This window comes from Comamonas sp. 17RB (genome assembly GCF_030056555.1).
GTDB classification, from domain to species: Bacteria; Pseudomonadota; Gammaproteobacteria; order Burkholderiales; family Burkholderiaceae_C; genus Comamonas; species Comamonas terrigena.
This window is the reverse complement of sequence record NZ_JASHHY010000008.1, coordinates 277,247-327,031: the sequence shown is the minus strand read 5'-3', so window position 1 is coordinate 327,031 and position 49,785 is coordinate 277,247. Positions and strand designations below refer to the sequence as shown.

The 49,785-nt window shown below is 67.5% G+C and carries 49 protein-coding genes (1 of these 49 running past the window's edge); 26 read left to right on the top strand and 23 right to left on the bottom strand.

Features of this window, described 5'->3' with window-relative positions; translation table 11 throughout:
* Positions 1-453 (top strand): ABC transporter substrate-binding protein (locus tag QM470_RS16265; protein ID WP_283339968.1); only part of this gene is annotated, 453 nt, incomplete at its 5' end.
* 281 nt (positions 454-734) lie between these two features.
* Here QM470_RS16265 and QM470_RS16260 read toward each other — a convergent pair.
* From QM470_RS16260 to badH, 6 genes are all read right to left on the bottom strand, one after another.
* Entirely contained in the window at positions 735-1,508 is a 774-nt protein-coding gene (locus QM470_RS16260) for an SDR family oxidoreductase (RefSeq protein ID WP_066538686.1), read from the bottom strand.
* Positions 1,509-1,650: 142 nt separating this feature from the next.
* Entirely contained in the window at positions 1,651-2,454 is an 804-nt protein-coding gene (locus tag QM470_RS16255) for an IclR family transcriptional regulator (RefSeq protein WP_280012646.1), read from the bottom strand.
* Between the two features lie 141 nt (positions 2,455-2,595).
* Positions 2,596-4,248 (bottom strand): cyclohexanecarboxylate-CoA ligase, encoded by a 1,653-nt coding sequence (gene aliA / locus QM470_RS16250; RefSeq protein ID WP_283339967.1) that lies wholly within the window; start codon positions 4,246-4,248, stop codon positions 2,596-2,598.
* A gap of 84 nt (positions 4,249-4,332) precedes the next feature.
* Positions 4,333-5,484, bottom strand: coding sequence for a cyclohexanecarboxyl-CoA dehydrogenase (gene aliB, locus QM470_RS16245; protein ID WP_280012643.1), 1,152 nt, complete (start codon positions 5,482-5,484; stop codon positions 4,333-4,335).
* A 21-nt stretch (positions 5,485-5,505) separates the two neighbouring features.
* Positions 5,506-6,288: a 2-ketocyclohexanecarboxyl-CoA hydrolase gene (gene badI, locus QM470_RS16240; RefSeq protein WP_066538694.1), complete on the bottom strand. Its 783-nt coding sequence runs from the start codon at positions 6,286-6,288 to the stop codon at positions 5,506-5,508.
* 16 nt (positions 6,289-6,304) lie between these two features.
* Entirely contained in the window at positions 6,305-7,072 is a 768-nt protein-coding gene (gene badH / locus QM470_RS16235; RefSeq protein WP_280012642.1) for a 2-hydroxycyclohexanecarboxyl-CoA dehydrogenase, read from the bottom strand.
* 127 nt (positions 7,073-7,199) lie between these two features.
* Here badH and QM470_RS16230 point away from each other — a divergent pair, with 127 nt between their 5' ends.
* Positions 7,200-7,724 (top strand): MarR family winged helix-turn-helix transcriptional regulator, encoded by a 525-nt coding sequence (locus tag QM470_RS16230; protein WP_283339964.1) that lies wholly within the window; start codon positions 7,200-7,202, stop codon positions 7,722-7,724.
* Between the two features lie 69 nt (positions 7,725-7,793).
* Here the strand turns inward: QM470_RS16230 and QM470_RS16225 are convergent, their stop codons facing one another.
* Positions 7,794-8,567 (bottom strand): ferredoxin--NADP reductase, encoded by a 774-nt coding sequence (locus tag QM470_RS16225; protein WP_066538910.1) that lies wholly within the window; start codon positions 8,565-8,567, stop codon positions 7,794-7,796.
* Between the two features lie 267 nt (positions 8,568-8,834).
* Between QM470_RS16225 and QM470_RS16220 the strand changes: the two genes are divergently transcribed.
* The 4 genes from QM470_RS16220 to QM470_RS16205 all read left to right on the top strand — a co-directional run bounded on the left by QM470_RS16220 (position 8,835) and on the right by QM470_RS16205 (position 13,583).
* Positions 8,835-10,028: an ABC transporter substrate-binding protein gene (locus QM470_RS16220; protein ID WP_280012692.1), complete on the top strand. Its 1,194-nt coding sequence runs from the start codon at positions 8,835-8,837 to the stop codon at positions 10,026-10,028.
* Between the two features lie 107 nt (positions 10,029-10,135).
* Entirely contained in the window at positions 10,136-12,043 is a 1,908-nt protein-coding gene (locus QM470_RS16215; protein ID WP_283339963.1) for an ABC transporter permease, read from the top strand.
* Positions 12,040-12,801 carry an ABC transporter ATP-binding protein gene (locus tag QM470_RS16210; RefSeq protein ID WP_283339962.1) on the top strand — a complete coding sequence of 254 codons (762 nt, stop codon included), beginning with the start codon at positions 12,040-12,042 and terminating at the stop codon, positions 12,799-12,801. The genes QM470_RS16215 and QM470_RS16210 overlap by 4 nt, the downstream gene beginning before the upstream one ends.
* Before the next feature lie 5 nt (positions 12,802-12,806).
* Complete coding sequence (locus tag QM470_RS16205) at positions 12,807-13,583, top strand: ABC transporter ATP-binding protein (RefSeq protein WP_283339977.1); 777 nt, start codon at positions 12,807-12,809, stop codon at positions 13,581-13,583.
* On the opposite strand, the gene QM470_RS16200 is transcribed toward QM470_RS16205, so the two are convergent.
* Complete coding sequence (locus tag QM470_RS16200) at positions 13,580-14,518, bottom strand: LysR family transcriptional regulator (RefSeq protein WP_283339961.1); 939 nt, start codon at positions 14,516-14,518, stop codon at positions 13,580-13,582. The two genes, QM470_RS16205 and QM470_RS16200, sit on opposite strands and share 4 nt — an antisense overlap.
* A gap of 103 nt (positions 14,519-14,621) precedes the next feature.
* Here QM470_RS16200 and QM470_RS16195 point away from each other — a divergent pair, with 103 nt between their 5' ends.
* Positions 14,622-15,407 carry an SDR family NAD(P)-dependent oxidoreductase gene (locus tag QM470_RS16195; RefSeq protein WP_283339959.1) on the top strand — a complete coding sequence of 262 codons (786 nt, stop codon included), beginning with the start codon at positions 14,622-14,624 and terminating at the stop codon, positions 15,405-15,407.
* Positions 15,408-15,453: 46 nt separating this feature from the next.
* Here QM470_RS16195 and QM470_RS16190 read toward each other — a convergent pair whose 3' ends face one another.
* From QM470_RS16190 to QM470_RS16175, 4 genes are all read right to left on the bottom strand, one after another.
* Positions 15,454-16,086, bottom strand: a complete 633-nt coding sequence (locus QM470_RS16190) for a YiiX/YebB-like N1pC/P60 family cysteine hydrolase (protein WP_283339958.1) — start codon at positions 16,084-16,086, stop codon at positions 15,454-15,456.
* On the bottom strand, positions 16,083-16,466 hold the full coding sequence (locus tag QM470_RS16185) for a DUF4878 domain-containing protein (RefSeq protein ID WP_227657845.1): 384 nt from the start codon (positions 16,464-16,466) through the stop codon (positions 16,083-16,085). Before QM470_RS16185 ends, QM470_RS16190 begins: the two co-directional genes overlap by 4 nt.
* A gap of 228 nt (positions 16,467-16,694) precedes the next feature.
* Positions 16,695-17,765, bottom strand: a complete 1,071-nt coding sequence (locus QM470_RS16180) for an NAD(P)H-dependent flavin oxidoreductase (protein WP_283339957.1) — start codon at positions 17,763-17,765, stop codon at positions 16,695-16,697.
* A gap of 35 nt (positions 17,766-17,800) precedes the next feature.
* Positions 17,801-19,075 carry a YbfB/YjiJ family MFS transporter gene (locus tag QM470_RS16175; RefSeq protein WP_283339956.1) on the bottom strand — a complete coding sequence of 425 codons (1,275 nt, stop codon included), beginning with the start codon at positions 19,073-19,075 and terminating at the stop codon, positions 17,801-17,803.
* A gap of 51 nt (positions 19,076-19,126) precedes the next feature.
* Here QM470_RS16175 and QM470_RS16170 point away from each other — a divergent pair, with 51 nt between their 5' ends.
* Positions 19,127-20,062, top strand: a complete 936-nt coding sequence (locus QM470_RS16170) for a LysR substrate-binding domain-containing protein (RefSeq protein WP_283339955.1) — start codon at positions 19,127-19,129, stop codon at positions 20,060-20,062.
* A 153-nt stretch (positions 20,063-20,215) separates the two neighbouring features.
* Here the strand turns inward: QM470_RS16170 and QM470_RS16165 are convergent, their stop codons facing one another.
* Entirely contained in the window at positions 20,216-21,748 is a 1,533-nt protein-coding gene (locus QM470_RS16165) for a YifB family Mg chelatase-like AAA ATPase (protein ID WP_283339954.1), read from the bottom strand.
* Between the two features lie 267 nt (positions 21,749-22,015).
* Here QM470_RS16165 and QM470_RS16160 point away from each other — a divergent pair, with 267 nt between their 5' ends.
* The 5 genes from QM470_RS16160 (at position 22,016) to QM470_RS16140 (ending at position 27,447) form a co-directional block, all read left to right on the top strand.
* Positions 22,016-22,354 carry a P-II family nitrogen regulator gene (locus QM470_RS16160; protein ID WP_066538759.1) on the top strand — a complete coding sequence of 113 codons (339 nt, stop codon included), beginning with the start codon at positions 22,016-22,018 and terminating at the stop codon, positions 22,352-22,354.
* A 26-nt stretch (positions 22,355-22,380) separates the two neighbouring features.
* Complete coding sequence (locus tag QM470_RS16155) at positions 22,381-23,745, top strand: ammonium transporter (protein WP_272970584.1); 1,365 nt, start codon at positions 22,381-22,383, stop codon at positions 23,743-23,745.
* 373 nt (positions 23,746-24,118) lie between these two features.
* A complete protein-coding gene (gene glcE / locus QM470_RS16150; protein WP_283339953.1) occupies positions 24,119-25,246 on the top strand; it encodes a glycolate oxidase subunit GlcE in 1,128 nt (375 codons plus the stop codon).
* 34 nt (positions 25,247-25,280) lie between these two features.
* Positions 25,281-26,528, top strand: a complete 1,248-nt coding sequence (gene glcF / locus QM470_RS16145; protein ID WP_280012198.1) for a glycolate oxidase subunit GlcF — start codon at positions 25,281-25,283, stop codon at positions 26,526-26,528.
* 151 nt (positions 26,529-26,679) lie between these two features.
* Positions 26,680-27,447: a ProQ/FINO family protein gene (locus QM470_RS16140; protein ID WP_283339952.1), complete on the top strand. Its 768-nt coding sequence runs from the start codon at positions 26,680-26,682 to the stop codon at positions 27,445-27,447.
* A gap of 96 nt (positions 27,448-27,543) precedes the next feature.
* Here QM470_RS16140 and QM470_RS16135 read toward each other — a convergent pair whose 3' ends face one another.
* From QM470_RS16135 to lplT, 3 genes are all read right to left on the bottom strand, one after another.
* Positions 27,544-28,044, bottom strand: a complete 501-nt coding sequence (locus QM470_RS16135; protein WP_066538769.1) for a glutathione peroxidase — start codon at positions 28,042-28,044, stop codon at positions 27,544-27,546.
* Between the two features lie 47 nt (positions 28,045-28,091).
* On the bottom strand, positions 28,092-28,979 hold the full coding sequence (locus QM470_RS16130) for a DMT family transporter (protein WP_283339951.1): 888 nt from the start codon (positions 28,977-28,979) through the stop codon (positions 28,092-28,094).
* Between the two features lie 74 nt (positions 28,980-29,053).
* Positions 29,054-30,346, bottom strand: coding sequence for a lysophospholipid transporter LplT (gene lplT, locus QM470_RS16125; protein ID WP_283339950.1), 1,293 nt, complete (start codon positions 30,344-30,346; stop codon positions 29,054-29,056).
* 140 nt (positions 30,347-30,486) lie between these two features.
* On the opposite strand from lplT, the gene alr reads away from it, so the two are divergent.
* The gene (gene alr, locus QM470_RS16120; RefSeq protein ID WP_283339949.1) at positions 30,487-31,590 is read left to right on the top strand and encodes an alanine racemase; all 1,104 of its coding nucleotides are present in this window, start codon (positions 30,487-30,489) and stop codon (positions 31,588-31,590) included.
* A gap of 60 nt (positions 31,591-31,650) precedes the next feature.
* Here alr and QM470_RS16115 read toward each other — a convergent pair whose 3' ends face one another.
* Positions 31,651-32,160: a MarR family winged helix-turn-helix transcriptional regulator gene (locus QM470_RS16115; RefSeq protein WP_280012190.1), complete on the bottom strand. Its 510-nt coding sequence runs from the start codon at positions 32,158-32,160 to the stop codon at positions 31,651-31,653.
* Positions 32,161-32,265: 105 nt separating this feature from the next.
* On the opposite strand from QM470_RS16115, the gene QM470_RS16110 reads away from it, so the two are divergent.
* Positions 32,266-33,078, top strand: a complete 813-nt coding sequence (locus tag QM470_RS16110) for a siderophore-interacting protein (protein ID WP_283339948.1) — start codon at positions 32,266-32,268, stop codon at positions 33,076-33,078.
* A gap of 25 nt (positions 33,079-33,103) precedes the next feature.
* On the opposite strand, the gene QM470_RS16105 is transcribed toward QM470_RS16110, so the two are convergent.
* Positions 33,104-33,727, bottom strand: coding sequence for a glutathione S-transferase family protein (locus QM470_RS16105; protein WP_283339947.1), 624 nt, complete (start codon positions 33,725-33,727; stop codon positions 33,104-33,106).
* A gap of 151 nt (positions 33,728-33,878) precedes the next feature.
* Between QM470_RS16105 and radA the strand changes: the two genes are divergently transcribed.
* The 8 genes from radA to QM470_RS16065 all read left to right on the top strand — a co-directional run bounded on the left by radA (position 33,879) and on the right by QM470_RS16065 (position 40,875).
* Positions 33,879-35,264 carry a DNA repair protein RadA gene (gene radA / locus QM470_RS16100; protein ID WP_283339946.1) on the top strand — a complete coding sequence of 462 codons (1,386 nt, stop codon included), beginning with the start codon at positions 33,879-33,881 and terminating at the stop codon, positions 35,262-35,264.
* A gap of 186 nt (positions 35,265-35,450) precedes the next feature.
* Positions 35,451-35,903, top strand: a complete 453-nt coding sequence (locus QM470_RS16095) for a glycerate kinase (RefSeq protein ID WP_283339945.1) — start codon at positions 35,451-35,453, stop codon at positions 35,901-35,903.
* A 170-nt stretch (positions 35,904-36,073) separates the two neighbouring features.
* On the top strand, positions 36,074-37,012 hold the full coding sequence (locus QM470_RS16090) for a branched-chain amino acid transaminase (protein WP_066538784.1): 939 nt from the start codon (positions 36,074-36,076) through the stop codon (positions 37,010-37,012).
* A gap of 31 nt (positions 37,013-37,043) precedes the next feature.
* The gene (locus QM470_RS16085) at positions 37,044-37,253 is read left to right on the top strand and encodes a zinc-finger domain-containing protein (protein ID WP_066538786.1); all 210 of its coding nucleotides are present in this window, start codon (positions 37,044-37,046) and stop codon (positions 37,251-37,253) included.
* Complete coding sequence (locus tag QM470_RS16080; RefSeq protein WP_283339944.1) at positions 37,243-38,151, top strand: glycosyltransferase family 2 protein; 909 nt, start codon at positions 37,243-37,245, stop codon at positions 38,149-38,151. The genes QM470_RS16085 and QM470_RS16080 overlap by 11 nt, the downstream gene beginning before the upstream one ends.
* A gap of 15 nt (positions 38,152-38,166) precedes the next feature.
* Complete coding sequence (locus tag QM470_RS16075) at positions 38,167-38,940, top strand: glycosyltransferase family 2 protein (RefSeq protein ID WP_283339943.1); 774 nt, start codon at positions 38,167-38,169, stop codon at positions 38,938-38,940.
* Between the two features lie 64 nt (positions 38,941-39,004).
* Complete coding sequence (locus tag QM470_RS16070; protein ID WP_283339942.1) at positions 39,005-40,234, top strand: O-antigen ligase family protein; 1,230 nt, start codon at positions 39,005-39,007, stop codon at positions 40,232-40,234.
* Positions 40,231-40,875, top strand: coding sequence for a YrbL family protein (locus QM470_RS16065; protein WP_283339941.1), 645 nt, complete (start codon positions 40,231-40,233; stop codon positions 40,873-40,875). The genes QM470_RS16070 and QM470_RS16065 overlap by 4 nt, the downstream gene beginning before the upstream one ends.
* A gap of 48 nt (positions 40,876-40,923) precedes the next feature.
* Here QM470_RS16065 and QM470_RS16060 read toward each other — a convergent pair whose 3' ends face one another.
* The 3 genes from QM470_RS16060 to QM470_RS16050 all read right to left on the bottom strand — a co-directional run bounded on the left by QM470_RS16060 (position 40,924) and on the right by QM470_RS16050 (position 44,519).
* Positions 40,924-42,171: a HAMP domain-containing sensor histidine kinase gene (locus QM470_RS16060; RefSeq protein WP_283339940.1), complete on the bottom strand. Its 1,248-nt coding sequence runs from the start codon at positions 42,169-42,171 to the stop codon at positions 40,924-40,926.
* Positions 42,172-42,184: 13 nt separating this feature from the next.
* The gene (locus QM470_RS16055; protein WP_066538796.1) at positions 42,185-42,913 is read right to left on the bottom strand and encodes a response regulator; all 729 of its coding nucleotides are present in this window, start codon (positions 42,911-42,913) and stop codon (positions 42,185-42,187) included.
* Between the two features lie 235 nt (positions 42,914-43,148).
* Positions 43,149-44,519, bottom strand: a complete 1,371-nt coding sequence (locus QM470_RS16050; RefSeq protein ID WP_283339939.1) for an AmpG family muropeptide MFS transporter — start codon at positions 44,517-44,519, stop codon at positions 43,149-43,151.
* Between the two features lie 106 nt (positions 44,520-44,625).
* Here QM470_RS16050 and QM470_RS16045 point away from each other — a divergent pair, with 106 nt between their 5' ends.
* The 3 genes from QM470_RS16045 to QM470_RS16035 all read left to right on the top strand — a co-directional run bounded on the left by QM470_RS16045 (position 44,626) and on the right by QM470_RS16035 (position 47,438).
* Positions 44,626-45,369 (top strand): helix-turn-helix domain-containing protein, encoded by a 744-nt coding sequence (locus QM470_RS16045; protein ID WP_283339938.1) that lies wholly within the window; start codon positions 44,626-44,628, stop codon positions 45,367-45,369.
* Between the two features lie 152 nt (positions 45,370-45,521).
* A complete protein-coding gene (locus tag QM470_RS16040; protein ID WP_283339936.1) occupies positions 45,522-46,466 on the top strand; it encodes a DMT family transporter in 945 nt (314 codons plus the stop codon).
* Between the two features lie 93 nt (positions 46,467-46,559).
* On the top strand, positions 46,560-47,438 hold the full coding sequence (locus QM470_RS16035) for a M48 family metallopeptidase (protein ID WP_283339935.1): 879 nt from the start codon (positions 46,560-46,562) through the stop codon (positions 47,436-47,438).
* A 125-nt stretch (positions 47,439-47,563) separates the two neighbouring features.
* Here the strand turns inward: QM470_RS16035 and QM470_RS16030 are convergent, their stop codons facing one another.
* Entirely contained in the window at positions 47,564-48,517 is a 954-nt protein-coding gene (locus tag QM470_RS16030; protein WP_066538802.1) for a lactate/malate family dehydrogenase, read from the bottom strand.
* Positions 48,518-49,785, bottom strand: the 3' portion of a protein-coding gene (locus QM470_RS16025; protein WP_066538804.1) for an SLC13 family permease. It continues 241 nt past the right edge of the window; 1,268 of the gene's 1,509 nt are visible here — the last part of the coding sequence; the start codon falls outside the window, past its right edge — the gene reads right to left on this strand; the stop codon is at positions 48,518-48,520. It abuts the gene before it with no gap.

The window sequence follows — 49,785 nt, the reverse complement described above, 5'->3', positions numbered from 1 at the left end:
GCCCTGGTGGTCAAGCAGGCGCGCGAGCTGGGTTTCAAGGGCGGCTTCATCATCATGGACCAGGCCAAGCTGGATGAAATGTCCCGCGTGGTCGGCGGCTATGCCACGCTGGAAGGCGCCATCGGCGTGATGCCGGTGTCCGAAGATACCAAGCCGGCCAACCAGGCCTTCGTCAAGCGCTTTGGCCAGATGTTCCCGGGCCGCGTGCCGGGCTCGGAAGCGCAGTGGAACTACACCGCCGTGCACGCCACGGCCAAGGCCATGCAGCTGGCCGGCACCTACAGCGATGCCAAGGCCATCCACGCCAAGCTCAACGATGCCTACAAGGCACTGGCCCCCGATGTGAACCCCGGTGGCGTGATGGGCGTGGACGACAAGGGCGGCACCCTGACCACGGAACGCGGCGCGGCAGTGAAGGACGGCAAGATCGAAGCCGTTTCCACCGTCAAGTAAACCGCACGCCGCAGCGGTACCGCCAGCCGGTCTGCGGACCGGCGGGGACCGTTTTCTGCGGCACCCGTGCCATCGAAAAAACGCACCTTCTGGTGCGTTTTTTCGTCCCTCGTGGACGGGGAAATGCAGCGCCCTGATGGGGTCGCGGCGATGGCGCCCCTGTCGCTAGGATGGCGGAAGCCAGGGTGTCTATGTGCACCCATGAAAACAACAACAGCTCCCGGTAGGAGCTGCTGCAAAGGAGCGGTGCAAACGCCTGCGAGGAACAGGCGCTGCGCGGATCAGAACAGGCTGGCGCCGCCGTCGATCACCAGGGCCTGGCCCGTCATATGGCGCGAGGCGTCGGAGGCCAGATAGGCCACGGCACCCTTCAGGTCCTCTTCGTTGCCGATGCGGCGCAGCGGCGCGCGCGCGATGATGGCGTCGCCGATCTTGTCGATCAGGCCGTTGGCCAGCTTGCTGGGGAAGAAGCCCGGGCAGATCGAATTGACGCGGATGCCATAGGGTCCCCACTCCGATGCCAGCACCTTGGCCAGGTGCACGGCCGCGGCCTTGGAGGTGTTGTAGGCCACGGTGTTCATGCCGGGCGGCGTGCCCTTGAAGGCGGCGACCGAGGCGGTGATGATCACATTGCCGCGGCCCTTGGGAATCATCACGCGCTTGCCCACTTCGCGGGTCAGAAAGAATGGTGCGTTGACGTTCAGGTTCATCACCTTGTGCCAGGCTTCGTCGGGATAGTCTTCGGCCTTGGCACCCCAGGTGGCACCGGCATTGTTGACCAGAATGTCGATGTCCTTGCAGCGTGCCAGCACGTCGTCCACCAGACCGGGAATGCTGTCGAATTTCTGCAGATCGTTGGTGAAGGTTTCCACCTCGTAGCCCAGGCCCTGCAGATGCGCCTTGGCCTCGGCCAGCTCATCGGCCTTGCGGGCGGTGATGGCCAGTCTGGCCCCCATCTCGCCCAGGGCTTCGGCCATCTGCAGGCCCAGGCCGCGCGAGCCGCCGGTGATCAGGGCGGTCTTGCCCGTCAGGTCAAACAATGCTTTCACGCTCATGGACTGTCTCCTTCTAGGAATGGGGAAAAGGCGTTGAAATTCACGGCACATGCTAGGGCGTGCGCCGGTGCGGCGCTGTCCTCTAGGTAACTGTGCGTCCTGCGCGGGACAGGCAGCGACGGACGGGAGAAAGAAGGGCGCCTCAAGCCTTGTAGATGGCCTGCTGCAGACGGCGCACCATGCGCTCCAGTTCGGGCTTGGCGCGCTGCATCAGGAACTCGGGCGAGACCAGCCGCGTGGGCCCGCCGCAGCTGATGACCATCAGCGGCAGCCCGCGCCCGGGCGAGAACGCCAGCGCGATGGCGTTGACATGCTGCAGCCAGTCGCCGAAGGAGCAGGTCAGCCAGGGCTGGGCACGTTCCTTGGCGGCAGGCCACAGCGGTGCCTGGGCCTGCGCCGCTGCCCACTGCTCGGGGGCGTGGGCCTGCAGATAGTCCAGCGCTTCCTGCCGGTCGGCAGCCGAGCACGCGGCCAGCCAGGCCCGTCCCATGGCGGTGGTGGCCAGCGGAATGCGCGAGCCCATGTCCAGATCCGAGACGATGGGCTGCGGGCAGGGGCAGTGCTCGATGTAGAGCATGTTGTGCCGGTCGCGCGTGCCCAGTGCGATTTCGGCCTGGGCAAAGTCGGCCAGGCGCTGCATCAGCGGCCGTGCAATCTGGCGCACGTCCAGCCCGGTCAGCATGGCGCTGCCCAGGGCCAGCGTGGCCGTGCCCAGCCGGTACTTGCCGGCATCGGGCACATGGATCAGGTAGCCCAGCATGGTGAGCGTGCGCGTGAGGCGCGACACCGTGGATTTGGGCAGGCCGCAGCGCTGCGCGATCTCCTGGTTGCCCAGCAGCTTTTCGCCGGAGCGAAAGCAGGACAGCACTTCCAGCCCGCGCGCCAGCGCCGTCACAAAGTGGCGATCGTCTTCCGGCGCGGTGGTGGACAGCTGGGGGGCGGGCATGGCGCCACCTTAGGGCAAGCCGGTCGGCGGCGCTGTCACGTGGGTGCAGAGGGTTCTGGGCCTGCGCGGCCAGGGACAGCGCAGGCGCGCCGCGTCCGCCCCCTTTCCATGCGGGGCCACCGGACGCGGGGGATGCCGTGGCTAGGCGGAAGGGGAGAGCAGGGCGACCAGCTGCTCGCGCAGGCGGAATTTCTGGATCTTTCCGGAGGGCGTGGCCGGCATGGCGGGCAGCACCTCTAGCCGTTCGGGGATGTACTGCGTGGTCAGCTGCTGGGCCTTGAAATACGCCACCATGTCGTCAAAGCCCAGCTGCTGTCCGGGGCGGGTGACCACAAAGGCGCAGGCCCGCTCGCCCAGGCGTTCATCGGGAAAGCCCACCACCGCGGCCTGCAGCACCGCAGGGTGCTTGTAGAGCAGGGTCTCCACTTCCAGCACGGGAATGTTTTCGCCACCGCGGATGATCACATCCTTGCTGCGGCCGGTGATGCGCAGATAGCCCTGGGCATCGATACGGGCCTGGTCGCCGGTGTCGAACCAGTCCTCGGCATCGGTGCCGTTCAGATGCGGGCGCTTCAGGTAGCCGCCAAAGTTGGAGCAGGCGCGCAGCCACAGCTGGCCGGTGGTCCCGGCGGGCAGGCTGCGGCCGTCAATGTCCACCACCTTGATTTCCACGCCCGGCAGCGGCAGGCCGTCGGTGTGCACGGCACGTTCGTCGGCATCCTCCGGGCGGATCAGGGTGACGGCGCCATTCTCGGTCATGCCCCAGGCCGACACGATCTTGGCCCCCAGGGCGTTGCGCGCCTGTTCGACCAGCGGGCCGGGAATGGGTGCGCCGGCGCACAGAAAGGTCTTCAGCGTGGGCACGGGCTGGCCCGACTCTGCCACCACGCGCGCAAGGTCGCTGAGGAAGGGGGTGGACGCCATGGTGAAGCTCACCCCCTCGTCGCGGATGATCTGCGCTGCCTTGGCGGGATCCCACAGGTCCTGCAGCACCACGCGGGCACCCAGCATGACGGGCATCATCAGTCCGTACATGAAGCCGGTCTGGTGGGCCATGGGCGAGGCCATCAGCACCACATCCTCGGCGTCCAGATGCAGGCGTTCGGCATAGGCCCAGATGTTGGCGCTGACGGTGTTGGCGGTGTGCATCACGCCCTTGGGCTCACCGGTGGTGCCGGAGGTGTACATCAGTTGCGTCACATCGTCGGCCGTGGGGCGTGTGGCGTGCAGGATGGCGGCGGCGTCGCTGGCGTCCTCCCAGGCCGGTTCGGTCAGCGCCGCTTCGAACGATTCGGCACCGGTGCCGCCCACCACCAGCAGGTGCTGCAGCTGCGGCAGTTCCGGGCGCAGCTGGCGCAGCATGGCGGCATGGTCAAAGTTGCGAAAGCGCTGCGGCACCACCATGACCTTGGCCTCGCCATGCTGGAGCATGAAGCGCAGCTCCCGTTTCCGGAAGATGGGCATCAGCGGGTTCAGTACCGCCCCGATGCGCGCACAGGCCAGGTACAGCAGCGTGAACTGCCACCAGTTCGGCAGCTGGCAGGCCACCACATCGTTGCGGCGCACACCCAGGCGGTGCAAACCCACGGCCATGCGGTCGGCCATGCGCGCCAGCTCCGCGTAGGTAAAGCGGCGCACCGCGTCGTCTTCTGTGCGCCAGGCGGTCAGGGCCAGCTGCTGGGGGCGCTCGCGCACGGCCTGGTCCAGTGCGTCGTTGATGGTCTGGTCGCGCCAGTGCCCGGCTTGCAGGTTGCGGGCGCGGCGGTGGGGGATCAGGACGGCGTCAAATTCCATGGAAGCTCTCCACAGGCAAAGGGGATGGCGCGAGAACGGGGCGTGGTGCTGCGCGCCAGGGGGGAAGCTGGGTGCGCGCTGCCGTCAGATCGGCACCGCCTGGCGTCCGGCACGCGTGCGCGCAATGATGGTCTTCATGATCTGGGCGGTGCCGTCACCAATCTGGAAGCCCAGCACATCGCGCAGGCGCTGCTCCATCAGCCCGCGGTCGTAGCCGCCATGCCCATGGGTCAGCAGGCACTGGTGGATGGCGTCATAGGCCAGCTTCGGGGCCCACCATTTGCACATCGCGGCCTCGGCGCTGTGCGGCAGATGGCGGTCCTTGAGCCACAGCGCCTGCAGGCACAGCAGCCGCGCGGCGGTGACCTGGGTGTCGAAATCCGCCAGCGGGTGGCTGACACCCTGGAACGCCGTCAGCGGTGCGCCAAAGGCCTCGCGCTGTGCGGCATAGGCCCAGCTTTCGTCCAGCGCCGTGCGGGCCACGGACAGCACCTGCAGACCGATCAGCGCGCGGGAAAAGTCAAAGCCCTGCATCACCTGCACAAAGCCCTTGTTTTCCGCCCCCAGCCGGTGGTCGACGGGGACGCGCACGTTCTCGAAGAACAGCGAACCCCGGCCGATGGCACGCTGGCCATGGCAGTCGAAGCGGTTGCGGGTGATGCCGGGCAGGTCCATGGGGACCAGCAGCGCGGTCACGCCATGGGCGCCGGACTCCACCGTGCCCGTGCGCCCGAACACCACGGCAATGTCGCACTGGTCGGCGGCCGAGATCGATGTCTTCTCGCCATTCAGCAGATAGTGGTCGCCCTGGCGTTCCACCCGCAGGCGCAGGCTGGCGGCGTCCGATCCGCCGCGCGGCTCGGTCAGCGCAATCGCACACAGGGCTTCGCCGGCGATCAGCTTGTCCAGCCAGGGCTGCACCACGCTGCGCTCGCCGTGCTGGGACAGGATCTGTCCATTCAGCGAGGCCAGCAGATTGATGTAGCTGAGGGACAGATCCGCCGCCGCAATCGCTTCGTGGATCACGCCGGCCGCCAGGCAGCCCATGCCCTGGCCGCCCACGGCTTCGGGCAGCTCGGGGGCGATGAAGCCCATCTGCCCCATCTCGCGCATCAGCGCACGGTCCAGCACGCGGGTCTGGTCCCGCTCCTGGAAACCCGGAGCCACACGGCCCTGGGCAAAGCGCTGGGCATGCTCGGCCAGCGTCAGCAGGTCATCGTCCAGATAGGGGTTCATGGCCATTCCTTGGAGTGCGGGCTACTTCGCGTATTTGCGGAAATCGGGCTGGCGCTTGTCCTTCAGGGCGTTCACCCCTTCGCGCGACTCTTCGGTGTCGTAGTACAGCTTCAGCGCATACATGCCCATGCCGGCAATGCCCGCCTGGTGGGCCGTGTCCATGTTGAAGCTGCGCTTGGCAATGGCAATGGCCGTGGGGCTGCGCTGGCAGATGGTCTCGGCCCACTCCTGCACCGTGGCATCCAGCTGGTCGTGCGGCACGCAGATATTGGCCAGCCCCATGTCCACGGCCTCCTGGCCGGAATAGCGCTTGTTCAGGTACCAGATCTCGCGTGCCTTCTTCTCGCCCACCACGCGGGCCAGAAAGGCCGTGCCGTAGCCGGGGTCGACCGAGCCCATCTTGGGCCCCACCTGGCCCAGGATGGCCTTGTCGGACACGATGGTCAGATCGCAGATGGTGGCCAGCACATTGCCGCCTCCGATGGCATAGCCCTGCACGCGGGCAATCACCGGCTTGGGTACATCGCGGATGGCGGTGTGCAGCTCTTCCATCGGCAGGCCGATGGTGCCGCGCCCGTCGTAGTTGCCGTTGTGGGCCGACTGGTCGCCACCGGTGCAGAAGGCCTTGTCGCCCGCACCGGCCAGTACGATGCAGCCCACGTCGCGGTCATAGCCCGCCTTGTTCAGCGCCCGGATGATCTCGTCGCAGGTCTGGCCGCGAAACGCGTTCATCTTGTCGGGGCGGTTGATGGTGATCCAGGCGACACCGTTCCGGATCTCGTAGAGGATGTCTTCGAATTGCATAGCAGTCTCCCTGGCCTCAGCCGTTCATGGTCAATCCGCCGGACACGCTGAGCACCTGGCCGGTAATGAAGCCCGCGTCATCGCTGGCAAAGAAAGCAATCGCCGCAGCCAGGTCCTGGGGCTGGCCCAGGCGTCCCAGCGGAATGGCCTTGGTGAAGGCCTCGCGCAGCTTCTCCGGGTTGGGTGCGGCTTCGGTCACCCCGGCTAGCAAGGCGGTGTCGGTGGGGCCGGGGCAGACCACGTTCACGGTGATGCCGTGGCGGGCATGCTCGCGTGCCAGGGTCTTGGAAAAAGCCACCAGCCCGCCCTTGCAGGCGGCGTAGACGGCTTCGCCCGAAGAGCCGACACGGGCCGCATCGGAGGCCACGTTGACAATGCGGCCGCCGCGCCGCGCCACCATGTCCGGCAGCACGCTGTGGTGCATGTGCAGTGCCCCCACCAGGTTGATGGCAATCAGCCGCTCCCATTCGTCCGGGGCGGTCTGTGCAAAGGGCTTGAAGACATCCCAGCCGGCGTTGTTGACCAGCACATCCACCGGCCCGAACGCGGTGTGCACGGCCTGGACGGCGGCATCCACCTCGCTGCGGCGGGTGATGTCTGCCGCCACGGCCAGTGCCTTGCCCCCTGCGGCGGTAATGCGCTGCGCCGTGGCCTGGGCCGCCGCCAGGTCGCGGTCCAGCACGGCGACCTGGGCGCCTTCCTGCGCCAGGCGCTCGCATGTTGCGTTGCCGATGCCGCCCCCGCCCCCGGTGACAATGATGGTCTTGCCTGCCAAACCTTGCATAAAGCCTCCTGAGCTGCTTGCCGTGGCCGATGCATTTCGGCCACTTGATGGCGATTAGGTAAACATATTGTCTTATTATTGGGCGGCGTATGCGCGCTTGGCAACCCAGGAGTGAAGGAGAATTCCCATGGATAACCCGAACAAAATATCGCAAGAAGCCGAGATGGAACTGGCGAATCGCATCTTCTTCCGCTTGTATCAATGTGCAAATATGTTGCATAAAACCGGCAGCCGTGCGGTGGAGCAGCAGGGCCTGACCACCCAGCAATGGGCGGTGCTGGGCGCGCTGTCGCGGCCGGATGCCAAGGCGGGCATGGGGGTGGGGGAGCTGGCGCGCTATCTGATGGTCAGCCGCCAGAACCTGTCCGGCCTGGTGGGGCGCATGGAGCGCGACGGGCATGTGGAGTTGGCGGCCGATCCACAGGACCGGCGTGCGCGCCTGATCCGCATGACGGACCGGGGCCAGCATGTCTGGCAGCAGGAGGCGCAGGAACACATCCGCCGCTACTACGGCCAGGCGCTGGCGGACTTCTCGGTGGGGGACATGGCCCACCTGCTGCACTATCTGCTCAAGCTGCTGGGCAATATGCAGACCATTGACGCAGCCCATGGCGGCGACGATGCGGCCGCGCCGCAGGACGCAGCCGCATAAAAAAGGCCTGCACACGGCAGGCCTGGGGGGAGCCGAATGCGGCTCCGGGCTCGGCGCAGGGCGCGGAGCTTACTTTTCCACGAAGGCGCGTTCGATCACGAAGTCGCCCGGCGTGGTGGTGTTGCCTTCCTTGAAGCCGCGCTCTTCCAGCATCTCCTTGAGCTCGGCCAGCATGGCGGGGCTGCCGCACAGCATGATGCGGTCGGTTTCCGGGTTCAGTGCGGGCAGGCCCAGGTTCTGCGGGAAGGTGCCGGCATTGATCTGGTCCGAAATACGGCCCTGGTTGCGGAAGGGCTCGCGCGTGACCGTGGGGTAGTAGTGCAGCTTGCCCTGGACGATGTCGCCCAGGAATTCGTGCTCGGGCAGTTCCTTCTCGAACAGCTCCTGGTAGGCCAGCTCTTCCACCTGGCGCACGCCGTGCACCACGACCACGTTGTCGAAACGCTCATAGGTCTCGGGGTCGCGGGCCACGGCCAGCCAGGGTGCCAGGCCGGTGCCGGTGCCAATCAGGTACAGGTTCTTGCCGGGCAGCAGGTAGTCGATCAGCAGCGTGCCCGTGGGCTTCTTGCCGACGATGATGGTGTCGCCCACCTGGATGTTCTGCAGCTTCGAGGTCAGCGGGCCGTCCGGCACCTTGATGGACAGGAACTCCAGGTGTTCCTCGTAGTTCGGGCTGGCGATGGAATAGGCACGCAGCAGGGGCTTGCCGTTCACCTTCAGGCCGATCATCGTGAAATGGCCGTTGGAGAAACGCAGCGCGGTATCCCGCGTCGTGGTGAAGGAGAAAAGGCGGTCGGTCCAGTGGTGAACGGACAACACGCGTTCTTCGAGAAAAGCACTCATGATGGCAAAGATGGGTGGTGTCTGAAAAAGCGATGCCTGGGCGCTGCAGGGCAGCGAACAGACGCCGGGCCAGCGGGCGGTGGCGGAAAGCTTCGGGGGCTGGCGCATCGCAATGCGTGGCGTGGAGGCTTTGTGGCGGCCGGGCAGACCATCGGGTTAACGCGATATTGTCCGGCAAATGCTGGCAAAAGGGTACAGTTCGAGGCCTTGTCTTGATATGGATGCGTAATAAGGAGAATGACGATGTCCACATCCTATGGGTCGTGTATGCGCTGGAGCCTGCCGTTGCTGACCCTGGCCGCCGCACCAGCCTGGGCACAGGCGGTGCTCAAGATCGGTGAAATCAATAGCTACAAAGCCATGCCAGCCTTCCTGGAACCCTATAAAAAGGGGATGGATCTGGCGGTGGAGCAGATCAATGCCTCGGGCGGCCTGCTGGGCAAGAAGGTGCAGCTGGTCATCCGCGACGACAACGGCAATCCCGGTGATGCCGTGCGCGCGGCCGAAGAGCTCTACACCCGCGAGAAGGTCGATGTGCTCACCGGCAGCTTTCTGTCGCATGTGGGCATGGCGCTGACCGACTACGCAGGCCAGAAGAAGCGTTTCTTCCTGGCATCCGAGACGCTGACCGACAAGGTGGTCTGGGAAAACGGCAACCGCTACACCTACCGCCTGCGCGGCTCCACCTACATGCAGACCGCCATGCTGGTGAAGGAAGCCGTCAAGCTGAAGAAAAAGCGCTGGGCCATCGTCTACCCCAACTACGAATACGGCCAGTCGGCAGTCGCCACCTTCAAGAAGCTGATGAAGGAAGCCCAGCCGGACATCGAATTCGTCGCGGAACAGGCCCCCGCCCTGGGCAAGATCGACGCCGGCTCGGTGGTCCAGGCCCTGGCCGACGCCAAGCCCGATGCCATCTTCAACGTGCTGTTCTCGGTGGACCTGGGCAAGTTCGTGCGCGAAGGCAATACCCGCGGCCTGTTCAAGGACCGTTCCGTGGTGGGCCTGCTCTCGGGCGAGCCCGAATACCTGGACGCACTGCGCCAGGAAGCCCCCGAGGGCTGGATCGTCACCGGCTACCCCTGGTACGGCATCCAGACCCCCGAACACCAGGCCTTCCTGAAGGCCTATGAGGCCAAGTTCAAGGACTATCCGCGCCTGGGCACCATCGTGGGCTACAACGCCATCCAGTCGCTGGCCGCCGGCATCAAGAAGGCCAACAGCACCGACACCGAAAAGCTGATCGCCGCCTTCAAGGGGCTGCCGGTGAACACTCCCTGGGGCACCATCACCTACCGGGCCCAGGACAACCAGTCCACCATGGGCGCGTTCGTGGGCAAGACCACCTACAGCCAGAAGATGCAGCGCGGCATCATGACCGACTTCTACTACGCCGACGGCAAGGACTACCAGCCTTCGGATGAAGCGGTCAAGAAGCTCCGCCCCGCCAGCGCGCAATAATTGCGTCTTTGGCTGACAGCCACCTTGGCGACCAGTGCGCATGCTGGCCCGCCCGGGTGGCTTTTTCACACCCGCAGGAAAGATATGTTGCGAACGAGGAGCTCGGCATGAGCGCATCCGGCCTGCTGGCCCAGTTGCTGAACGGGCTGGCCAGCGCATCGTCGCTGTTTCTGGTGTCGGTGGGGCTGTCGCTGATCTTCGGCGTCACCCGCACCATCAATTTCGCCCACGGATCGTTCTTCATGCTGGGGGCCTTCATGGCATTCAGCAGCGTCGAGCACCTGGCGCCGCACATCGGCTTCTGGCCGGCGCTGCTGCTGGCACCGCTGGCCTGCGGCCTGCTGGGCGCGCTCACCGAGATGCTGCTGCTGCGCCGCATCTACCAGGCGCCCGAGCTGTTCCAGCTGCTGGCCACGTTCGCGCTGGTGCTGGTCATCAAGGATGCCGTGCTGTGGCTGTGGGGGCCGGAAGAGCTGTTCGGGCCGCGCGCGGCGGGCTTCGAAGGCTCGGTGGAAATCCTGGGTCGCCAGTTCCCTGCCTATGACCTGCTGCTGATTGCCGTCGGCCCGCTGGTGCTGCTGGGCCTGACCCTGCTGCTGGCCAAAACCCGCTTCGGCATCCTGGTGCGGGCGGCCACGCAGGACCGGGAAATGGTGGGCGCCCTGGGCGTGAACCAGGCCTGGCTGTTCACGGCGGTGTTTGCCCTGGGCACCTTGCTGGCGGGCCTGGGCGGTGCGCTGCAGCTGCCGCGTGAGCCGGCCAGCCTGGAGATGGACATGCTGACCATCGGCGCGGCCTTCGTGGTGGTGGTGGTGGGCGGCATGGGCAGCATTCCCGGCGCCTTCATTGCCGCGCTGTTGGTGGCCGAACTCAAGGCCATCTGCATCTGGCTGGGCGTGCAGGAGATTGGCGGCGTGGAGGTGTCGTTCTCCAAGCTCACGCTGGTGGTCGAATTCCTGGTGATGGCCGTGGTGCTGGTCTGGCGCCCCTGGGGCCTGCTGGGCAAGCCCCAGGCCCTGGCCCGCAGCGGCGGGGAACCCGAACAGCCGCTGCGGGCCCCTGGCCGTGGAGCATCGGCCGCGTGGCTGGGCCTGGTCGCCGCCCTGGTGCTGTTTCCACTGGCCGCCGGGGACGCCGGCAGCTATGCCACGGTGCTGCTGACCGACATCTTCATCGCGGCCCTGCTGGCGGCCAGCCTGCACTTCATCGTGGGCCCGGGCGGCATGCATTCCTTCGGCCATGCGGCCTATTTCGGCCTGGGCGCCTACGGTGCGGCGCTGCTGGTGCGCCAGCTGGATCTGCCCATGACGGCCGCACTGCTGCTGGGCCCGCTGGTGGCAGCCGGCGGGGCGCTGCTCTACGGCTGGTTCTGCGTGCGGTTGTCGGGCGTGTACCTGACCATGCTGACGCTGGCGTTCGCACAGATCAGCTGGGCTATCGTCTTTCAGTGGGACCGCTTCACCGGCGGCAGCAACGGCCTCACGGGCGTGTGGCCGCCGGAATGGGCCTCGCAGGGGGCGGCCTTCTACTGGCTGGCGCTGGCGGTGTGCGCGGCCGGCCTGTATCTGCTGCGGCGCATGCTGTTTGCCCCGCTGGGCTATGCGCTGCGGGCCGCGCGCGATTCCGCGCTGCGCGCGGACGCCATCGGCATCGACGTGCGCCGCGTGCAGTGGACCGCGTTCGTCATTGCCGGGCTGCTGGCCGGCCTGGCCGGTGCGCTGTTTGCGTTCAGCAAGGGCGGCGTGGCGCCGGATGCCATGTCGGTCACCAAATCCGTCGACGCGCTGGTGATGGTGCTGCTGGGCGGCGTGCAGACGCTGGCCGGCCCCGTGGTCGGGGCTGCCGCCTTCACCTGGCTGCACGACACCGTGGCGCGCAACACCGAGTACTGGCGTGCGCTGCTGGGCGGCATCATGCTGCTGCTGGTGCTGCTGTTTCCGCAGGGCCTGTCGGGTTTTGTGCAGATGCTGTGGGCGCGGCTGGTGCCGCGCAAGGCCCAGGGAGCTGCCGCATGAACCTGCTGCAAGTCACGAATCTGAGCAAGGCCTTCGGGGGCGTGCAGGCGGTGCAGAACGTGTCGCTGGCGCTGCAGGCCGGCGAGCTGCTGGCGCTGATCGGCCCCAACGGTGCGGGCAAGAGCACCACCTTCAACATGGTGGGCGGCCAGTTGGCGCCCGACAGCGGCCAGGTGTGGCTCAACGGCCAGGACATCACCGGTCTGCCGCCGCGCGCCGTGTGGCGCCGGGGCGTGGGTCGCACCTTCCAGGTGGCCCAGACCTTTGCCACGCTGACGGTGGCCGAGAACGTGCAGATGGCGCTGCTGTCGGCCGACCGCCGCATCTTCCACTGGTGGCTCCGCGCCACCGCCCACCGCCGCAGCGATGCACTGGCGCTGCTGGCGCAGGTGGGCATGGATGCCCAGGCCGACCGCCCCTGCAGCGAACTGGCCTATGGCGATGTGAAACGGGTGGAGCTGGCCATGGCGCTGGCCCACAACCCCCTGCTGCTGCTGATGGACGAGCCCACCGCCGGCATGGCGCCCGGCGAGCGCGTGGCGCTAATGCAGCTCACGCGCCAGATCGCCCGGCAGCGGCGCATGGGCGTGCTGTTCACCGAGCACAGCATGGACGTGGTGTTCGGCCAGGCCGACCGCGTGGCCGTGCTGGTGCGCGGCCAGCTGCTGGCCGAAGGCACGCCGCAGGCCATCCGGGCGGATGCCCGGGTGCAGCAAGCCTATCTGGGGACCGGACTGGTGCTGGAGAAACAGAAATGAGCGCGATGGACAGCGGTTCGGCCGCAACCCCGGGGGCGGGGAGGACAGACCCCTCTGCCCCGCTGTTGCTGCAGGTGGACGGCCTGCACGCCTGGTATGGCGCAGCCCACATCCTGCACGGCGTGGGCCTGAGCGTGGGGCGCGGGGAAGTGGTGGCCTTGATGGGGCGCAACGGTGCGGGCAAATCCACCACGCTCAAAAGCATTGCCGCCCTGGTGCCGCGCCGCGAAGGAAAAGTTCTTTTCAGGGGCGAGACCATCGCGCACCAGGCATCGCACCAGATCGCCCAGCGCGGCCTGGGCTATGTGCCGGAAGACCGGCGCATCTTCACCGAGCTGACGGTGCGCGAGAACCTGGAAGTCGGTCGCCAGAAGCCGCGTTCCTGGCCCGACGGCACGGCCGTGCCGCACTGGACACCTGAAAAGCTTTTTGCACTGTTCCCGAACCTGGGTGAAATGCCCGATCGCCTGGGCGGCCGCATGAGCGGGGGTGAACAGCAGATGCTGTCGGTCGCGCGCACGCTGATGGGCCAGCCCTGTCTGGTGCTGCTGGACGAGCCATCCGAAGGCGTGGCGCCGCTGATCGTCGAGCAGATGGCGCGCACCATCCTGGAGCTCAAGGCCCAGGGCATCGGCATCTTGCTGAGCGAGCAGAACCTGCCGTTTGCCGAAGTGGTGGCCGACCGGGCCTATGTGCTGGAAAAAGGCCAGATCGTGCACCACAGCTCCATGGCGGCCCTGGCCGGGGATGCGGCGGTGCGCCAGCAGTATCTGGGCGTCTAGTCCGCAGGCCGGTCCGGTGCTTGGCCCGTGTCGGCGGCCAGGTGTGCGGCCACCACGGCGGCCAGCCAGTCCATGACCACCCGGACCCGGCGCGGCAGGTGGCGGCGCGTGGCATACATCAGGGTCAGGGCCATGGGCGGGGCCTGGTGGTAGGGCAGCACCTCCAGCAGTTCGCCCCGTGCCAGCAGGTCTTCCACCCCCAGGCGGGGCACCTGGATGATGCCCAGTCCGGCCCGGCAGGCCGACACATAGGCCTCGGCATTGTTCACGGTGACCGCCCCCGCCATGGGGCGCTGCACCAGACGGCCGTCGACCACGGCTTCGAACCCCGCAGAGGCGGCGCCCAGGGTGTTGACGAAGTGCACCAGCCGGTGGCGGTCCAGTTCGTGCAGGTGCCTGGGCCGGCCGTAGCGCTGCACATAGGCCGGGCTCACGCAGTTGGCCAGGCGGGCCATGCCCAGGGGGCGGGCCACCAGGCTCTGGTCGACCACGGCACCGCTGCGCAGCACGCAGTCGAAGCCTTCGCGCACCACGTCCACACGCCGCTCGGTGCTGCTCAGTTCCACGTTCAGGCCGGGGTGCTGGTCCAGCAGGGCCGGCAACTGCGGCACGACCACGTTGCGCGCCATGCCCGTGGACATGTCGATGCGCACCCGGCCCTGCAGGCCGCCGCGGTCGGCATGCTGGAACATGGACTGCAGCTCGTCCACATCGGCTAGCAGGTCCTTGCAGCGCTCGTAATAGGCCTGGCCGTCCTGGGTGAGCTGCACACGCCGCGTCGTGCGGTGCAGCAGCCGTGTGCCCAGCTCGGCCTCGAGCTGCTGCACCGCCGTGGAGGTGCTGGCCTTGGGCAGGCCCAGGGTGGCAGCGGCCTGGGTGAAGCTCGCCAGCTCGGCCACCCGGGTGAAGATGTGCATGCGTTCCAGAGAATTCATTGTTCGCCAGATTTGAACGATCTGATCAATTTTGCGTGATTTATTAAAGCGGGGCGATTCAATAAAGTCCAGCCATCGACCTTCCCTTTTGCAGGAGCCTGAGATGAGCGCCTTGACAGCATTGACCACCACGACCCCCCCCATTGCACTGATCACCGGCGGCAGCCGTGGACTGGGCCGCAATGCCGCCCTGCAGGTGGCGCGTTCGGGCACCGACGTGATCCTGACCTACCGCAGCCAGACCGCCGAAGCCCAGGCCGTGGTCGCGGACATCGAGGCCCTGGGCCGCCGCGCCGTGGCCCTGCCGCTGGATGTGTCCGACAGCCGCAACTTTGCCGCCTTTGCGCTGCAGGTGCAGGCCGCGCTGGCGGCGCACTGGCAGCGCGAACGTTTCGATTTCCTGGTGAACAACGCCGGCGTCGGCATCCACGCCAGCTTCATGGAGACGACGGAGGAGCAGTTCGACGAGTTGGTCAACATCCACCTCAAGGGCACGTTCTTCCTGTCCCAGAAGCTGCTGCCGCTGATGAACGACGGGGGGCGCATCCTCAATGTGTCCACCGGGCTGGCGCGTTTCGCCCTGCCGGGCTACGCCGCCTATGCGGCCATGAAGGGCGGCATCGAGGTGCTGAGCCGCTACATGGCCAAGGAGCTGGGCGCACGCGGGATTGCCGTCAATGTGGTGGCGCCGGGCGCCATCGAGACCGACTTCGGCGGCGGCGCCGTGCGGGACAACGCCCAGCTCAACGCCATGGTCGCCAGCCAGACTGCCCTGGGCCGTGTGGGCCAGCCCGACGACATCGGCGGCGTCATTGCGGCCCTGCTGCAGCCGGGCTGCGGCTGGATCAATGCCCAGCGCATCGAGGCCTCGGGCGGCATGTTCCTCTGAACTGCGGCGCCCATGGCGGCAGACGCTGTGCGGTGCAGCGTCGCCGCTATGGCGCCGGCACCACCGGCAGCACGGGGGTCAGCGCCTGCAACTGGGGCGCGCGCCGCAGCCCGTCGGGCAGCAGGTAGCGGCCGCTGAGCAAGGGCAGCATGACCTCGGTGAAGGTGGCCTCCAGCGCCACACCGCCATGGTGCCAGGCCTGCCAGACCAGGGTGGTGCAGTACAGGCCGCGCTCGGCATCCAGCAGATCGAAGGCCCGACCCTGCTGGCCCAGTGCCCAGTCCACGGCCTGCTGGCGGGCCGTGGCGCTGGCGGCCACGCGGTACAGCTGGTAGCTGCGGGCGCGCTGCGGGTGCAGGTAGAAGTCCAGTGTGTCCAGCACCACGGCATCGGGCTGGCCCGGTTTTTCGGATGGCGTGGCATGGACCACCCGCCAGGGCCCGGAGGGCGAGGCGGGGGCCACCAGCAGTCCGACATGGCTGAAATCGCCCGCATCCACGCTGCGCACCAGCTGGCTGATGGCTTCGGTGCCGTGGCGGAACAGCAGATCACCGGCCTGCGCCTGCGCCGGAAGCGCAGGCAGGATCGGCTGCAGCGGTGCCGCCCCGCCCAGGCTGCAGGCTGCCAGTCCCATGCCGGCGACCAGCAGCAGGGCGGCGCAGTGCCGCCATGGCCTCACAGCAGGACTTTCCAGACGCCGTCTTCCTGGAACACATTCATGCGCTCGCGGCGGGTGTTGCCATCGCCATAGCGCACCAATACCCGGAGCTTGGTGAACTGCCCGTCTTCGGAGGGCACGCGTTCCACGATTTCCACCTGTTGCAAGCCGCCTTTGGAATCGATCTTGGCCTTGGCACCAGCCAGCATGCGGCGCAGCTTGTCTTCAAAGCCGGCCAGCGCTTCCTTGGAGATGTTGCGGGCCCCGACCAGGGGGATGCAGCGGTCGAAATCACCGTCCGCCACCAGCCGGTAGAAGCGCTGGATCAGCGCATCCTGGCTTTCGGCCTCAGTGGGCGCGGTGGCGCAAGCGGCCAGGTTCAGTGCAGAAAAAACAGCCACGCCGGCCAACAGGCAGCGGCGGCGGGAAACCGGAACAGACACGGACACAGGCAAACACTTCACAAAATGACACAGAACGCCCGAGTGTAGTGGCGCACTGCAGGGGCGCGGGCCAACGGTCTGCCCGCCGCCATGGTGCGCTGCCGTGCAGGGCCGAGCCCGGGCCGCCACGCCGCTGCATTGGTGCAGCGGTGCGGGCCTGTGGGTGGGCCGGACGGTGGGGAGGGCTCAGGCCTGGCGTGCCTGGGCCAGCTCCTGTGCCAGGGTCTGCACCAGCGTGGCCGCAGGCAGGGCCCGGGCCAGCGGGGCGCCCTGGCCGGCCCAGTGGGCCGCATAGTCGCTGTGGCCCTGGGCGCTGGCGGCCTGGTGCAGTGCCTTGCCGGCGTCGTACACCATGGGGTAGCCGGGCAGATCGCCGGCGTAGTCGGCGCCCAGCAGGTGCAGGCGGTTGGCCATGCCGCGCGCCGGGCGGCCGGAGATGGCGGCGGTGATGGCCGTGTGGTGGGCCCGTTCGCTCTGCAGCTCGGTCCGGTAGGCGGGGCTGGCGGCCGATTCGGGGCACAGGATGAAGGCCGTGCCCATCTGCACGGCGCAGGCGCCCAGCTCCAGCGCGGCAGCGATGCCGCTGCCGTCCATGATGCCGCCGGCCGCCACCACGGGCAGCCTGCAGTGGGCGGCCAGCACGCGGGTCAGGGCGAACGTGCCCATCAGCCGGTCCTGCTCCGGCACAAAGGCGCCGCGGTGGCCGCCGGCTTCCATGCCCTGGGCCACCAGCACGTCCACGCCGGCCTGCTCGATCTGGCAGGCCTCGTCCAGCGTGGTGGCGCAGGCCAGGGTGGTGATGCCGGCGGCGCGCAGCGCGGCGATGAAAGCCGGCTCCGGCAGGCCGAAATGAAAGCTCACCACGGCGGGCTTTTGCGCCAACAGCATGGACTGCAGCGGCGCGTTGCCCACGGCGGTGGCGTAGATGCTGCGCAGCTGGCTGGGCGGCTGCGCGCCAAAGCGGGCAAATTCCGGTGCCAGATAGCGGATCCAGGCGGCTTCACGCTCCGCATCGGCCGCCGCCTGCTGGTGGCAGAACAGGTTGACGTTGACCGGCCGCTGCGTCAGCGCCTGGGTCTGGGCAATGTGCTGCTGGGCCTGGTCCACGCTGTAGGCACCAATGCCCACCGAGCCCAGCGCGCCGGCCTCGCTGACGGCGGCGGCCAGCTGCGGGGTGGAGGTGCCGGCCATGGGTGCCTGGATGAGGGGGTGCTGCAGGCCCAGGCGGGCCATCCAGTCGGGGAGGGTGGGGGTCATAGCCAATCCTTGTGATCCAAAAAAACAAAGTGCACTCAGGCCGCCACCGGGACCGGGCGGGCCCACCGGCTGGCCACCACCATCACCGTGCCGGCCAGCAGCACGGCGCTGCCAATGGCAAACAGCGGCTGGTAGACACCGGTGGCTGCATACATCCAGGCCATGAAGTAGCCGGACACGGCCTGCATCAGTGCAAATGCGGCCGTGGCATAGCCCCACATCTTCTTGTGTTGCAGCGGGCCGATGAGTTGCATCAGGTAACCGGAGGTGATGGCCGCCATGCCCGGCGACAGCGCGCCCACCAGGAACGCCGACGTGGCATGGCCGGCAAAGCTGGCCCACACCAGCGGCAGCGCAATCGCCGCTGCTTTGATGGCGTAGGCGCTGGTGGTGGTGCCCCACCAGCCCCAGCGGCTGGCGCAGAACGCGGCCGCCAGCGGCCCGGCGATGGCGCCCAGACCAAAGAATGCCCATTGGGTGGACGCATAGGTCGCACCCAGGTGCAGCTCGCGCGCCAGGTAGTCCACCCAGAACACCGTGTGGGGGACAAAGCCGAAGGCATCACAGGTGTAGGCCAGCATCACCAGCAGCACCGGCACCGTCCACAGCGGTGCGCTGCGCAGGGGGACGCCCGCCTGGGGCGACAGCGCCTGCGGAGCCGGCGCCGGCAGCCGCCGGGCCTGGTGCCAGCCTGCCCAGCCTGCCAGCGCGCTCACCGCCGCCAGCGCCCACCACACCAGGGACAGGCTGGTTGCGGCCAGGGCCGGCACCAGGGTGGCCGACAGCAGTGCGCCGCAGCCGATGCCGCAGAACATCAGCGGCCCCAGTGCCGCACGGCGCTGCACCGGGGTGGCCGCCATGGCCACCGACGGGCCCAGCACCATCAGCACCGCACCGGCAATCCCGGACACCAGCCGCCAGACAAAGAACAGCGCCATCGGCTGGGCCTGGCCGCAGGCGGCAAAGCTGAACGCCACGGCCAGCCAGCAGGCCACCAGCACGCGCAGCGTGCCAAAGCGCTCTGCCAGCGGCGCGGCGGCCAGCGCGCCCACCAGATAGCCCAGCAGATTGGCCGCACCCAGGTAGGCCACCTGTTCGCCGCTGAACCAGCTGGCGTGCACCATCTGCGGCATCAGCGCCGTATAGGCAAAACGGGCCAGGCCCACGCCGCTGAGCGTGGCGGCAAAGCCGGTGAAAAACAAAGGCAGTTCGTGGCGGTGGATCACGCGGGCGCTTTCAGGGAGAGAAGCCGGCACCGCGTGCCGGCCAGGAGCCAGTGGTGCAGAGCGTACGGGGACTGGGGTCATCATGTCCAATGATTCAAAATGATGGCCTGCATCTTTTTTTCAGATGGGATCGCCATGCAACTCAAATCCCTGCGCATGTTCGAAGCCGTGTGCGAATCCGGTAGCTTCGGTGCGGCCGCCCAACTGCTGCACACCGTGCAGTCCAATGTGACGGCGCACATCAAGAAGCTGGAAGACGAGGCCGGCGCCCAGCTGCTGGAACGCAGTGCCCCTGTGCACCCCACGCCCGCCGGGCGGCTGCTGCGCCGCTATGCCCAGCAGATGCTGCAGGCGCACGACGAGGCCCTGGCCCTGCTGCAGGGCCGCCAGGCGGCACCCGGGGCGCTGCGCATCGGCAGCATGGAAACCACGGCCGCGCTGCGCCTGCCGCCGCTGCTGGCGCAGCTGCACCAGCGGCACCCGGGCATGGCCCTGGAACTGCGCACCGGCCCCACGGCCAGCCAGCTGGCCGAGTTGCTGGCCGGGCAGATCGATTGCGCCTTCGTGGCCGGCCTGCCGCCGCAGGCGCGCTTGACCGGCTGGCCGGTGTTCCGCGAGACCCTGGTGCTGGTCAGCGTGGCACCGCTGGCGGCCTTCCCCACGCCGGAGCAGCTGGGCAGCACCCCTTTCCTGGCCTTCCGCCAGGGCTGCAGCTACCGCCAGCGCATCGAGCTGCTGCTGGCCAGCCAGGGCATCACCGCCGTGCAGATCATGGAGCTGGGCACGCTGGATGCCATCCTGGGCTGTGTGGCCGCCGGCATGGGCTACGCCCTGTTGCCCCAGGCCCTGATCGCCGCCCAGCAGCAGCGCTTCGGGGTGCACTGGTGCCCGCTGCCGCCGGCACTGGCCGGGATTGCCCAGGTGGACACCTGCTTTGTCACCGGGCCGCAGGCCAGCTGGTCGCCGGCACTGCGGGCGATGGCGCAGCTGCTGCAGGAGGTGGTGGAGCCGGTGGTGGGGGCGAAGGAGGCGGTGGTGGCCGCGCCCGTGGCCGAACCCCTGTGGGCCTAGTGCGGCGCCAGCGGGAGAGCTGAAGCAGCGGGTTCTGCCGCCAAATGGCGCTCTTTGACCGTTCATCGGCCCGCAGTGGGAGGCAATCCGCCGCACCGGCAGGCCGTGTGGGCGCACTCTGCGGCGTCGTTGCACCAAACTGGTGCGAAAGGCTCAGGGGTGCGGCCGGACGATGGCGCGCCGGTACTGCAGGGCTTCGGCCACATGGGCGGCCTGGATGCCCGGGCTGCCGGCCAGGTCGGCGATGGTGCGTGCCACCTTGAGCGCGCGGTGGGTGGCGCGCGCCGACCAGCCCAGGCGTTCGGCGGCTTTGCGGGCCAGTGCCTGGGCGGCGTCGTCCAGCTGCAGGTGCTGCTGCAGCGTGGCGGCTTCCAGCCACTGGTTGGCGTGGCCCTGGCGCTGCAGCGCCAGGTGGCGGGCCTGGACCACGCGGGCTTGTACCTGGGCGCTGGACTCGGCGGGCGCAGCGGCGCTGCCGGGTTCGCTGCGCTGCAGCAGCTCGGCCGGCGCCAGGGCCGGGACTTCCACCTGCAGGTCGATGCGATCCAGCAGCGGGCCGCTGAGCTTGGCGTGGTAGCGCGCCACCTGATCAGGCGTGCAGCGGCAGCGGGGGCTGCCCTGGAGGCCGCAGGGGCAGGGGTTCATGGCGGCCACCAGCTGGAAGCGGGCGGGAAAGTCCGCCTGCTGTGCGGCGCGGGCGATCTGGATGCGCCCGGTCTCCAGCGGCTCGCGCAGCGCCTCCAGCGCCGGCCGGGCGAACTCCGGAAACTCGTCCAGAAACAGCACCCCATGGTGGGCGCGGGAGATGGCGCCGGGCCGAGGGGGTGACCCGCCCCCCACCAGCGCCACGGCGCTGGCCGTATGGTGGGGGGCGGCAATCTGGCGCTGGCCCCAGGTGCCGGCGTCAAACGGGCCGGCCAGGCTGGCCATGGCCGCCGCTTCCAGGGCCTCCAGCGCGGTCAGCGGCGGCAGCAGGCCGGCAAAGCGCTGGGCCAGCATGGATTTGCCACTGCCCGGGGGCCCCACCAGCAGCACGCCGTGGCCGCCGGCGGCGGCAATCTCCAGCGCGCGCTTGGCACTGGCCTGGCCCTGCACATCGGCCAGGTCGGGCCCGTCCGGGGCCGCAGCAGGCGCAATGGCCTCGGCCAGCGGCAGGCCCTCGGTGGCCCGGGGCTGCAGGGCCCGCACCACTTCGAGCAGATGGGCGGCGCCATAGACCGTGGTGCCCGGCACCAGCGCGGCTTCCCGGGCACTGTCCTGGGGCAGCACCAAAGGCGTGCCCTCGCCGTGCAGCTGCATGGCCAGGGCGGTGGCCAGTGCCCCGCGCACCGGGCGCAGCGCCCCGGACAGCGACAGTTCGCCCGCAAATTCATAGCGCGCCAGCTGCGCCGGGTCGATCTGTCCGCTGGCCGCCAGGATGCCCAGGGCAATGGGCAGGTCGAAGCGGCCGGAATCCTTGGGCAGATCGGCCGGCGCCAGGTTGACGGTGATGCGCTTGCTGTGCGGGAACTCCAGCCCGGCGTTCAGGATGGCGCTGCGCACGCGTTCTCGGGCCTCTTTCACCTCGGTATCGGCCAGGCCCACCAGGGTCAGGCAGGGCAGGCCGTTGGCCAGATGCACTTCCACCTCGATCGGCTGGGCGTGCATGCCCACCAGTGCGCGGCTGCGCACGCTTGCAAGGCCCATGGCGTGTTCTCCCCAGACGAGTGCGTGGCGGAAATCGGGATATGTGGTGGCTGCACTGCTTTGGTGCATAGACGGGGTGATCGACCGCGTCCCCCTCGGTAACACTGTAGTGGGCCTCGGCCCTCGCTTGGGAGAACTGTGGCTGGCACGCTCCATGCTTTGTGACAGTCGGTACGCATCGAACAGACAGACGGCATGGCCGCCCCGCAGCCAGCCACCGAGTTACAACTCCGGGCGCCGAAGCACCCGATTCAGGAGGACGCAATCATGAAAATGGTCTCAGCCATCATCAAACCCTTCAAGCTGGACGAGGTGCGCGAAGCCCTCTCGCAAATCGGCGTGCAGGGCATCACCGTGACCGAGGTGAAGGGCTTTGGCCGCCAGAAGGGCCACACCGAGCTGTACCGCGGCGCCGAGTACGTGGTCGACTTCCTGCCCAAGGTGAAGCTGGAAGCCGCCGTGGACGACGCGGTGCTGGAGCAGGCGCTCGAAGCCATCGAATCCGCAGCCCGCACCGGCAAGATCGGTGACGGCAAGATCTTCGTCTATGACCTGGAACAGGTGGTGCGCATCCGCACCGGCGAAACCGGTAAAGAAGCCCTTTGATATCCACCCTTCAGCGAGAGACAGTCATGAAAAAAACGCTCCCTGCACTTTCACTGGGCCTGGGTCTGCTGACCGCAGCCGCCGGTGCACTGGCCCAAGAAGCCGCTCCTGCCGTGGCCGCTGTGGCCGAGGCCGCCGCCCCGGCTGCAGCCGCTGCTGCCGAAGCCGCTCCCACCCTCAGCGCCGGTGATACCGCCTGGATGCTGACCTCCACCATGCTGGTGATCCTGATGACCATCCCCGGCCTGGCCCTGTTCTACGGCGGCCTGGTGCGCTCCAAGAACATGTTGTCCGTGCTGGCGCAGGTGTTCGTGATCTTCTCGGCCATCACCGTGCTGTGGGCCATCTACGGCTTCTCGCTGACATTCGGCGGTGAAGGCACGTTCTTCGGCGGCTTCGACAAGCTGTTCCTGGCCGGCATCACGCCGGACACGCTGTCCAGCGCGCTGAAGACCATCCCTGAATACGTGTTCGTGGCCTTCCAGTCCACCTTCGCCGCCATCACCGTGTCGCTGATCGTGGGTGCCTTCGCCGAACGCATCAAGTTCGCGGCAGTGATGCTGTTCTCCATCCTGTGGTTCACCTTCAGCTACATCCCCATGGCCCACATGGTCTGGGGCGGTGGTCTGCTGGCTGCGGACGGCGCACTGGACTTCGCCGGCGGCACCGTGGTGCACATCAACGCCGCTATCGCCGGCCTGGTGGGTTCCTACATGGTGGGCAAGCGCATCGGTTTCGGCCGTGAAGCCCTGCCTCCACACAGCCTGACGCTGACCATGGTCGGTGCCTCCCTGCTGTGGGTGGGCTGGTTCGGTTTCAACGCCGGCTCTGCAGGCGCCGCCAACGGCATCGCCGGTCTGGCCTTCATCAACACCATCCTGGCCACCGGCGCTGCCGCCGTGTCCTGGATCGTGGCCGAAGCGCTGCACAAGGGCAAGGCTTCCATGCTGGGCGCTGCCTCGGGTGCGGTGGCCGGTCTGGTGACCATCACCCCCGCTGCTGGTTTCGTGGGCCCCATGGGTTCCATCGTGATGGGTCTGATCGCCGGCCCTCTGTGCCTGTGGGGTGTGTCCGGTCTGAAGCGCATGCTCAAGGCCGATGACACCTGCGATGTGTTCGGTGTCCACGGCGTGGGCGGTATCCTGGGTGCCATCCTGACCGGTGTGTTCTGCGCTTCCAGCCTGGGTGGCGTGGAGCCCGAAGGCTTCAACATGGCCCACCAAGTGTGGGTGCAGTTCAAGAGCGTGGTCGTGACCCTGGTGTGGTCCGGTGTGGTGGCAGCGATCGCCTTCGCGATCTGCAAGGTCACGGTCGGTCTGCGTGTCTCGGAAGAAGCCGAGCGCGAAGGTCTGGACATCACCAGCCACGGCGAGTCCGCCTACCAGCGCTGAGCCGCTGGTTCCCGATCGGGCACGGGGTGCCCGCCGCCCGGTCGGTGTTCCCATTGCGAGTGACGTGACGATTCATAGCCCGCCCCTGGCGGGCTTTTTTTATGGCTGCGGCGTCCGGACGGGCGGAGGTGCGGGGCCGTGCAAGGCGGATTTCATCCGTATGCTGCGATTTCAGGAGCGGCTCCAGATGCAACGGCGTGATTTTGGGATGACTTGGCGGTCAGGGTTCAATCCACGTAAACGCCGCCAGCTATCCAAGATGTAGCGCCAGCGGTTGCCATGCCATCGGCCAGCACGCTTCACGCCGGCTGTTCAAAAAAATCACAAGGCCGGCATGCACGCGCCAGGGGGGCTGCCGCTACCATCGCTGCCCATGGAACCAGCACTGAGCCAGATCATCGAGCGCGTGCGCGCCGCCAGCCAAGCCGCTACCCCGCAAGCCCTGCGCATCCAGGGTGGGGGCAGCAAGGATTTCCTCGGCCTTGAACTGCGTGGCGAGGCGCTGGACGTGCGCCCGCTGCACGGCATCGTCGAATACGAACCCAGCGAACTGGTGGTGACAGTGCGTGCCGGCACGCCGCTGGCAGCGCTGGAGCAGGTGCTGGCAGAACGCGGCCAGGCCCTGGCCTTCGAGCCGCCGCACTTTGCCCGCGAGGGCCGCGAGGCCACGGTGGGCGGCATGGTGGCGGCAGGGCTGTCCGGCCCGGCCCGTGCCAGCGTGGGCGCGGTGCGCGACTATGTGCTGGGCATCGAAATCCTGAATGGCAAGGCCGAGCTGCTGCGCTTTGGCGGCCAGGTCATGAAGAATGTGGCGGGCTACGACGTGTCCCGCCTGATGGCCGGAAGCTGGGGCACGCTGGGCGTGATCACCGAAGTCAGCCTGAAAGTGCTGCCGGTGGCACCTGCCGAGGCCACGCTGCGCTTTGACGGCATCACCCAGGCCGATGCCCTGAAACAGCTGAACACCTGGGGCGGCCAGCCCCTGCCGTTGAATGCCAGCTGCTGGCTGCAGGACGGGGGCACGGGCACGCTGTACGTCCGCCTGCGCGGCGCCACGGCGGCGGTGGATGCGGCCTGCCGCAGCATGGGCGGCACCCGCCTGGACGCCGCCAGCACGGCAGCCGACTGGGCAGCCTGCCGCGAGTTGCAACTGCCCTGGTTCACCGCGCGTGCGGCCGACCACTGCTTGTGGCGCCTGTCCGTGCCGCAGACTGCGCCCGAGCTGGCGCTGCCGGCCGGCACGGCCGCACCGCTGGTCGAATGGCATGGCGGGCTGCGCTGGGTGCAGGCCCCGCGCAGCGCGGGCGCCGCGCTGAAAGCCGCCGCCCGTGCGGTGGGCGGCGATGCGCTGTTGTTCAGCGCGGAAGCTGCGCAGCCCCTCAGCGGTGAACCGCTGTTCGATCCCCAGAATGCGGCGGTGCAGCGCATCCAACAGCAACTGAAGACCGCCTTCGATCCGGCCGGCATCTTCAACCCCGGACGCACCAGCGCTGCGCTCTGACGCTGTGCCCTGACAAGAATTACGAGACACCACGATGCAGACCAACCTCGCACCCGAATACCGCAGCACGCCCGAAGGCCAGGAGGCCGAGGCCATTCTGCGCAAATGCGTGCACTGCGGCTTTTGCACCGCCACCTGCCCCACCTACCAGACGCTGGGTGACGAGCTGGACGGCCCGCGCGGCCGCATCTACCTGATCAAGCAGGTGCTGGAAGGGGCCACCCCCACCCGTGCCACGCAGGAGCACCTGGACCGCTGCCTGACCTGCCGCAACTGCGAATCCACCTGCCCCAGCGGCGTGCAATACGGCCACCTGGTGGACATTGGCCGCAAGGTGGTGGACGAGAAGGTGCAGCGCCCGCTGGGCGAGCGTCTCAAGCGCTGGGCGCTGAAGGAAGGCATCCCCTCGCCGCTGTTTGCCCCGGCCATGAAGCTGGGCCAGGCCGTGCGCCCGCTGCTGCCGGAGGTCATCAAGGCCAAGGTGCCGCCCAAAACGGAACACGGTGTCTGGCCGACGCGCGCACACGCCCGCAAGGTGCTGCTGCTGGCGGGTTGCGTGCAGCCTGCGATGCTGCCCAACATCAACTACGCCACGGCCCGCGTGCTGGATGCCGTGGGCATCCAGACCGTGATCGCCGACAAGGCCGGTTGCTGCGGCGCGGTGAAGTTCCACCTGAACGACCAGGACAGTGCGCGGGACCAGATGCGCGCCAACATCGACGCCTGGTGGCCAGCTGTGGAAGCCGGCGAAGTCGAAGCCATCATCAGCAATGCCTCGGGCTGCGGCGCCATGGTCAAGGACTATGCCCATGCCCTGCGCGACGACAGCGCCTATGCGGCCAAGGCCCAGCGCGTGAGCGCGCTGGCACGCGATCTGAGCGAGCTGCTGCCCGCCCTGCTGCCCGAGCTGGCCGACAAGCTGGCCGGCCGTGCCAAGGTGCCTGCGCAGCCCATGGCCTACCACCCGCCCTGCACCTTGCAGCATGCGCAAAAGCTCAAGGGCGTGGTCGAGGCCAACCTGGGCAAGCTGGGCTTCCAGCTGCGCACGGCACGCACCGAATCGCACCTGTGCTGCGGTTCGGCTGGCACCTATTCCATCCTGCAGTCCGATATCTCCCAGCAGCTGCGCACCCGCAAGCTGGATGCGCTGGACGAGGCCTTTGAAGGCGGTGCGCCCGCCGCCATCCTGTCGGCCAACATCGGCTGCATCACCCACCTGCAAGCCGGCACGGCCGTGCCGGTGCGCCACTGGGTGGAAGTGCTGGACGAAGCCCTGGTCTGACCGCCGCGCAGCGCCCCGCAGGGGCGCCGCAGCCGCAGCACGGCCACCGCATTCCCGTGCCGGCAGCAGCTTGCAAAGTCGCCCCTTGCCCGCAGGACTGCCAATGCTGGCATGATGGCGGCCTTGTTTTTTTGTCGCCATTGGCCTGCCCATGACCGAAACCGTGTCCTCCCTCCCCGAAACCCCGGCCTCCGACGCCGCAGCCGCACAGCCTGCCCAGGCCGACGGTGCCCGTCGCCGCAACCGGCGCGGTGGACGGGGACGTGCCGCTGCCGCCAAGGGCGCCGCACCGCAGTCCGCTGCCGCTCCCGCGCGCCCCGTGCGTGAAATCCATCCCGTGCTGCTGCAGCTGGCGCAGCTGTACCCGGCGCTGTTCGGTGACAGCCCCAAGCCGCTCAAGCGCGGCATCTTCCAGGACCTGCAGGTCGCCCAGGGCGAAGCGCTGGATAAGGACGGCCTCAAGCAGGCGCTGGCCCTGCACACCCGCTCCACCCGCTATCTGAATGTCGTGGCCACGGGCGCGGCACGCTGCGATCTGCAGGGCGTGGAAGTGGAAGCCATGGCGCCTGAGCATGTGCTGCACGCGCTGATCGAAGTCTTCCGCCGCAAGAAGCCACGCGACGGCGAAGACCTGCAGGCCAAGCTGCAGCGCCGCATTGGCCAGGCCTTTATCGACAGCGGCCTGGGCCGCGATGCCTACCTGGAAAAAGTGCAGCTGCGCGAACCCAGTGCCCTGGCCAAGGTCGAAGCGGCACTGGCCGTGGTGGCCGAACAGGACGCCAAGGCCGAAGCCGTGCTGCGGGCCTTTGAAGGCAGCGGTGCGGAGACGGTGGACGCCTTTGCCGACATGTACGGCATGAACACCCAGCAGGTGCAGCGCCAATTGCACCGCGCCCGCCAGCTGAAGGCCCAGGCCTGAGCACTGGTTGGTGAGCCGCCGGCGGCGCTGTAGCTCCGCGGGCGGTGCTGGGCCGATGTCTGACGGCACGCGGCCTGCAGCCCCTGCAGCCTTCGCTCAGGCGGCGGTGGGGGCCTGTGCCAGTGCCTGTTCGATATCGCCACCCAGCGTCACCGGGGCATCCTGGGGCGCATAGCGGCGGATCGCCCGGCCATCGCGACCGACCAGGAATTTGGTGAAGTTCCACTTGATGGCCTTGCTGCCCAGCAGGCCGGGGGCCTGTTCCTTGAGCCAGACGAACAGCGGCGCTGCGGCTTCGCCGTTGACTTCGATCTTGGCCATCATCGGAAACTCCACGCCGTAGTTCTTCTGGCAGAAGGCGGCGATGTCGCTGTTGTGGGCCGGGTCCTGGTGGCCGAACTGGTTGCAGGGGAAACCCAGCACCACCAGCCCCTGGGGACCGAAGCGTTCATACAGCTGCTGCAGGCCAGCCAGCTGGGGCGTGAAGCCGCAGGCGCTGGCGGTGTTCACCACCAGCACCACCTTGCCGGCGTACTGGCCCAGGTCGTGTTCGTCGCCTTCGATGCTGCGCACCTGGAAATCATGGAGTGTGGTCATGGAGTCTCCTTGCATGGGCGCCATCTTGCCACGCCCATGGGCACACTTTATGCCTTGCGGCGGCGCCCCTGCAAGGCGGCCAGCAGCGCGCCGCCGATGATCAGCGCTCCGCCCAGCAGCATGCGCGGCGTCAGCTCGGTGGCGCCCAGCAGCCAGGCCGAGACGGTGGCAAACAGCACTTCGGACAGCATGATCAGCGAGGTGGTGGCCGTCGGCAGGCGCGCCGCGCCGTACTGCAGGGCCCAGTTGCCCACCGCCACCAGCACCGCCATGACCAGGGCGCACAGCACCCATTCGGTCTGCGGCGCCGGCAGGCCGGGCAGTGCACCCAGCCCGTAGCCCAGGCTGGCGGTGGTCAGGCCCGTGGCCATGCAGCCCACGAACATGGCCAGCATGCGCGAGGTGCCGGGCGCACTGTGGGTGCGGCGCAGGATCACATTGGTGATGGCAAAGCACAGGCCGCCGAACACGGCCAGGTAGTCGGGCAGGGCGATGCCGGCCGTCAGGCTGCTCCAGCTGGCCCCTGCAGGCACGATCACCAGGCCCATGCCGGCGAATGCCAGTGCCAGGCGCAGCAGGCCCTGGGGCGTGGGGCGCTCGCCCAGGAACTTCCAGGCCAGCAGCACCGCCCAGGCGGGCATCAGATAGAACAGCAGGATGACCCGCACCACATCGCCGGTGGAGCTGGCGGTGTTGAAGGCCACATTCGTCAGCCCGGAGGACAGGGCCAGCAGCCACAGCGCCGGGTGGGCCAGCAGCCCGGCCCAGCTGCGCGGCGCCAGCAGCGTGGTGCCCAGCACCAGGGCAGCGTAGATCAGCGAGGTGGCCCAGGGCGCGGCCAGGCCGGCGGCATGCATGGTCTTGAACGGCCACCAGGACAGCCCCCAGACCATGGCGTTGAACAGCAGGGCGAAATACGGTGCAGGAGAGTGCATGGTGGAAAACGACTCCGGCGCAGGGAGTGCCTGCGCCGGAAACGATGAAAACGGGGGAAAGCGGGTGGCAGGCTTCAGTGGTGGTGGTCGTGGCGCGCAATATTGAGCAGGCGGCGCACTTCCCCACCGTGGTGGCGGCAGTTGTAGCGGTACCAGCGGCCGATCATCCACATGGTGATGGCCACGATCAGGCCAAAGCCGGTGATGGCGCCATAGGCCGACACACCCAGTTTGGTGGCCAGCGCATACAAGGCACCCAGGCCCAGGATGCAGGCCTGTTCATTGAAGTTCTGCACGGCGATGGAGCGGCCCGCTCCCATCAGGTCATGGCCGCGGTGCTGCAGCAGCGCGTTCATGGGCACCACCAGGAAGCCGCCCAGGCCGCCCAGCAGGATCAGGAAGGGGATGGCAATCCACAGGTGGCTGATGAAATTCATGCACACCACCAGCAGGCCCATAGCGATGCCCAAGGGAATCACCCGCGTGGCGTGCTGCAGGCGCATGCGCATCGAGGCCAGCACTGCACCGGCGGCGGTGCCGATGGCCACCACGCCCACCAGGGCCGAGGCCTGGGTGGTGCCGTAGCCCAGGGCCACGGCGGCCCAGGCCAGCACGATGTAGCGCAGATTGCCGGACACGCCCCAGAACAGGGTGGTGGTGGACAGCGAGATCTGGCCCAGCTTGTCGCGCCACAGGCGGCGATTGCAGTCCCGGAAGTCGGGCAGCAGGGCCAGCGTGGCGGCCATCAGGCCCTGGTCCGGGTGCTGGCGCATGGGCACCAGCGGGGTGCTGGTGCGGGGAATGCGCAGGTTGAAGGCGGCCGCCAGCGCGTAGACAAACACCAGCACGCCGATGGCGGCTTCGGCCGCGTTGTCGACAAATGGCACGTCCAATGCCATCAGATGTGCCGCAACCGCCGGGCCCACCAGCTGGCCGCCCAGCAGCACGCCCAGGATGATGGAGGTGATGGTCAGCCCCTCGATCCAGCCATTGGCCTTGACCAGCTGGGAGGGCGGCAGCAGCTCGGTCAGGATGCCGTATTTGGCCGGCGAGTAGGCGGCGGCGCCCAGGCCCACCACGGCATAGGCCAGCAGCGGGTGGTGGCCGATCAGCATCATCAGACAGCCCGCCACCTTGATGGCATTGCTGATGAACATCACCCGCCCCTTGGGCAAGGCGTCGGCAAAGGCGCCCACAAAGGGCGCCAGGATCACGTAGAACAGCGCAAACATGGGCACCAGGGCCGCACGCTGCCATTCCGGGGCGCCGGAGGTGCGCAACAGTTCCACCGCGGTGACAAACAGGGCATTGTCGGCCAGCGAGCTGAAGAACTGCGCCGACATGATGGTGTAGAAACCGCGTTTCATGGATGGGGATGCGTACTATTAGCAGAGCTAATGCCCACGCTGATCTGGACCTGTTGGCAAAGTGACTGGCGGTTATATCACGCAGGTTTGTGCCGGGAGTGCCAGAATTCCGTACTTCTTTTCCCTAGCTCCCATCTGACATGCCACGTCCCATCCAGGCCACCATCCATCCCGAAGCATTGCGCCACAACCTGGAACGTGCACGCCAGGCGGCCCCCGATGCGCGGCTGTGGGCGGTGGTCAAGGCCAATGCCTACGGCCATGGCATCGAGCGTGTGTTCGATGCCATGCGGGCCACCGACGGCTTTGCGCTGCTGGAATTGTCGGAAGCCGAACGCATCCGCCAGCTGGGCTGGCGCGGCCCGATCCTGCTGCTGGAAGGGGTGTTTGACGCCCGCGACCTGGAGCTGTGTTCCCGCCTGGGGGTGTGGCATTCCGTCCACTGTGACCAGCAGATCGACTGGCTGGCCGCCCACAAGACCCAGCAGCCGCACCGCGTGTTCCTGAAGATGAACAGCGGCATGAACCGACTGGGCTTCACGCCGGAGCGCTTTCGCAGCGCCTATGCGCGCCTGAATGCGCTCACCCAGGTGGAAGAGATTTCCTTCATCACCCATTTCAGCGATGCCGATGGGCCGCGCGGCATCGAGCACCAGCTCCAGGCATTCCTCGGCGCCACGCAGGACCTGCCTGGCGAGCGCAGCGTGTGCAACAGCGCCGCCACCTTGCTGCATGGCATGGAGGCGCGTGTGCGCAACGACTGGGTGCGTCCCGGCATCGTGCTGTACGGCAGCGCGCCCGATTACCCGCTGCACACGGCCGCCGACTGGGGGCTGCAGCCCGCCATGACGCTGTCGACCCAGGTGATCGGCGTGCAGCAGCTGCAGGCGGGGGACAGCGTGGGCTATGGCTCGACCTTTGTGGCCGACGGCCCCATGCGCACCGGCATCATTGCCTGCGGCTATGCCGACGGCTACCCGCGCCACTGCGGCACGGGCACGCCGGTGCTGGTCAACGGCGTGCGCACCCGGGTGCTGGGCCGCGTCAGCATGGACATGCTCAATGTCGACCTGACGCCGGTGCCCGACGCCGGCATCGGCAGCGAAGTCACGCTGTGGGGCACGGCGCGCAACGGCACCCAGCTGTCCATCGACGAGGTGGCCGCTGCGGCTGGCACCGTGGGCTACGAGCTGATGTGCGCCGTGTCGCCGCGTGTGCCGGTGGTGGTGGAAGGCGTGGCCTGAGAGACAGGGAGCAGGGGGCCGAGGCTCCCGCCGTGCGCTGCGGGCGCTTCGGGGCCGGGCTCAGTCGTGCAGCGGCGGCGGGCTGTAGCTGGGGTCGTGTGCCAGCGAATCGCCTTCGCCTTGCGGCAGCGGCAGGGCGGCCAGCTGGCTGTGCATCTGGCGCAGCAGGTCCAGCAACTGCTGCTGTTCCGACATCGACCAGCCCGCGAGCATCTGCGCGCCCAGGCTGCTGCGGTGGTTGCGCAGACCGGTGAAGGCTTCAGCGCCCTGGGCGCTCAGGCGCAGGCAGCGGCTGCGCTTGTCCTGTGGATGGGGCACCCTCTCCAGCCAGCCATGGGTTTCCATCTGCTGCAGCAGGCGCGCCACCTGGGCCTTGTCGGTGCCGGTGTGCGCCACCAGGTCCTTGTGGGTGCACAGGGGATGGTGGCCCACGTACAGCAGCACTTTCAGCTCATTGGCCGTCAGCGGCAGCGCCTGGGCGTGCAGGGCCGCACGCATCTGGCGGCGGTAGGCCAACGTCAGGTTGTGCATGGCATCCAGCACGGCAGAGGGCAGGGCAGAGGTGTTCATCCAGGGATCTCGTCAGCAGAAGCAAATGGTGCCCGCATTGGTTGACAAAGTCAATTAACAATGGTTATATTGTTGATCAAGTCAACATTCTACGCAGGAGCGTGCATGACCACCACCGATATCGCAGCCACCGGCTCAACCATCCCTGACACCGCCCTGCGCGTGGAGCGTGTGCGCCACGTGTTTGCCGCGCACCACCTGCAGCTGCAATCGCGCGAAGTGGTCAGCCCCGGCTTTGTGCGCATCACGCTGGCGGGGGCCGATCTGACGGCTTTTCGCAGCGACGGCTTCGATGACCACATCAAATTCCTGCTGCCCCAGCCTGGCCAGGATAAGCCCAGCCTGCCGCAGATGGTGGACGGTCGCCCCCACTTTGACGGCGAGCGCCCTGTCGCGCGGGACTACACCCCGGTGCGCTGGGATGCCGCCAAAGGCCAGCTGGTGCTGGAGTTCGCCCTGCATGACCATGGCCCTGCCGCCGAATGGGCGCGCACCGCGCAGATCGGGCAATGGGCCGGGGTGGCCGGGCCGCGTGGCAGCATGGTGATTCCCGCCGGCTTTGCCTGGCACTGGCTGCTGGGCGATGACAGCGCGCTGCCCGCCGTGGAACGCCGCCTGGCGGAGCTGCCGGCCACGGTCCGTGTGACCGTGCGCCTGAAGGTGGCTGCGGCCGACCGCCGTCCGCTCCCCAGCGCTGCCCAGGTGGATCTGCAGTGGGTGGACGATCTGGCCGAGGCCGCTGCCGCCCTGCCGCTGCCGTCCGAGGACGGCTACATCTGGGCCGCAGGCGAGCACAACGACATGGCCGCGCTGCGTACCGTCTTCAAGGACAAGGGCGCCTCGCTCAAGCGCATGCGCATTTCCGCCTACTGGAAGCGCGGTCAGGCGGACCACCACGAGGAACTGGTGCAGGATTGAGCAGGCGCCCTGCCAGGCTGCGGTCTCAGTCGTGCAGGGCGGCCCGCACGGCAGGCCGCAGCTGCATGCGCTGGTAGTGGTCGGCCAGGCGCGGGAAGTGGGCGATGTCCACGCCGTCGCCGTGCAGCCAGCTGGCGATGGTGAACAGATAGGCGTCGGCCACGGAGAAGGTCTCGCCCAGTACCCAGGGGCCGCGGTCCAGCCAATGGGCTTCGATCAGTGCACAGCACTCCGCCATGTTGGCGGCGACCTTGTCCTGCATGGAGGCGACGGCCGCAGCATCATCGCTCCAGCGTGCGCCGCGCCGGCCGTGGGCGTGGGCCACATGCACGGTGCTGGCCAGGTAGCTGTGAAAGCCCTGCATGCGGGCGAACTGCACCGGGTCGGTGGGGGCCAGGTGGGCGTCCGGAAAGCGCTGGGCCACATAGGCCAGCAGGGCCACGGTCTCGGTCAGCACGGTGCTGCCGTCTTCCAGCCGCAGCGCGGGCACACGGCCCAGCGGGTTCAGCGCCAGGTATTCGCCGCTGCGCTGGGCGTTCTGGCTGAAGTCGACGTACTGCAGCTGGTAGTCGGCACCGGCCTCGTTCAGGGCAATGCGGGTGGCCAGGGCACAGGTGTGCGGGGCGTAGAACAGGGTCAGGTGCGGCATGCGGTCTCCAGAGGGTCCGGTGGGAGGGGAATGGCCTGCAGCATAGCGGCAGCAGGCGGCCGGCAGAAAACAGACACGGCAGCGCCCGTGGTGTGCGGGCATGCGGCGGTGGCGCCGCCGGGCCGGGCGCCCGCCGCTATAGTCGCTGCCCATGGCCAAGGACAAAACCATCTACACCTGCCACGCATGCGGCGGCACCACGCCGCGCTGGCTGGGCAAATGCCCGAACTGCGGGGCGTGGAACAGCCTGATCGAGACGGTGCCCGACAGCGCGTCCGGCGGCAAGAACCGCCTGAGCGCCCCCCAGGGCTATGCCGGTCTGGCCAATGCCCAGCCGGTGACGCCGCTGGCGGCCATCGAGGCACAGGATGTGGCGCGCACGCCCAGCGGCATCGAGGAACTGGACCGTGTGCTGGGCGGCGGGGTGGTCGAAGGCGGGGTGGTGCTGATCGGCGGCGATCCGGGTATCGGCAAATCCACGTTGCTGCTGCAGGCCATGGACGCGCTGCAGCGCGCCGGTCTGCCCACCTTGTATGTGACCGGCGAGGAGAGCGGAGCCCAGGTGGCGATGCGTTCGCGCAGGTTGGGCATCGACGGCAGCCAGGTCAACCTGCTGGCCGAAATCCAGCTGGAAAAGATCCTGGCCACGGTGGAGGCCACGCAGCCGGCCGTGGTGGTGATCGACTCCATCCAGACCGTGTATTCTGACCAGCTCACCAGCGCTCCCGGCTCGGTGGCCCAGGTGCGCGAATGCGCGGCGCACCTGACGCGCATGGCCAAGAGCACCGGGGTGACCGTGATCCTGGTGGGCCATGTGACCAAGGAGGGCGCGCTGGCCGGCCCGCGAGTGCTGGAGCACATGGTGGACACGGTGCTGTACTTCGAGGGTGACACCCACAGCCCGCACCGCCTGGTCCGTGCCATCAAGAACCGCTTTGGTGCAGTGAACGAGATCGGCGTGTTCGCCATGACGGAAAAAGGCCTGAAGGGGGTGAGCAACCCCAGCGCCATCTTCCTGAGCCAGCACACCGAGCCCGTGCCCGGCAGCTGCGTGCTGGTCACGCTGGAAGGCACGCGCCCGCTGCTGGTGGAGATCCAGGCGCTGGTGGACGGCGGCGGCCCTTCGCCACGGCGCCTGTCGGTGGGCCTGGACAAGGACCGCCTGGCCATGCTGCTGGCCGTGCTCAACCGCCATGCCGGGGTGGCCTGTGCCGACCAGGATGTGTTTGTCAACGCCGTGGGCGGGGTGCGCATCGGCGAGCCGGCGGCCGATCTGGCGGTGATGCTGTCCATCACCAGCAGCCTGCGCGGCAAGGCCCTGCCCAAGGGTTTTATCGCCTTTGGCGAAGTCGGACTGGCCGGTGAGGTGCGGCCCGCACCGCGCGGGCAGGACCGGCTGAAGGAGGCCGCCAAGCTGGGCTTCACGGTGGCCGTGGTGCCCAAGGCGAATGCGCCCAAGAAGGCGATTGCCGGCCTGAAGATCCACACCGTGGAGCGCGTGGACGAGGCCATGCAGATCGTGCGCGGACTGGAATAAGCGCGGCCCATTGAAAAACAGGAGCGGCTTGCGCTGAGTCGGCGCGCTGTTGCAGGCAAACAGCATCGAAATTTCGGGGGCGATAGGCGGCTGTGTTGTGGCCGTCCACCCTGCAAGGCGGCATAACCCCACGGCTACGCACTGCCCGCAGCCAGGGGAAATGCCCCCTGTTGGACAATACGGCGCATGAATTTTCGCAAGTTTGTGGTGCCAGTGGGTCTGGCCATTCTGTTTTACGCGGCCCACCGCTCCTATGGCTGGATGGGCGTGGCGGCCGTGGGCGGCGGCACGGTGATGTGGCTGCTGCTGCACTTCACCCGGCTGATGACCATTGTGCGCCGTGCCTCCAACCAGCCCATCGGCTATGTCGGCAGCGCCATCATGCTGAACGTCAAGCTCAAGCCCAAGGTCAGCCTGATGCATGTGATCGCCATGACGCGTTCGCTGGGTCAGCGCATTTCGGAGGAAGGCCAGGATCCGGAAATCTTCCGCTGGACCGACGGCACCAACTCCCATGTCACCTGTGAATTCGTCGGCGGCCGTCTGATGAAGTGGACGCTGCAGCGCCCGCCGCAGCCCGAAGCCGCGCCTGCCGATGCTGCGCAGGCCCCTGCGGCTCTGCCTCCTGCGGCGCCCTGAGTCCTGCCCCTGTGCCGGCCTGCGGGCCAGCACAGGGAGGGCGCTGCGTGGGCGGCATCTGGGGTGTTCCTTGGTGTAGTGCACCGCGTACCGGGGCAAATGGCGCTTGCGGGCCTAAAATGGTGGTTTCGCCCGTAAATCCCTTTCCCTGAAGCACGCCAAGGAGTGGTATGAGCCCCGTAGTTCCCTCGATGTCCGACCGTGATGGCAAGATCTGGATGGATGGCCAGATGGTGGAGTGGCGTGACGCCAAGGTCCACGTACTGACCCACACGCTGCACTACGGCTGCGGCGCCTTCGAAGGCGTGCGTGCCTATGACACCGCCCAGGGCACGGCCATCTTCCGCCTGGAAGACCATACCAAGCGCCTGTTCAACAGCGCCAAGATCCTGCGCATGCAGATCCCGTTCACCCAGGAACAGGTGAATCAGGCCCAGGTGGACGTGGTCAAGGCCAACCAGCTCCAATCCTGCTACCTGCGCCCGCTGACCTGGATCGGCGACCGCAAGCTGGGCGTGAGCCCCAAGGGCAACAGCATCCACCTGATGGTGGCGGCCTGGGCCTGGGGTGCCTATCTGGGCGAAGAAGGCATGCAGCGCGGCATCCGCGTGAAGGTGTCGAGCTTCACCCGCCACCATGTGAACATCACCATGAGCCAGGCCAAGGCGGTGAGCAACTACACCAACTCCATCCTGGCCAACACCGAAGCGCTGGACGATGGCTATGACGAGGCCATCTTGCTGGATGCGGCCGGCTTCGTGTCCGAAGGCTCGGGCGAGAACATCTTTGTGATCAAGGACGGCGTGGTCTATACGCCCGACCTGTCCGCCGGCGCTCTGAACGGCATCACCCGCAACACCGTGTTCCACATCTGCAAGGACCTGGGCCTGGAAGTGGTGCAAAAGCGCATCACCCGTGACGAGTTGTACATCGCCGACGAAGTCTTCTTCACCGGCACGGCCGCCGAAGTGACGCCCATCCGCGAAGTGGACCGCCTGCCCATCGGTGAAGGCCGCCGTGGCCCCCTCACCGAAAAGATTCAAAACGCGTTCTTTGACATCGTCAACGGACGCAATCCCAAATACACCCACTGGTTGACCCGGGTGTAAATTCCGCCCCACCGAGAGAGAGACACCGAATATGAGCACGACTGCCGTTGTAGAACTGGCTGCCAAGGATTTGAATGCCCAAGGCGGCGTCTACTGCCCCAGCCCCAAGGCCGACATGAAGCTGTGGAACAGCCACCCCAAGGTCTACCTGGATGTGGCCCATACCGGCCAGGCCAAGTGCCCCTACTGCGGCACGACCTACCGCCTGAAAGAGGGCGAGGTGTTTGCGGGTGGCCACTGATCACATCCTGGCGTCCGACAACAGCGCTCCCGCGGAGCGCTGTTTCGCTTTGGATGCCGTCACCGCCGTCATCGTGACCTTCAACAGCGCGCACTGTGCCGAGGCACTGGGCGCGCAGCTGGCGGATTGGCCGCATGTCATCGTGGTGGACAACGGCAGCGCCGACGACACGCCGGCCCGTATCTGTGCGGCCCTGCCGCAGGCACAGGTGCTGGAGCTGGGGGAGAACCGGGGATTTGGTGCGGCCAACAATGCCGCCTTGCACCAGGTCCGGACCCCTTTTGCGCTGCTGATGAATCCGGACTGCGCGGTGATGGCAGCCGATGCCCAGGCGCTGCTGGCATCCATGGCCGAATGGCCGCACGCGGCCATCATGGCGCCGCAGCTGGTGGGCGGTGATGGCGGCAAGCAGGTCAACTATGGCTGGGTACGCCACCTGTGGGCGTCCAAGGGCCCGGCTGCCGAAGGCGTGACCTGTGTGGGCAACGCCTGCGGTGCGGCCATGCTGCTGCGTTTGAGCGCCATGCCCACGCGCGACTGGTTCGACACGCGTTTTTTCCTGTATTACGAAGACGAAGACCTGTGTCTGCGCCTGTTGCAGGCCGGCAAGCCTGTGCTGATCGAGCCGTCGGTGCACGTGGCACACGCCAACCGCGGGTCGGTGCGCGGTCCACGCCCGCTGAACGTGGAATACGGACGCGGCTACCACCATGCCCGCTCCAAGGTGCTGTTTACCGCCAAGCACCAGGGGCATGCGGCGGCCATTGCGCACCGCCGCCGAGCCCTGTGGGGCGCCGTGGGCTTGCTGGCCCTGCGTGTCTTTGCACCGTCGCCCAAGCATGTGGCGCGGGTGTGGGGCCGTGTCGTGGGCCTGTGGTCTGCACCGGTGCAATACTGAAGAATGGACGCGCGGATGAGCCGATTGAGCATTGTGGTGCTGACCTTGAACGAGGCGCACAACATCGAAGCCTGCCTGCGCAGCGCCCAGGGCGTGGCCGACCAGATGCTGGTGGTGGACAGCGGCAGCCAGGATGCGACCGTGTCTCTGGCCCAGGGACTGGGCGCCGAGGTGGTGGCGTACCCGGACTGGCAAGGGTTTGGCGAACAGCGCAGCCGCGCATTGCAGCATGTGCAGGCGGACTGGGTGTTCTTTCTGGACGCCGATGAGCGCCTGACCCCGGCACTGGCCGACGAAATCCGCCAGGTGGTGGCAGGCAACGCCGAAGCTGTCTGGGAAGTGGAATGGGAGCAGATGGCCTACGGGCAGTCGCTGGGGCGCATGCGTGGCACCGGAGGCGTGGCTCGGCTGTTTCCGATGCGGGTGCTTGAAGGCTTCAGCGGTGCGGTGCATGAAGGGGCGGTGCTGCGCACTGCGGTGCCCACCCGGCATCTGCGCCAGCGCCTGCCGCATTTCTCGCGTGAAACCATTTATGGCAGCCTGGTGAAGCTGGCGCAGTATGTCCAATTGGGCGCGCTGAAACGGCACCAGGCAGGCAAGCGCGGCGGCGTTCTGCGCGGCCTGGCCTCCGGGATGGCCAATTTCACCCGCCTGTACGTCTTTCAGCGCGGTTTTCTGTGTGGTCGCGCAGGGTTTCTCTATAGTTTTTTTGTCGGGCTGGAATGTTTCTTCCGCTACGTGGCGCTGGAAGTGGACCGCGATCAACTGAAGAAGCCGGTACGGCGTTGATATGTGCTGGGTATTAAAAGCATGCGCAGATGGAGCGCGTGCCTAAGGGTTTATGCAGTCAAAGTTGATTACCTCGCGCCTGGAAACAGGTGCCCAGTGGATGCTGGTCGCAGCGTTTCTGTTCTTTCCTGCGGCCATGGCGTTGGGCAATATCGCCATGCTGCTGACGGGCCTGCTGGCGCTGCTCAGCGGGGTGTTGTGGCGTGAACGCAGGACATGGCGCAGTGCCCCGTATCCCTGGCTGATGCTGGGCCTGTATGGCGTGGTGCTGCTGGGTGGCCTGTGGAGCAGCGCTCCCTGGGGTGACATCCAGCTGAACTACACCAAGTACATCAAGCTGCTGCTGGGCGCGGTGTTCTTTGTCTTGCTGGCCCAGCCGCAATGGCGCACACGGTGCCTGCAGGCGTTCAGTGCCTGCATGCTGTTCATTCTGGTGTCGGTCTACGCCAACATCTGGCTGCAACTGCCATGGTCGAAGACCCAGAGTCTGGGCTGGGGCGTGGACCACACGGTGATTGGCGACTACATCACGCAGAACATCATGATGTCGTTCTTTGTGGTGCTGGCGCTGTGGTACTGCAAGAACGCCCCTCGGTTGTCTCTGCGGCTGCTGGCCGCGGCGGTGGCCTTGTTGGCGGCCGTGGCCATCACCCAGCTGTCGCAGGGGCGTACGGGCTACGTTTTGGTCACGCTGGGTGTGAGCAGCTTTGTGTTCTTCGCGCTGAAAGGCTATCAGCGCTGGCTGGCATTGCTCACCATCGTGGTGGCGGTGAGCGGTGCCTACGCCGTGTCACAGACGGCCCAGGAGCGTGTGCATCAGGCGATTACCGAGGCCCGCAACAGCGAGAGCATGGAAATCACCAGCATTGGTGGCCGCATCAATTTCTGGAAGCACACCTGGGAGCTGGTGCAGCAAAGGCCGCTGACCGGTTGGGGCACCGGGAGCTACCACGATGAATGGTGCCGTTATGTGACGGAGCCTGGATGGTGCGGATTCGGTAGCCGCCACCCCCACAACCAGTACCTGTTGTTCTGGATGGAAAACGGCCTGATCGGCGTGTTGCTGTTCATCGGCATCCTGGCGGCCACGGCCCACTCCGTCTGGCGGGATGACCGCTGGCGTCCGGTGGTGCTGAGCTTCCTCGTGATCCTGGCGGCCAACAGCCTGATCAATGTGTCGCTGTGGAGCTCGCGCGAGAGCCACTTCTTCACCATGATGCTGAGCTTGCTGGCAGCGCAGGCCTATTTTGGAACGCGGCAAACGTCTGCCGCCCTAGAGAAGGACCGAATGTGATTGTGGATGTGAGCCGCCTGTCCCTGCTGGGCGAAGGAACCGTGAAGCGTGTCTATGCCCTGCCCGATGACGACGGCAAGGTGCTCAAGCTGATCCGGCCCGAGCTGGTGGCGCCGGACGGGGGCTTCGCCAAACATGGCCGGCTCAAGCGTGCGTTCGCCCAGGGCGTGTACCGGCAGTTCCGGCGCGAGATCATCCAGTACCTGCAGCTGTCCAAGGCGGCGTACCACCAGCAGACGACCTTCTTCCCGATGGAAACGCCGTATGGGCTGGTGCCCACGACCCAGGGCCTGGGCCTGGTGACCGAAAAAATCCTCGGCCCGGACGGCCTGCCCCACACGCTGGAAGACCTGGCCGCCGCCGGCGCGCTGGAGGCCAAGCATTACACCGCGCTGGAGCAGTTCTTCGACGCCTGTGCAGACCTGCACCTGGTGTTTGGGGAAGTGAATGTGGCGGGCTTGATGTACACCGAATCGCGCTCGGGCGGGCCGGAGTTTGTGCTGGTGGACGGCATTGGCGAGAAGCTGCTGATTCCGGTGCGCAGCTGGTTCAAAAGCGTCAACACCAGCTATGTGCGCAAGGTCCAGCGCCGTCTGATGGGGCAGGTGCAGGCCCTGGTACAGGCGGCTGCGCAGGCCTGAAGAAAAGACACAGCCCTGCCGGAGCAGGACTGTGCATGTGCAGGCGGCTTACAGCGGAAGCCGCAATTCGAAGCACGCGCCTGCTGCACCGTCGGTGCGGTCGGTGGCGCGCACCGTGCCGCCATGGCGTTCGGCAATCGAGCGCACCAGCGACAGGCCCAGGCCCACGCCACCCGAGCGTTCGCTGGCCCCGGGCAGGCGGTAGAACTTCTCGAAAATGCGTTCGCGCTGCGCGGCCGGCACACCGGGGCCGTGGTCCTGTACCCGGATCAGGGCCATGTCACCTTCCTGCGCCAGGGTCAGCGTGATGTCGCCGTGGCTGTAGCGGCGGGCATTTTCCAGCAGATTGCGCACGGCACGGCGCAGCAGCTTGGCAACGCCCTGCACCTCCAGCGGGCTGGTGCCTTGCAGGTCCAGCTCGGCTTCCACGCGGGCGCATTCCTCGGCGGCCAGACCGATCAGGTCCACTGATTCCGGTGTGCCCACATCGGTTTCCTTGGATTCCAGGCGGCTGGCCAGCAGGATTTCGTCCACCAGCTGGTCCAGCTCTCCGATGTTGCGCAGGATCTCGGCCTTGGCACTGGCTGATGGCTGGCCATCGCCCATCAGCTCCAGACCCATGCGGATGCGCGTCAGCGGCGAGCGCAGCTCGTGCGAGGCATTGGCCAGCAAGGTCTTGTGCGAGGTCACCAGGGTTTCGATGCGCTCGGCGGCGGCATTGAACTGGCGGGCCAGGTCGGCCACTTCGTCATCGCCCTTGGTGGCCACGCGCACGGACAGATCGCCCTCGCCGAAGCGCTGCACCCCGCGCTGCAGATTCTCCAGGCGTTGCAGCAGGCGGCGGATGATGGGGAACACCCCCACGGCCACTGCAACACCCACCAGGGCCAGCATCCACAGAAAGCCGAAAGGCGGGCTGAGCCAGAAAGCCGCATAGCCGCCAGGGGGCGGGCGGCCGCCATGCGGGCCGCCGCCGCGCTCGTTGCGGTCACCCCGGTCAGGGCGGGGGGCCATGTGCAGCTGCAGCAAATCCCCACTGGGCGTGACGATGTCGAACAACACCCCTTCCTGCGGCGGCGTCGGCGCGCGCGTGGCACTGCCCTGGGCAATGACCTTGCCGTCCGGATCGGTCAGCACCAGCTCGCGGGCGATCTGGTTCACCTGGGTCTGGTTGCGGGCATTCTGTTCCGCGGCCTCTTTCCAGGCCCAGCCGACCAGCAGGGTCAAAATGGCCACGCCCAGCACCACGGCCAGCCAGATGCGCAGGTACAGGCGCTGGGAGAAAGCCTTGAACATGGTGGCTGCCCCTTCAGTCCTGCTGCTTGGCGAAGACGTAGCCCACGCCGCGCACGGTCAGGATGCGCTTGGGGTTCTTGGAATCCGCTTCGATGGCCGCACGGATGCGGCCCATGTGCACGTCGATGGAGCGGTCGAACGCCTCCAGTTCGCGGCCGCGCACGGCTTCCATGATCTGGTCGCGGGTCAGCACCCGGCCGGCGCGCTCGGCGAGGGCCACCAGCAGGTCGAACTGGTAGCTGGTCAGCTCGCAGGGCTGGCTGGCCACGGTGACGGTGCGGGCATCGCGGTCGATTTCCAGCGAACCGAAGCGCAGCGCCGGAATGGGCTGGCTGGCCGGGGCGCCTTCGCTGCCGCGGCGGCGCAGGATGGCGCGGATACGGGCCAGCAGCTCACGCGGCTCGAAAGGCTTGGGCAGGTAGTCGTCGGCACCCATTTCCAGACCGATCACGCGGTCCATGGGGTCACCCTTGGCGGTCAGCATCAGCACCGGTACCTTGGCGGCCACGCCGGGCAGGGCACGCAGGCGGCGGCACACCTCCAGGCCGTCCATGTCGGGCAGCATCAGGTCCAGGATCACCAGATCGGGCAGCTCGGACGGATCGCTGGGCTGCAGGCGTTCCAGGCCGCTGGTGGCGTCGGCGCAGTGGATGACGGCCAGGCTGTTCTGGCCCAGATACTCGCTGACCATCTGGGCCAGGCGGGCATCGTCTTCGATCATCAGCAGGGTGTGGGTGCTCATGGTGGGAGAGTGTAGGCAGTCGGGCGCTCATGGGGAGCGCGATGGCCCCAGCATGGCGGCTGCGCGTCACACGCGCTTGTCCTGTATGTAAAGTGCAGGTAAACCTGTGGCCGCGATCTGCCAGTCGGTTGGGCCTGACAGCGCCGCAGGCCGTCCACCCGGAGCGCGCAGACGCGCACCGTGTCCTGTCAACGGCTTCCCTACGCCGCAGCCGGTGGTTGCAAGCCCGTCTGCGTCACGCCTTGGTGCGCAGGGTGACGCGGGATGCCAGCGCCACCAGCAGCAGCACCGGCAGGCCCAGGGCTGCCGTGCTGATGAAGAAGCTGCTGTAGCCATGGGCGTCGACAAACGCGCCGGAGAAGCCGGCCAGCCACTTGGGCGCCAGCATCATCATGGAGCTGAACAGCGCGTACTGTGTGGCCGAATACTGCACATTCGTCAGGCTCGACAGGTAGGCAATGAAGGCCGCCGAGGCAATGCCGCCGGCCAGGTTGTCGGCGCTGACCACCAGGGTCAGGCCGGTCACATCGTGGCCCCGTGTGCTCAGCCAGGCAAACAGCAGGTTGCTGGCGGCCGACAGCACGGCACCCAGCATCAGCACCCGCATCACGCCGATGCGCATCGAGATCACCCCGCCGATGAAGGCGCCCAGCAGCGTCATGATGACGCCGAAGACCTTGCTCACCGTGGCCACCTCGGCCTCGCTGTAGCCCATGTCCACGTAAAAGGGATTGGCCATGATGCCCATCACCACATCGCTGATGCGGTAGATGCCGATCAGCGCCAGGATCAGAATTGCCTGCCCGCCGTAGCGGCGCACAAAGTCGGCAAACGGGGCCACCAGGGCTTCACGCAGCCATTCGCCCAGGTTGCGCGCTGGCGTCAGCACGCGCGCAGCGGGTTCGGGCGACAGCAGCACGGTGAACACGCCCACCAGCATGCTGGCTGCCATCACGCCATAGGCCAGCTGCCAGGCGGCATGCACATAGGCCGTCTGTTCGCCATGCAGGGCTGCGGCCACCAGCCACAGCGCGCCCGCGCCGGCCCAGATCATCGCCAGCCGGTAGCCCGTCTGGTAGGTAGCGGCCAGTGCCGCCTGGCGCTCGGCGTCGGCCGATTCAATGCGGTAGGCATCCAGCGCAATATCCTGGGTGGCCGAACCAAACGCCACGGCCAGCGCACACCAGACCATGCGGTTCAGATCCTGCTGCGGATCGGTGAAGGCCATGCCCAGCAGGCCACCCACCACCAGCATCTGGGCCAGCAGCAGCCAGCTGCGCCGGCGCCCCAACCAGCCGTTCAGCACCGGCAGCGGCAGCCGGTCGACCAGCGGCGACCATACCCATTTGAAGGCATAGGCCAAGCCTACCCAGCTCATGTAGCCGATGGTGGAGCGGTCGATGCCGGCCTTGCGCAACCAGAAAGACAGCGTGCCCAGCACCAGCAGCAGCGGCAGGCCGGCCGAAAACCCCAAGGCCAGCATGCGCAGGCTGGCCGGCTCGGCATAGACGCGCAGCGTCTGCCCCCAGCTGCGGCGTGGGGCAGCGGTCGAGGGGGGCGAAGGCGTGGCGGCGGTGGACGCAGGGGAGGTGGACGGTTCGGACATGGGCAGGCGAAAAGGCGCAGGGCCAGGAAGGGCTGAGAACCATTATCCCGCGATGGTGGCCGCCCGCCGTGCGCGCTACCATGGCAGTTCACACCTGCGCACTGCCATGGCCGATCCCAGCACCGTCTCCGCCCTTGTGGACTCCAGCGCCGCCCCCTCGCAAGACGGCGGCCGGCTGGATGCGCCCGCCTGGTCGGTGCGGCGTTACAGCGGGGAACACCAGTCCCATGCCCATGACCATGTGCAAATCCTCTATGCGCTGCAGGGCCGTATGGAGCTGGATCTGAACGGCCATGCCGGTTATGTGGACGCTGCCAGCGGCATGCTCATTCCCGCCGGCGCCAGCCACGGCTATCTGGCCCAGGCCCACACCCAGGTGCAGGTGATCGATCTGCCCGCCGGCCCGGGCCTGGATCGCATCCGCCGCTTTGCGGTGCCGGCCCGGCTGCGCGCTCCGGCGCTGGCACGCCACCCGCTGTCTGCTGCCGCCCAGCTGGCGCTGGTGCTGGACGCGCCCAGCCTGTTGCACCGCCGTACGGTGGACCTGGCCTGGTTGACCCAGCAGGTGCAGGCCGCCCTGCATGCCGACTGGCCCACGGCCCGGCTGGCGGCGCTGTGCCATCTGAGCGTGCCCCAGTTCCACAGCCGCTTTGTGGAACTGGTCGGTCAGCCGCCGCAGTCCTGGCTGCGTGGCCTGCGGCTGGATGCGGCCGAGGCCCAGCTGGCCCGGGGCCAGCCGCTGGAGACCACGGCCCTGCGCTGTGGCTACCGTACGGCCAGTGCCCTGGCCTATGCCTTGCGGCGCGAACGCCAGGTGAGTGCGCGCAGTCTCCGGGCCGCGCAGCGCTGAGTGCAGCGGTGCGGTGCGGCGGTGGCTGCTGGCGGCAGCGTGAGACCTCTTGGCGGCGGTACACCGCGCAGGACGGCCATGTACACGCCCTGCATGGCAGAACCAGTGTTGCTCGACAGTTGCCGCGGCCTTGCGGCGGCATCATTTGAAACATGAGCTCTTCTTCTGCTTCTTCTTCGGTCTGGGGTGTGGCCCTGGTGTCGGTGGCGTCCATGCTGTGGGGCACCACCGGTACGGCGCAAAGCCTGGGCGCCCAGGGGCTGTCGCCGTTCTGGGTGGGGGCGGCCCAGCTGGCTGTGGCCAGCACCTTCTTTGCACTGGTGCTGTGGGTGACACGGCGCAGTGCGCCGACTGGACAACCGCTGCTGCCAAGGCCCTCTCTGCTGGGTATGCCGGCGCGCTGGTTCTGGCTGGCATCGGCCGGTACCGCCGGCTACAGCATCAGCTTTTATGCGGGCGTGAAGCTGGCCGGCGTGGGCGTGGGCACGGCGGTGGCCATTGGCAGCGCACCCATCTGGGCCGGGCTGATCCAGGCTGTGCTGCTGCGCCAACCGTTGTCGCTGTTGTGGTGGCTGGGCACGGGCGTGAGCGTGGCCGGCGGTGTGGCCATGGTGCTGAGCAAAGGGGGCGGCGCGGGCGCGTTGTCGCTGCCCGGCCTGCTGCTGTGCCTGCTGGCCGGACTGTCGTACGCGTCCTATGCTCTGGTCAACAAGCGCCTGGTCAGCAAAGTGCCTACCCGGCTGGTGAACCTGTATGTGTTCAGTGGTGCCGCGGTGCTGGCGGCGCCCGTGGCGCTGTTGCTGGCCGGGGTGCCACGGTTCACGGCGTCGTCGCTGATGGTGGTGGTCTACCTCGGGCTGGTGGTCTCCGGCCTGGCCTATGTGCTGTTTTCCAACGGGCTGCGCCATATCTCCGGACCGACCGGTGTGACATTGACGCTGATCGAGCCGGTGGCGGCCTTTCTGCTGGCGGTGTGGATCGTGGGCGAACACCAGCCGCTGGCCTCCTGGCTGGGGCTGTTGACGGTGCTGGCCGGACTGATGGTGGTGATCGGCGCCGAGGTGCGCGGCGCGCGGCGCAAGCTGGCGCTGGTCTGAGCCACCTCGCCGGCACGCATTGGCGGCACAATCTGACGTTCAGGCACGGCACCGCTGTGCAGGCTGATTGGATTGCCCAGGAGAGACGCCCCCATGCCCCTATCGCCCACGCCACTGAACCATCTGTCCGATGACGACCATCTGCCGCAGGCTTGCCGCTGCCACGCCGGCCGGCGTGGCTTTCTGCGCGCCCTGGTGGCGGGGACGGCGGCCACAGGGGCCGGGGCTGCGCTGGCGCAGGTCAATGTGGGCGGCTCCTCCGGTCTGCGCAAGCTGGTGCCGGCCGAAACCCTGGAAAGCGCCGCTACCGAGCAATACCAGGAGCTGCTGCAGAAAGCCAAGGCGCAAGGCGCACTGGCCGGCAGCTCTCACCCCCAGCTGCAGCGCCTGCGCGGCATCGCGCAGCGCCTGATTCCCTATGCCAGCCAGTGGAACGCCCGCGCCAGCCAGTGGCGCTGGGAGGTCAATCTGATCGGCAGCAAGGAGATCAACGCGTTCTGCATGCCTGGCGGCAAGATTGCCTTCTACACCGGCATCCTGGAAAAGCTGCAGCTCAGCGATGACGAAGTGGCCATGGTCATGGGCCATGAAATGGCCCACGCACTGCGCGAGCATTCCCGCGAGCAGATGGCCAAGAACTCGGCCACCAGCATCGGCCTGTCGCTGGGGGCGCAGCTGCTGGGGCTGGGCGACCTGGGCGATCTGGCCGCCAGAATGGGCACCCAGCTGCTGAGCCTGCGTTTCAGCCGCAGTGACGAAAGCGAGGCCGATCTGGTGGGGCTGGAAATGGCTGCCCGTGCCGGCTACAGCCCGCAGGCTGCGGTGAGCCTGTGGCGCAAGATGGGGGAGGCCACGGGCGATGGCGGTATCGGCTTTCTGTCGACCCACCCCACAGGGCCGGATCGCATCCGCGAACTGGAGCGCAATATTCCGCGGGTGCAGGGCCTCTATGAGTCCGCCCGCCGGCGGTAACGCTGCCGGTGCGCCTCTGGGCAGGCCTGCGTTCCATAGGGAGTGCCTGGCGATCGCCCTTCGGAAGGACAAAAAAAGCCCGCTCCATGGAGCGGGCTTTGTGCAGGAAGCCGCGGATGATTCGCTCAGGCCTTCTGCAAGGACTGCAGCCCGTCGGCAATGGTGCTGGACAGCAGTGCGGCACTGGCACGCAGGGCCTCGGTTTCCTCGGCATTCAGCCGGGGCATGAAGGGGGCCGAGGCGCCGCGTGCACCGATCAGGTGGGGCAGGGAGACACAGGTGTCGCGCACGCCCAGCAGTTCGGGCATGCAGGTGGACACGGCAAACACCGACTGCTCGTCGGCCACGATGGCCTTCACCAGCCGTGCAATACAGCCACCGATGCCAAAGTTGGACACGCCCTTGCCCGCCTTGATGCGGTACGCCGAGGTCCGCACCTCTTCGGCAATCTGTGCCTGCATGGCTGCGTCGATGGGCCGGCCCAGCTGGGCGGCAAAATCCGTCACCGGCATGCCGGCGATCTGGGCGCTACTCCAGTGGGGCACGGACGAGTCTCCGTGCTCGCCCAGCACATAGGCATGGATGGCTGGTGCGGCCACGCCCAGGTAATCGGCCAGCCGGTCGCGAAAGCGGATCGAATCCAGCGAGCAGCCGGTGCCGATCGCCCGGCCCGGTGGCAGGCCGTAGCGGTGCACGGCAATGGAGGGCATCACGTCCACCGGGTTGGTAGCGAACAGCAGCACCGCATCCGGTGCGACCTTGAGCACCTGGCCGATGATGGTGTCCGTCATCTTCAGGTTCTGGTGCAGCAGCTCCAGCCGCGTCTGACCGGGCTTAAGGCTGGCGCCGGCGGTGATGACCACCACCGAGGCGCCGGCCAGATCGGCATAGTCGCCTTCGCTGACGCGGGCGGCAGTGCCAAAGGCGGCGGCGTGCCCGATGTCGGCGGCTTCACCCGCTGCGCGGGCCTCGTTCTGGTCCACCAGCACGATCTGGCTGATGCCAGGGGTGGCCGACAGCAGGTAGCCGGCGGCCGCGCCGACCTGGCCGGCGCCGATGATGCCAATGCGTGCCCCCATTTACAGCACCCCCATGGCGGGCCACAGCGTGGCGGACAGCAGCAGGATCAGGCCCAGGCCAGCCAGGGTGACCACGATGCCCACCTTGGCGAACTGGGGCGTGCTGAAGGCATTGGTGCCGTAGCACAGCATGTTCTGCGGCGCATTGGTCGGCAGGATGAAGCCGAAGGACACCACGAAGCTCTGGATCATCACGATGCCGAAAGCCGTCTCGGGGCTGACGGGCAGCGTCTGTGTGAAGGCGATCATGATGGGGATCAGCGTGCTGGCCAGGCCGGTGGCCGAGGCAAAGCCCAGGTGCAGCACGATGCTGAACACCGACAGCGCACCGATCACGGCCACCACGGGCAGGGCCGACAGGCCCATCTGGCCCAGCGTCTGTTGCGCCAGCCAGCCGGCAGCGCCGGTCTTGGACAGCAGATTGCCCAGCGAGATGGAGGCGGCAAACAGCACGATCGTGCCCCAGGGCACCAGCTTTTCGGCCTGCGACCAGTGCATCACGCCGATCTTGGGCATCAGCAGCAGCGCAATGCCGATCTGGGTGGTGGTGGTGGTGTCGAACGGGTGCAGCACGCCTTCGGTGGACCACATCACCAGCAGCAGCGCGGCCACGGCGATCAGGCGCTTTTCGGAACTGCTGACCGGACCCAGGTCGGCCAGTTGCTGGCGCAGCTTGGCCGGCATGTCTTCACCTTCCGGCACCTGGGGACGCAGAATCCACAGCGCCGCGAAGAACAGCACCACGCACATGCCGATGGTGAACGGCAGGGCGGTGATGAACCATTGGCTCCAGGTGATGTTGTGGCCAAAAGCCTGCTGCATGAAGTTCAGGCTGATGATGTTCTGCGCCGCGCCGGTCTTGACCGCCATGTTGAAGATGGAGCAGGCGCTGGCGGTGACGATCATCAGCGTGGCACCCAGCGAGCTGTTCACCGCCAGACCCAGGGCCGCCGTGATGCCGATCATGATGGGGATCACCGCGCCCACGCGGGCGGTGGCCGAGGGGATGAACAAGGCCAGCACAAAGCCGACGATCATCGCGCCCAGCACCAGGCGGGCAGGCGAGACGCCGATCTTGCTCATGACCAGCAGCGCGATGCGCTTGTCCAGCCCCGTGTGCTTGAGCGCCACGGCCAGGAACAGTGCGGCTGCCACCAGCAGCACGGCGGTGGACGAGAAGCCGCTGAGCATGGTGGTCAGCGCTGCGGCGGAATCCATGGGCTTGCCGCCGGCGGTCATCGAGGTGCCCATCAGCCCCAGCACCGCGG

What these genes read in the sequence shown, in the direction of transcription:
- QM470_RS16060 (WP_283339940.1), bottom strand. Translation starts at nt 42,171, where the DNA reads ATGTTCAAGGCTTTCTCCCAGCGCCTGTACCTGCGCATCTGGCTGGCC.
- QM470_RS16175 (WP_283339956.1), bottom strand. Translation starts at nt 19,075, where the DNA reads ATGATGACCCCAGTCCCCGTACGCTCTGCACCACTGGCTCCTGGCCGG.
- QM470_RS16200 (WP_283339961.1), bottom strand. Translation starts at nt 14,518, where the DNA reads ATGAATTCTCTGGAACGCATGCACATCTTCACCCGGGTGGCCGAGCTG.
- QM470_RS16155 (WP_272970584.1), top strand. Translation starts at nt 22,381, where the DNA reads ATGAAAAAAACGCTCCCTGCACTTTCACTGGGCCTGGGTCTGCTGACC.
- QM470_RS16075 (WP_283339943.1), top strand. Translation starts at nt 38,167, where the DNA reads ATGAGCCGATTGAGCATTGTGGTGCTGACCTTGAACGAGGCGCACAAC.
- QM470_RS16105 (WP_283339947.1), bottom strand. Translation starts at nt 33,727, where the DNA reads ATGCCGCACCTGACCCTGTTCTACGCCCCGCACACCTGTGCCCTGGCC.
- glcE (WP_283339953.1), top strand. Translation starts at nt 24,119, where the DNA reads ATGGAACCAGCACTGAGCCAGATCATCGAGCGCGTGCGCGCCGCCAGC.
- QM470_RS16255 (WP_280012646.1), bottom strand. Translation starts at nt 2,454, where the DNA reads ATGCCCGCCCCCCAGCTGTCCACCACCGCGCCGGAAGACGATCGCCAC.
- QM470_RS16225 (WP_066538910.1), bottom strand. Translation starts at nt 8,567, where the DNA reads ATGAGTGCTTTTCTCGAAGAACGCGTGTTGTCCGTTCACCACTGGACC.
- QM470_RS16260 (WP_066538686.1), bottom strand. Translation starts at nt 1,508, where the DNA reads ATGAGCGTGAAAGCATTGTTTGACCTGACGGGCAAGACCGCCCTGATC.
- QM470_RS16215 (WP_283339963.1), top strand. Translation starts at nt 10,136, where the DNA reads ATGAGCGCATCCGGCCTGCTGGCCCAGTTGCTGAACGGGCTGGCCAGC.
- radA (WP_283339946.1), top strand. Translation starts at nt 33,879, where the DNA reads ATGGCCAAGGACAAAACCATCTACACCTGCCACGCATGCGGCGGCACC.
- QM470_RS16210 (WP_283339962.1), top strand. Translation starts at nt 12,040, where the DNA reads ATGAACCTGCTGCAAGTCACGAATCTGAGCAAGGCCTTCGGGGGCGTG.
- badI (WP_066538694.1), bottom strand. Translation starts at nt 6,288, where the DNA reads ATGCAATTCGAAGACATCCTCTACGAGATCCGGAACGGTGTCGCCTGG.
- QM470_RS16130 (WP_283339951.1), bottom strand. Translation starts at nt 28,979, where the DNA reads ATGCACTCTCCTGCACCGTATTTCGCCCTGCTGTTCAACGCCATGGTC.
- QM470_RS16030 (WP_066538802.1), bottom strand. Translation starts at nt 48,517, where the DNA reads ATGGGGGCACGCATTGGCATCATCGGCGCCGGCCAGGTCGGCGCGGCC.
- QM470_RS16170 (WP_283339955.1), top strand. Translation starts at nt 19,127, where the DNA reads ATGCAACTCAAATCCCTGCGCATGTTCGAAGCCGTGTGCGAATCCGGT.
- aliA (WP_283339967.1), bottom strand. Translation starts at nt 4,248, where the DNA reads ATGGAATTTGACGCCGTCCTGATCCCCCACCGCCGCGCCCGCAACCTG.
- QM470_RS16195 (WP_283339959.1), top strand. Translation starts at nt 14,622, where the DNA reads ATGAGCGCCTTGACAGCATTGACCACCACGACCCCCCCCATTGCACTG.
- QM470_RS16220 (WP_280012692.1), top strand. Translation starts at nt 8,835, where the DNA reads ATGCGCTGGAGCCTGCCGTTGCTGACCCTGGCCGCCGCACCAGCCTGG.
- QM470_RS16035 (WP_283339935.1), top strand. Translation starts at nt 46,560, where the DNA reads ATGCCCCTATCGCCCACGCCACTGAACCATCTGTCCGATGACGACCAT.
- QM470_RS16110 (WP_283339948.1), top strand. Translation starts at nt 32,266, where the DNA reads ATGACCACCACCGATATCGCAGCCACCGGCTCAACCATCCCTGACACC.
- glcF (WP_280012198.1), top strand. Translation starts at nt 25,281, where the DNA reads ATGCAGACCAACCTCGCACCCGAATACCGCAGCACGCCCGAAGGCCAG.
- QM470_RS16205 (WP_283339977.1), top strand. Translation starts at nt 12,807, where the DNA reads ATGGACAGCGGTTCGGCCGCAACCCCGGGGGCGGGGAGGACAGACCCC.
- QM470_RS16180 (WP_283339957.1), bottom strand. Translation starts at nt 17,765, where the DNA reads ATGACCCCCACCCTCCCCGACTGGATGGCCCGCCTGGGCCTGCAGCAC.
- QM470_RS16090 (WP_066538784.1), top strand. Translation starts at nt 36,074, where the DNA reads ATGAGCCCCGTAGTTCCCTCGATGTCCGACCGTGATGGCAAGATCTGG.
- QM470_RS16040 (WP_283339936.1), top strand. Translation starts at nt 45,522, where the DNA reads ATGAGCTCTTCTTCTGCTTCTTCTTCGGTCTGGGGTGTGGCCCTGGTG.
- QM470_RS16115 (WP_280012190.1), bottom strand. Translation starts at nt 32,160, where the DNA reads ATGAACACCTCTGCCCTGCCCTCTGCCGTGCTGGATGCCATGCACAAC.
- QM470_RS16085 (WP_066538786.1), top strand. Translation starts at nt 37,044, where the DNA reads ATGAGCACGACTGCCGTTGTAGAACTGGCTGCCAAGGATTTGAATGCC.
- aliB (WP_280012643.1), bottom strand. Translation starts at nt 5,484, where the DNA reads ATGAACCCCTATCTGGACGATGACCTGCTGACGCTGGCCGAGCATGCC.
- QM470_RS16095 (WP_283339945.1), top strand. Translation starts at nt 35,451, where the DNA reads ATGAATTTTCGCAAGTTTGTGGTGCCAGTGGGTCTGGCCATTCTGTTT.
- lplT (WP_283339950.1), bottom strand. Translation starts at nt 30,346, where the DNA reads ATGAAACGCGGTTTCTACACCATCATGTCGGCGCAGTTCTTCAGCTCG.
- QM470_RS16135 (WP_066538769.1), bottom strand. Translation starts at nt 28,044, where the DNA reads ATGACCACACTCCATGATTTCCAGGTGCGCAGCATCGAAGGCGACGAA.
- QM470_RS16165 (WP_283339954.1), bottom strand. Translation starts at nt 21,748, where the DNA reads ATGGGCCTTGCAAGCGTGCGCAGCCGCGCACTGGTGGGCATGCACGCC.
- QM470_RS16055 (WP_066538796.1), bottom strand. Translation starts at nt 42,913, where the DNA reads ATGAGCACCCACACCCTGCTGATGATCGAAGACGATGCCCGCCTGGCC.
- QM470_RS16230 (WP_283339964.1), top strand. Translation starts at nt 7,200, where the DNA reads ATGGATAACCCGAACAAAATATCGCAAGAAGCCGAGATGGAACTGGCG.
- badH (WP_280012642.1), bottom strand. Translation starts at nt 7,072, where the DNA reads ATGCAAGGTTTGGCAGGCAAGACCATCATTGTCACCGGGGGCGGGGGC.
- QM470_RS16045 (WP_283339938.1), top strand. Translation starts at nt 44,626, where the DNA reads ATGGCCGATCCCAGCACCGTCTCCGCCCTTGTGGACTCCAGCGCCGCC.
- QM470_RS16050 (WP_283339939.1), bottom strand. Translation starts at nt 44,519, where the DNA reads ATGTCCGAACCGTCCACCTCCCCTGCGTCCACCGCCGCCACGCCTTCG.
- QM470_RS16160 (WP_066538759.1), top strand. Translation starts at nt 22,016, where the DNA reads ATGAAAATGGTCTCAGCCATCATCAAACCCTTCAAGCTGGACGAGGTG.
- QM470_RS16140 (WP_283339952.1), top strand. Translation starts at nt 26,680, where the DNA reads ATGACCGAAACCGTGTCCTCCCTCCCCGAAACCCCGGCCTCCGACGCC.
- alr (WP_283339949.1), top strand. Translation starts at nt 30,487, where the DNA reads ATGCCACGTCCCATCCAGGCCACCATCCATCCCGAAGCATTGCGCCAC.